General features: G+C 33.9%; 36 protein-coding genes (1 of these 36 running past the window's edge). 20 read left to right on the top strand and 16 right to left on the bottom strand.

All coding sequences use genetic code 11. The features are described from left to right. A protein-coding gene (locus tag ACFSJT_RS11310; protein WP_378320375.1) for a SusC/RagA family TonB-linked outer membrane protein crosses the window boundary here: on the bottom strand, positions 1-1,976 show its 5' portion. Its footprint begins 1,051 nt before the window's first position; 1,976 of the gene's 3,027 nt are visible here — the first part of the coding sequence; it begins with the start codon at positions 1,974-1,976; the stop codon falls past the left edge of the window. A gap of 49 nt (positions 1,977-2,025) precedes the next feature. Beyond that, complete coding sequence (nagB, locus tag ACFSJT_RS11305; RefSeq protein ID WP_378320373.1) at positions 2,026-3,972, bottom strand: glucosamine-6-phosphate deaminase; 1,947 nt, start codon at positions 3,970-3,972, stop codon at positions 2,026-2,028. 178 nt (positions 3,973-4,150) lie between these two features. On the opposite strand from nagB, the gene ACFSJT_RS11300 reads away from it, so the two are divergent. Continuing rightward, entirely contained in the window at positions 4,151-4,900 is a 750-nt protein-coding gene (locus ACFSJT_RS11300) for a DeoR/GlpR family DNA-binding transcription regulator (protein ID WP_378320371.1), read from the top strand. A 72-nt stretch (positions 4,901-4,972) separates the two neighbouring features. Here ACFSJT_RS11300 and ACFSJT_RS11295 read toward each other — a convergent pair whose 3' ends face one another. From ACFSJT_RS11295 to ACFSJT_RS11280, 4 genes are all read right to left on the bottom strand, one after another. After that, positions 4,973-5,695, bottom strand: a complete 723-nt coding sequence (locus ACFSJT_RS11295) for a hypothetical protein (RefSeq protein WP_378320370.1) — start codon at positions 5,693-5,695, stop codon at positions 4,973-4,975. A 105-nt stretch (positions 5,696-5,800) separates the two neighbouring features. After that, positions 5,801-6,265 (bottom strand): c-type cytochrome, encoded by a 465-nt coding sequence (locus ACFSJT_RS11290; RefSeq protein ID WP_378320369.1) that lies wholly within the window; start codon positions 6,263-6,265, stop codon positions 5,801-5,803. 33 nt (positions 6,266-6,298) lie between these two features. Then, positions 6,299-7,420 carry a PQQ-dependent sugar dehydrogenase gene (locus ACFSJT_RS11285; protein ID WP_378320368.1) on the bottom strand — a complete coding sequence of 374 codons (1,122 nt, stop codon included), beginning with the start codon at positions 7,418-7,420 and terminating at the stop codon, positions 6,299-6,301. 267 nt (positions 7,421-7,687) lie between these two features. Then, complete coding sequence (locus ACFSJT_RS11280) at positions 7,688-9,967, bottom strand: TonB-dependent receptor domain-containing protein (protein ID WP_378320367.1); 2,280 nt, start codon at positions 9,965-9,967, stop codon at positions 7,688-7,690. Between the two features lie 306 nt (positions 9,968-10,273). On the opposite strand from ACFSJT_RS11280, the gene ACFSJT_RS11275 reads away from it, so the two are divergent. From ACFSJT_RS11275 to ACFSJT_RS11265, 3 genes are read left to right on the top strand one after another with little or no spacing between them, the layout of a single operon-like run. After that, a complete protein-coding gene (locus ACFSJT_RS11275) occupies positions 10,274-13,552 on the top strand; it encodes a tetratricopeptide repeat protein (protein ID WP_378320366.1) in 3,279 nt (1,092 codons plus the stop codon). 9 nt (positions 13,553-13,561) lie between these two features. Continuing rightward, positions 13,562-15,493: a DUF3857 domain-containing protein gene (locus tag ACFSJT_RS11270; RefSeq protein ID WP_378320365.1), complete on the top strand. Its 1,932-nt coding sequence runs from the start codon at positions 13,562-13,564 to the stop codon at positions 15,491-15,493. Between the two features lie 10 nt (positions 15,494-15,503). Next, positions 15,504-17,480, top strand: coding sequence for a DUF3857 domain-containing protein (locus ACFSJT_RS11265; protein ID WP_378320364.1), 1,977 nt, complete (start codon positions 15,504-15,506; stop codon positions 17,478-17,480). Positions 17,481-17,645: 165 nt separating this feature from the next. Here the strand turns inward: ACFSJT_RS11265 and ACFSJT_RS11260 are convergent, their stop codons facing one another. The 3 genes from ACFSJT_RS11260 to ACFSJT_RS11250 form a co-directional block, all read right to left on the bottom strand. Further along, on the bottom strand, positions 17,646-18,017 hold the full coding sequence (locus ACFSJT_RS11260; RefSeq protein ID WP_378320363.1) for a DUF2237 family protein: 372 nt from the start codon (positions 18,015-18,017) through the stop codon (positions 17,646-17,648). Positions 18,018-18,101: 84 nt separating this feature from the next. Beyond that, positions 18,102-18,533, bottom strand: a complete 432-nt coding sequence (locus tag ACFSJT_RS11255) for a hypothetical protein (protein WP_378320362.1) — start codon at positions 18,531-18,533, stop codon at positions 18,102-18,104. Positions 18,534-18,671: 138 nt separating this feature from the next. Next, complete coding sequence (locus ACFSJT_RS11250; RefSeq protein ID WP_378320361.1) at positions 18,672-18,896, bottom strand: hypothetical protein; 225 nt, start codon at positions 18,894-18,896, stop codon at positions 18,672-18,674. Positions 18,897-19,387: 491 nt separating this feature from the next. On the opposite strand from ACFSJT_RS11250, the gene ACFSJT_RS11245 reads away from it, so the two are divergent. Then, on the top strand, positions 19,388-21,565 hold the full coding sequence (locus tag ACFSJT_RS11245) for an acylase (protein ID WP_378320360.1): 2,178 nt from the start codon (positions 19,388-19,390) through the stop codon (positions 21,563-21,565). Between the two features lie 91 nt (positions 21,566-21,656). Here the strand turns inward: ACFSJT_RS11245 and ACFSJT_RS11240 are convergent, their stop codons facing one another. The 7 genes from ACFSJT_RS11240 to ACFSJT_RS11210 form a co-directional block, all read right to left on the bottom strand. Then, positions 21,657-23,444 carry a M1 family metallopeptidase gene (locus tag ACFSJT_RS11240; protein ID WP_378320359.1) on the bottom strand — a complete coding sequence of 596 codons (1,788 nt, stop codon included), beginning with the start codon at positions 23,442-23,444 and terminating at the stop codon, positions 21,657-21,659. A 177-nt stretch (positions 23,445-23,621) separates the two neighbouring features. Further along, a complete protein-coding gene (locus ACFSJT_RS11235; protein WP_378320358.1) occupies positions 23,622-26,645 on the bottom strand; it encodes a WD40/YVTN/BNR-like repeat-containing protein in 3,024 nt (1,007 codons plus the stop codon). Positions 26,646-26,708: 63 nt separating this feature from the next. After that, complete coding sequence (locus ACFSJT_RS11230; RefSeq protein ID WP_378320357.1) at positions 26,709-28,154, bottom strand: amidohydrolase; 1,446 nt, start codon at positions 28,152-28,154, stop codon at positions 26,709-26,711. A gap of 251 nt (positions 28,155-28,405) precedes the next feature. Beyond that, on the bottom strand, positions 28,406-29,533 hold the full coding sequence (locus tag ACFSJT_RS11225; RefSeq protein WP_378320356.1) for a DmpA family aminopeptidase: 1,128 nt from the start codon (positions 29,531-29,533) through the stop codon (positions 28,406-28,408). Between the two features lie 42 nt (positions 29,534-29,575). Then, positions 29,576-31,165 (bottom strand): N-acyl-D-amino-acid deacylase family protein, encoded by a 1,590-nt coding sequence (locus tag ACFSJT_RS11220; RefSeq protein WP_378320355.1) that lies wholly within the window; start codon positions 31,163-31,165, stop codon positions 29,576-29,578. Continuing rightward, positions 31,162-32,013, bottom strand: a complete 852-nt coding sequence (locus ACFSJT_RS11215) for an aminotransferase class IV (protein WP_378320354.1) — start codon at positions 32,011-32,013, stop codon at positions 31,162-31,164. Before ACFSJT_RS11215 ends, ACFSJT_RS11220 begins: the two co-directional genes overlap by 4 nt. Positions 32,014-32,054: 41 nt before the next feature. Further along, on the bottom strand, positions 32,055-33,026 hold the full coding sequence (locus ACFSJT_RS11210) for an NAD(P)H-dependent amine dehydrogenase family protein (protein WP_378320353.1): 972 nt from the start codon (positions 33,024-33,026) through the stop codon (positions 32,055-32,057). 136 nt (positions 33,027-33,162) lie between these two features. Between ACFSJT_RS11210 and pdxR the strand changes: the two genes are divergently transcribed. The 15 genes from pdxR (at position 33,163) to ACFSJT_RS11135 (ending at position 57,589) form a co-directional block, all read left to right on the top strand. After that, positions 33,163-34,683, top strand: coding sequence for a MocR-like pyridoxine biosynthesis transcription factor PdxR (gene pdxR, locus ACFSJT_RS11205; RefSeq protein WP_378320352.1), 1,521 nt, complete (start codon positions 33,163-33,165; stop codon positions 34,681-34,683). A gap of 676 nt (positions 34,684-35,359) precedes the next feature. Then, positions 35,360-36,124: a hypothetical protein gene (locus ACFSJT_RS11200; protein WP_378320351.1), complete on the top strand. Its 765-nt coding sequence runs from the start codon at positions 35,360-35,362 to the stop codon at positions 36,122-36,124. Positions 36,125-36,890: 766 nt separating this feature from the next. Further along, positions 36,891-39,698, top strand: a complete 2,808-nt coding sequence (locus tag ACFSJT_RS11195; RefSeq protein ID WP_378320350.1) for a helix-turn-helix and ligand-binding sensor domain-containing protein — start codon at positions 36,891-36,893, stop codon at positions 39,696-39,698. A 787-nt stretch (positions 39,699-40,485) separates the two neighbouring features. Further along, positions 40,486-42,177, top strand: coding sequence for a carbohydrate-binding protein (locus ACFSJT_RS11190; RefSeq protein WP_378320349.1), 1,692 nt, complete (start codon positions 40,486-40,488; stop codon positions 42,175-42,177). 4 nt (positions 42,178-42,181) lie between these two features. Continuing rightward, positions 42,182-44,083, top strand: a complete 1,902-nt coding sequence (locus ACFSJT_RS11185; RefSeq protein WP_378320348.1) for a beta-1,3-glucanase family protein — start codon at positions 42,182-42,184, stop codon at positions 44,081-44,083. Between the two features lie 584 nt (positions 44,084-44,667). After that, complete coding sequence (locus tag ACFSJT_RS11180) at positions 44,668-45,117, top strand: helix-turn-helix transcriptional regulator (protein WP_378320347.1); 450 nt, start codon at positions 44,668-44,670, stop codon at positions 45,115-45,117. 480 nt (positions 45,118-45,597) lie between these two features. After that, positions 45,598-46,170 carry a Crp/Fnr family transcriptional regulator gene (locus ACFSJT_RS11175; protein ID WP_378320346.1) on the top strand — a complete coding sequence of 191 codons (573 nt, stop codon included), beginning with the start codon at positions 45,598-45,600 and terminating at the stop codon, positions 46,168-46,170. Positions 46,171-46,464: 294 nt separating this feature from the next. After that, positions 46,465-48,153, top strand: a complete 1,689-nt coding sequence (locus ACFSJT_RS11170; protein ID WP_378320345.1) for a M57 family metalloprotease — start codon at positions 46,465-46,467, stop codon at positions 48,151-48,153. A gap of 498 nt (positions 48,154-48,651) precedes the next feature. Beyond that, on the top strand, positions 48,652-49,200 hold the full coding sequence (locus tag ACFSJT_RS11165; RefSeq protein ID WP_378320344.1) for an RNA polymerase sigma factor: 549 nt from the start codon (positions 48,652-48,654) through the stop codon (positions 49,198-49,200). A gap of 4 nt (positions 49,201-49,204) precedes the next feature. Continuing rightward, positions 49,205-49,882, top strand: coding sequence for a tetratricopeptide repeat protein (locus ACFSJT_RS11160; protein WP_378320343.1), 678 nt, complete (start codon positions 49,205-49,207; stop codon positions 49,880-49,882). Positions 49,883-49,912: 30 nt separating this feature from the next. Further along, positions 49,913-51,556, top strand: coding sequence for a S8 family serine peptidase (locus ACFSJT_RS11155; protein ID WP_378320342.1), 1,644 nt, complete (start codon positions 49,913-49,915; stop codon positions 51,554-51,556). A gap of 413 nt (positions 51,557-51,969) precedes the next feature. Next, positions 51,970-54,813, top strand: a complete 2,844-nt coding sequence (locus tag ACFSJT_RS11150) for a CHAT domain-containing protein (protein WP_378320341.1) — start codon at positions 51,970-51,972, stop codon at positions 54,811-54,813. A gap of 353 nt (positions 54,814-55,166) precedes the next feature. Further along, positions 55,167-56,033 carry a DUF2490 domain-containing protein gene (locus ACFSJT_RS11145; RefSeq protein ID WP_378320340.1) on the top strand — a complete coding sequence of 289 codons (867 nt, stop codon included), beginning with the start codon at positions 55,167-55,169 and terminating at the stop codon, positions 56,031-56,033. A gap of 29 nt (positions 56,034-56,062) precedes the next feature. Next, a complete protein-coding gene (locus tag ACFSJT_RS11140) occupies positions 56,063-57,106 on the top strand; it encodes a hypothetical protein (protein ID WP_378320339.1) in 1,044 nt (347 codons plus the stop codon). Positions 57,107-57,127: 21 nt separating this feature from the next. Then, positions 57,128-57,589, top strand: a complete 462-nt coding sequence (locus ACFSJT_RS11135; protein WP_378320338.1) for a hypothetical protein — start codon at positions 57,128-57,130, stop codon at positions 57,587-57,589. The last annotated feature ends 82 nt before the right edge of the window (positions 57,590-57,671 follow it).

Genomic DNA, 57,671 nt, shown 5'->3' with positions numbered 1-57,671 from the left:
ACCGATAAGCGAGAATCAAACCCTAATGCGGTTAGATTTCCTGCCTGACCCCAAGAAGCCCTTAGTTTAAATGTGTTTATGGCACTACCAAAAGTGTCTTTCCAAAAATCTTCAGAAGAAATTAGATAGGAGATACTTGCTTTTCCAAATACCTGATTTCTTTCGTCTTTACCAAATACAGAGGCTCCATCTAGTCTGATCGCACCGTTGATAAATAATTTCTCTTTGAAGCCAAAGGTTTGTTGTAAGAATGTACCCCAGTACGATATTTCTGTTCTGGATTCCCCTTGTGTCAATATTTCTCCTGCGGTAGGCACTTGCACAATAGGAACAAGTCCTGTAGCGCTTATAGCAACTGATTCTGTTTTTTCGTATTGCCAAGAACCTCCTAGAACAGTAGAAGAAGTAATCGCAGATGAAAGGTTGGTATTATAACTAAAATTGAGATCACTATTATATTGAAATACATTAACATCTGCTCTTCTAGAGAATCCATCAGGTTGTGTAGATGTATTTTCTCTAGGAATAAATGCTTTTCCAGATTGGTTGTATGAATCAATCCCTAACGTATAATTAGAAGACAACTCATCGGTTAGTTGTGCTTTGAAACCAATATTCGTTATTGTTCGATTTGTGATTTGCCCAAAATCGAACCTATTAACAGCTTCTGCAGGATTGGTCCTGGGAACTAAGAGTGATGTTACAGGGTAAACACCACTTTCATTAGGAGCAGGGTTTATAGAATTATCTGAAAATAAAAAACCTGTAATCGCTCCATAAGCAGAATTAATGCCTCCGTTTGGCATATCTTCACTTTCACTTCGAATATAATTAAGTCCAATATTTGCAGTGATCCAATCAGCAAGTTTTTGTTCGACGTTAACTTTAAAACCAAATCTTTGGAAATTGGTGCCTCTTACAATCCCACCATTATCCAAAAATGAACCAGACATGAAATACGTAGTCTTATCAGTACCTCCCGAGGCAGATAGAAAGGTTTCTGTACCTGTAGCGGTGGTATAAATTTCATCTTGATAATTGTATCGCTGCGCAGGTAACGTATTCAAGTTGTTTCTATCAAAAGGGTCTTCCCAGGATAAGGGCACTTCGTTATAATCAATTTCTTTGCGAAGCTCATTAATTCTTATACTGGTAGAAAAATTGATTCTAGGTTTCCCTGTTTTTCCTCTTTTGGTGAATATTTGTATGACCCCGTTACTCGCTCGAGATCCGTAAATAGCTGCAGCTGCAGCTCCTTTTACAATTTCAATTTTCTCAATATCATTAGGATTAATATCTGCAAGCCTGTTTTGACTATTTCCCCCAAGATCTATAAGGTCATTAGATGAATTATTTACAAATACTCCATCTATTATATATAATGGATCAGATGAACCCGCAATAGTACTTGCACCTCTTAGACGTATGCTAATACCCCCGGCAGGATCACCAGAATTTTGTTGTACCAAAGCTCCGGTAGTTTTACCTGCAAGAGCCTGATCGATAGCAATTGCCCCATTATTAACAAGCTCTTCAGCTTTTACAGAGGAAATAGCATTACCTAATGTTCTTTTATTAACTCCAAATGAGCTACCCGTAACAATCACTTCGTCCAGGCTTAATAAATCTTCAGTAATCTGAAAATCTTGTATAATTTCTGTTTCTGAACCTAAGTTGATTGTGATTTTTTGAGTAGAGTATCCCAACGAACTTGCAGTCAATTGATATTGCCCAGATGTCGTTGAAGCAGTGAACGTATATTTTCCGTCAAAGTCTGATACACTTCCAGATGAAGAACCCTCAATATATATTGATACTCCTGGGACTGGTATTCCAGTGGCTTGATCTGTAACCGTTCCCGAGATGGTGTAAAAATTGTTCTGCGCATGTACTGCAGCATATAATATCATAAATAGCAATAGACTTACTATTTTCTTTACGGGCATTCCCCGTAATAATTTGCCCCTATTTCTCATATAATTGTGTTTAGAATTATCTCATACTTTTTGAACTCAAAATGTGTTCTTAGAATTTGTATCGCACAAATCCCTCAATGGCTTCGTACTCTGGAAGCCCAAGTTTGTTATACTTTGCAGCAGTAGATTTGTTTCGCTCTTCTGCGCGTTGCCAAAATTCGCGATCGTCATTGCCAGGAAACATAGCACTATCCTTTTGGGATTGATGCTTAAATATTGCACTGCGTTTACGGGCCATATCTTTGGGTCCAATGGGGACTGCCATCTCCATATCAGAGATGTCCCATTCTTGCCAGGCGCCGCGATATAACCAAACATACGTAGTATTGATCCATGGAACATTTTCCTTAACAAGTCGATCAATAGCTTCGTAAATAATTTTGAGGCAAACTCTATGGGTGCCATGAGGATCAGAGAGATCTCCTGCAGCAAAAATTTGATGGGGTTTTATTTTTTGTAATAAATCATAGGTAATTTGTATATCTTCTTCCCCGGGAGGTTTCTTTTTAATGGCTCCGGTTTCATAAAACGGAAGGTTTAGAAAATGTGCATTTTCTTCTAACACATCACAATACCTGCAGGCAGATAATGCTTCTCCTTTTCTTATCAATCCTTTAAAATTTTGAATTTCGGGAGTATCAATATCTCCAGGGGACTTATTTTTGATAAAATGCCGTACTTCTTTTAAAAGCGTAGAAAGTTCTTTACTGGCTTGTTGGTTTTTAACGACATCCCTTGTAAAATCGAGAAAGCGTATTACTTCATCATCAAATACCGCAATATTACCAGAAGTTTGGTATGCGATATGCACATCGTGTCCCTGATCTACCAACCTTATTAATGTACCTCCCATAGAGATTACATCATCATCGGGATGCGGACTAAATATTAATGAAGTTTTTGGATAGGGTTCTGCACGTTCTGGTCTATTGGAATCATCAACTCTTGGCTTCCCTCCGGGCCAACCTGTAATGGTGCGTTGTAGTTGATTAAATACGCTTAGGTTAATCTCCTCTGCAGAACCTATTTCAGCAATTAGGCTACCCATACCAAATTCATTGTAATCTTCATTGGTAAGTTTTAATAATGCCTTATCCAGCTTTTCTGAAAGCCAAATAGCAGCTCTTTTAATCAAGGTATTGTTCCAGTGACAATCAGAGACCAACCAAGGAGTCTTTACTCGGGTAAGTTCTGAAGCTGCAGCCTCATCAATGATAAAAGTACAATTGTTATGTTTTTGAAGGAAAGTTGCCGGGATGAAGTCAGTGATTTCTCCTTCGATAGACTGATTGATAATATTGGCTTTTCCTTCTCCCCAAGCTAATAAGAATATCTTTTTGGCGGCCATGATAGTTCCTACACCCATTGTTATGGCTCTTGCAGGGACATTTTCTTCTCCAAAAAAATCACTGGCAGCATCAAGTCGGGTAACTTTATCCAAACGTATCAAACGAGTTTTACTGCTTATCGATGATCCAGGTTCATTAAATCCTACATGTCCTGTTCTACCAATACCTAATATCTGAATATCGATTCCTCCATAATGTTGGATTAGGTTTTCATAGGCTTCACACGCTTGTTTTATTTGATCAATAGGTAAAGTGCCATCGGGAATATGAATATTCTTTCGGTCAATATCTATATGGTCGAAAAGATGTTCGTTCATAAACCGAACATAACTTTGTAATGATTCTGGATGGATAGGATAGTATTCGTCAAGATTAAATGTGATTACATTTTTGAAACTTAATCCCTCGTCTTTGTGAAGTGCTACCAAATATTCGTATACTTTGGTTGGACTAGAACCTGTAGCCAATCCCAGAACTGTGTGCTTGCCAAGATCTGAATTTTCTTTAATAAGTTTGGCTATTTCGTTGGCTAGATAGCGTGATGCTTTTTCAGAACTCTCGTAAATCGATGCTTCTATTTTTTCATATTTCTTTGATTCTGGATCAAGAAGATACTCTGGTGTGGTATCCTTAGAAAGCATTTCCATGAGCAATGGATTTTATGTGTGAAAACTATGTGATGTATAAGCCTCTACTAAAATAATAGTATTAAATTTAATATTTGCATTATTTTGCCGTTTTTATTTCCTATTTTATTAACAATATCAGGTTAATTACTATATTTGTTGTTAAAATATAGCAAAAAACTGCAATTAGAGAATATGTATGCTTAAAGAAGAACGCCAACGCGTCATTGTTAATGAGGTACGAATCCACAGTAGGGTTTCATTATCGGATTTGTCTGATAAACTGGATGTATCCATAGATACCGCCAGAAGAGATGTTAAAGAATTGGATGCACTGGGAACTTTAAAAAAGGTACACGGGGGAGCGGTATCTCTTGGCTTTGCGCTGCATAATTATAAAGAGCAAAATATTTACCTACACGAAAAAAAATCTCGTATTGCCGAAAAAGCCATTTCTTTAATTCCGAATCGCAGCGTTATATTAATTAGCGGAGGTACTACAAATTTGGAAATGGCGAGGGTGTTACCTTCTAAATTAAAAATCACAGTTTTTACACCAAGCTTACCTATAGCAATGCAACTTATTTTACACCCTAATGCCGAGGTTATTTTTATTGGAGGTAAACTATCAAAAGAGGCGAAAATTACGACTGGTGGAAAAGCAATTTATGATATATCACAAGTTAAAGTAGATATCGGTTTTATAGGAACAGGGTATATTGATTTCCAAAACGGACTTACAGAATTTGATTGGGATGTGGTACAAATGAAAAAAGCAATGATTGCAGCTTCAAAAAAAGTAATAGTACCTACGATATCAGAAAAATTAAATACATCACAGTGTTATAAAACCTGCGATTTAACCGAGGTTGATACTTTAATCACCGAATTAGAACCGAATCATCCTAAATTAAAAGAGTTTAGGGAATTTCCTATTAAATTATTATGAGAAGTTTTTTAGTGCAAAAACTGTTACACCAAGACAAGCTCCCTAACAAGCCAAATCATTCTTTAACTTAATTTACATTTTAGTAATGTATTGAAAGTCAAGTGTCTTTGGATTAATTTCAGGTAAAGACTTTTTATAGTAAAAATCGATGATTTGATTTTCTAAATAAGATTGTATTTTTTCAATTTTATTGGAGTTATAAAGTTTATAGACCTGTACAGCTTCCGTTTTCTTGAATGCCTTCATAAGTTCGTCTGGATTCTTAACAATGTCTATACCTTTATACTTTTCAAATTTCCTCTTCATCCATCGATGACATAATAATTTGGTTTGACTATCGGCAAATTCTTTTTTAGCTTGATCAAATTTCTCGAGGTTGGTTACATCTTCTTTTATTTTACGATCCAAAATCACCTTGGCTTTTGTAAATTCTCGTTCAAATTTAAAGTCAACCCTATACATGTCTTTTTTTACTTTTTTTACTACTGCATTGAGGCTGTTTTCATAAACTTTTGCAAAATCTTCATAATTATAAAGAGCGTCCAAAAATATGATAGCGTGTTTTTTGTAATATTTTGGTATGGCTTGTTTTTTGGTTGCTGTAAAAAGAGTGTTGAGTTCTTCTTCTATTACATCAGGAATGCCTACAAATTTTGAGTCGTTTTTTAAGGCCTTTAATTTTGAAGTTATTTGAAGCCTGGTACCTTTATACAATTCTGATCGATATTTAAATCGATATCTATTGGGAGAAATTTCTTGATTTTGGGCAGTAACCAGAGATAGGTTTAAAAGCATTGTACAAAATGCCAATAGCCTTATCAATAATTTGGTTGATACTAGTTTAGCCCTCATTTGTGCGGTAATAATAGAATAGTGTTAATAACGCAAAATCACTACGGGTTATTTCTCTATACTTGCAACTTCTTCGACTGTTACCATCTTTTTTTGAGTATTTCCCCAACTGTTCATAATATAGTTCATCACATCTGCGATTTCTTCATCTTCAAGACCTAAAGGTGTCATGGCACTGTTATAAGATTCTCCATTTACTTTAATAGGTCCGTTTAAACCATATTTAATTGAATGGATACTCTCTTTTCGTTTATTGACTAACCAATCAGATCCGGCAAGTGGTGGAAATACCTTCGGGGTTCCTTTTCCGTCTGAAAGATGGCACTGCATACAGAAATCGCTATAAATTTCTCTACCGCGTGCAATACTTTCTGATAATTTAGATTCCTGGATATCTGATTTGAAGTCAGATACATAAACATTCTTTGTTTTTTCTTGCTGGGCTGCAATGGAAATAGTCACAATACTCATAATCATCCCTACAAGAAAGAATCGGTTTAAATTTTTTTTCACTTGGATAGTTTTTTAATGCTTTATATAAAACTGTTATTTAGCTTCTGGTATTATTTTCACTATACCTTTGTTTTCTACAGCTACATAGATAAAGCCATCTGGCCCTTGTCTCACATTTCTAACGCGTCCTATGTCTTCTAATAGTTTTTTTCTACCAGTTACTTTGTCATTAGTTAGCTCCACCAATTCTAAATACTGAAATTTTAGTGAACCAACAAGCAAATCGTTTTTCCATTCAGGATATTTATCACTGGTAACAAAATCCATCCCACTTGGAGCGATAGAAGGTACCCAATAATAAAGGGGCTGTTCCATACCTTGTTTTTGGGTCATATCTGTGATTTGAGTTCCACTGTAATTGATACCGTATGTAATTACGGGCCATCCATAATTAACTCCTTTTTTGATGGGATTGATCTCATCGCCCCCTCGAGGACCATGTTCATGCACCCATATCGTACCATCTGGGTGTATAGCCATACCTTGCGGATTGCGATGCCCGTAAGAAAATATTGCTTTTTTAGCATTTTTTTCATTTACGAACGGATTGTTTTTTGGGATACTACCGTCATCATGTAAGCGGTAAATTTTACCACCATCTCTAGTGATATCTTGTGGATTTACATCTCGATTTCCTCTATCTCCAATACAGAAATACAAAAACCCATCATTGTCAAATTCTATTCGAGATCCAAAATGATGTCCTTTAGTAGTATTGGGAGTCCCCTTATATAATTTCTCTATATTCGTTAATCGATTGTTTTCTAATTTGGCTCTTATTAAAGCAGTATTACCACCTTTTTCTGTGCCTTCTTTAGAAGAATAAGTAATGTAGATCCAACCATTTTCTTTATATTTTGGATGTAATTCTATGTCTAATAAACCTCCCTGATTTCTATTGTATACTTCGGGAACATTGCCTATAAAAGTTTTATTTCCATCCTTAAAATGAATAAGTTCCCCACTTTTTTCTGTAATAAGCATGCTTCCGTCGGGTAACCATGTCATTCCCCATGGAATTTGTAATTCTGGAACAACCAGTTCTGTTGTATAATTTTTTGGATCGGCTTCAAGCGCAATGTCATTTTCCTTTGTTTCTTGAGCACAGGCTGAAAACACTGTCGCCAAAAGAATTAAAAATGAAGATAATTTCATGCATTTAAATGTTTTTAATTAATTGAAAATAAATAAATTAAAAAATTAAGAACGTATGTAATCGCTACGCTCTCACATTAAAAATTTTAAACATTTCCTTTTGTGAAGAAACTTTTAAAATTTATTAATGTTCGTTTCATCTGATTATTTTTTAGTTGACAAAGAGAATTTGCATAGTACTTGTTTCAACTAAAATTGAAATTAGTAGTTACATCTATTTCTTGTACAAATTTTCATTCTATCAGGAAAAATACGATAAAATATTATTTATAATCTATAATTTATGTTAATCCCTCCATAGATATTGAAAGGTAATCCGGGATAAAAATATCTGGGAGCATTTCCTCCGAATCCCCTGGCATTGATCTGAACTTGAGATGCGTATTTTGTATCTAAGATGTTGTTAGCTCCTAGAAAAATATTATAAAAAAGATGTTTTCCTAAGCTATTCTTAAAACCAATTTTACCATGTAATAGTTCATAGGAATTACTAAAAACAGAGTTGGCATCATTGACGGGAATTTTTCCAACGGTTTGAAAATTAAGATTTCCGTAAAAACCTTTTTCAGATAGAAAATCAAGACCCAAATTTATTACTTCTGAAGGCACACCGGTAAGATCGTTCCCAGAAAAATCATCATCCAGATCTACAAATTCGTCGAATGTATAGTCGTGAATAGAAACATTTATGAAGAAATTCAATTGGTAAGGTATTCTTTTAATCACGGTATAGTTTATTTCTGCTTCTAGACCATTATGAGTAGTTTTTCCAGCATTAACAGCAAAAAAATTATCTTCTGTAGTTCTTCTCGAAACCAATAGATCACTAACTCTAAGAGTATAAAGGGATAATGAACCTCTCAATTTATTAAAGAAAGTGTATCGAGTTCCTATTTCATAATTCCAGCCAATTTCTGGTTTGATATCTGGGTTAAAAATACCATCAGGCAACAACGTTTCTGCTGTAGTAGGTGTAGAGAAACCATGTGCTATGTTTCCAAATAGAATAATACTTTGATTGAGTTCGAAATTAACTCCAAACTTAGGCGAAAATATAGGGTCGAAATCATATTGGCCAGAACTATCTTCACCATCAGAAAGAAATCGATCTTCAATATCAAAAAAGGTTTGGTTAAGGTGAAGTCCTAAATTGAATCGAAGTTTTTTATTAAAGATATAGTTAGCCTCACCAAAAAGATTATAGTAATAACGTTTTTCGTCAAGATTAGAAAGTTGATCGCCTTTTACACTCCCAGTGCCCACCGGAAAGTCTTCATAAAGATTTTGAAAAGTTTTTCCGTTGTAGGTGTCAAAAAATAGTTCTCCGCCAAGAGTCCAATTCAATTCTTTTTGTAACAACTTACTATTACTTAGTACCCTAGTTCGAATTCCTACAGTTTTGGTACTCTCGTCTAGAATATTAAAAGGTCGAGGCTCATCGTTATTTCTGAAAGAAGTAAAAACACTAGTATTTTGAGTAAGTTTTTTAGTATAGCTATGTTTCCAGGAGATTCCCAGTATTCCGTAGTGTACCTCTTCAAACGCTTGAGATCGTCCCCAGGTAAATGCAGCTTGTCTTGGATCTGTATCATAATCTTCTTGATTCAAAGAACTCGGGATCCCCGCTTCAAGATGAACGTAATTTGCCAATATTGAAAAGTGGTTTTTCTTTCCCAAATCAAAACCTGAGGTAAGTGTTACTGTGTTTCGATCATATGTATTGTTATCTCTATATCCATCGGTGTGAGTATTACTATAAAGAATAGTTAAACTAGAATTTTCTTCGCTTACAGAAGCTTTGGCAAGAATTCTACGCAATCCATAACTTCCAAAAGTAGACGATAGATAGCCTCTTTTAGAATTATCCATGTTGTACTGTGGTTTTAGTAATATTGTTCCTCCTAATCCCACACCATAACTACTGGAAGAAGGTCCTTTATGTATCTCTATGTCTGATAATGCTGCGAGTTCTAAATCCTCTATCGAGGATTCTCCATTTCCGTCGGTTAGCGGAATATCACCAAAATAGGCTCTTATATTTGCTGTGCCGAATAGATTTCGGGCTCCTATACCTCTAATTGTGATTCGATTGGTATTTGGGGTTCCACTTTGCATAAATACACCAGGGGCACGATTAAGAATTGGATGCAATTCCAAAGGATTTCCACGGTTTATATCTTCAGAAGAAAGTAATGATACTGATTCAGGTGATTTTTTATATTGATCAGGAATAGAAAGGTCATTGATGATTACTTCTTCCAGATTGGTTATTTTTTGAGTCAGAGTAATTGTAATTTGATCACTTTTGGTAATTAGTATATACTCCATAAAATAGCCTTCTTTAGAAACTTCAATATTGCCTAAAGTAGTGATGGTAAAAGAGCCTGTTGCGTCAGTAAATACCTCCTTTTCAGAAGTTTTATCAATAATTCTTACATTTTCTACAGGAGCATTATTCGAATTATCTAAAACGATTCCCGTAATTTGAAATTGTGGGAATACCGTAAAAGTTGATGCTAAAGCAAAGAGTAATAGGATTCTTTTCAAGATTTGTTTTTGGCCAAATATCGGAAACTAAAGATAAATGGTTATAAAAATCATGATTGTGTTGATAAAAATTTATGAGTTTCACTTATCTATATTTGTTGTTTTTTAGTTATCACACTTTGACTTTGCTTAGTGTAGGTATGGAATCGCCATTAATCATTCAAGTAGATATTAGCTTTGTTGTTATGGCTCATTTGGTAATTTTATTTTATGTTTGTATAACTCAAACGTAACTCAGAAACATAATAAAAGGTTAAAAATTATCGTTTCTTTACACACTTCGTCTACTCAACTTTAATTCGTTTTATGAAAAAAACAATGCTATTTGTGACGTTAATGGCGTCTACTCTTTTTTATGCTCAAGAAAAAATTGAGTATATCAACTACGACAATCTCATAGATAAAATTTCTGAGTTGGAAGAAAAACAAGAATATTCTAAAATGGTTGAATATCTTGATAAAATTAATCCAAATGACTCATTGTATGAGTCTACACTGGTAACAAAATCATATTATCTTCTTGAGCAAAAAAAATATGAGGATGCAATAAAGGTGACCAACAAAGGATTAAAAATTGTAGACGGTGAAGAAAGGTATTCATTTCTTCTTAATAAAGGGGTTGCATTTCTCAGATCAGAGCGTTTCGAAGAAGCACTGAAGCTATATGATGAAGCTATTAAAGAGTTTCCAAAAAATCATATACTTTTCTATAATAAAGCTATAATTTATGAGAAGCTAGAAAAACCTGGAGAGGCTATCAAAAACTATATTCAGGCCATTACTCTTAATCCTTTTTATGCAGATAGCCATTTGCAGTTAGGTAAAATCTGCTATTTAGAAAAGAAGATCAGTCAGGCTTTAATGGCGCTGGATATGTATCTTTTGTTACATCCAGATGGAGAAAAATCATTTAGCATGTTAAGTTCTTTGAATACTTCTGTGTCAAAGCAAAATGAGGCCAAACCCAAAGGGTTTATAATATCACCAGATGATGAAACATTTGAGGATATCGATTTAATAATTAATAATAGAATTGCTCTTAATACGAACTACAAAATCAAGAATAAGATCAAAATTGCATTAACGAAACAAAATCATGCACTTTTTGAGCAGTTAGAAGATTATGAGGGTAATGATGGTTTTTGGGATAAAAAATATGTTCCCTTTTACCAGTGGATTTTTGAGAATGATCATTTTGACAACTTTACATACACCATTTCTTATTCTATACAGAATCCAGAGTTCAAGAAAATTATTGATAAAAACACTTCAGAAATTGAAACGTTCATCGATTTGGCGTACAGCAAATGGGAAGAAGTAATGAGTGTGAATAATAAACAGGTGTTTGAAGGTAAAAATCAAATGGTATCGCATGTATTTGATGAATATACATTGCAAGCTGTCGGCATAAGCAAAGAAGGGAAAAAAATTGGGAATTGGGAAATTTACAACGAGCAAGGAAGACTTACCGGGAAAGGTAAATTTGATGAAAAAGGAAAAAGAATAGGAGAATGGATATGGTATAATGATCAAGGTAAAATTTCTGATAGAGAAAGCTATACCAATGGATTAATCAACGGGAAATATACTTCTTATTATGATGATGGAAGGATAAAAACAGAATGTTATTACAAAGATGGAACACTAGATGGTGAATATAAAACGTACAATGACAAAGGAGCGTTGGTTGAGAAAAAAGTATTCTCTAATGATAAACTCGATGGCACATATAATTCTTACTATCCACTAGGCGAATTTACACCAAAGTACCAATTAAACTACAAAAATGGCGATCCAGATGGAGAATTAGTACAGTACCACCCAAACGGAAAAGTTTTCAAAAAGAGAACCTATATAAACGGTAAAATCAATGGAACCGAGCAAGAGTATTTTAATAATGGCGTGCTAAAAGCAGAGCGTAATTATGTTGAGGGACTTTATGAAGGAGCGTATATAACTTATCATAAAAATGGCACGAAATCTGAAGTAGGAACTGCATCGAAAGGATATTACGACGGCAACTGGAAAGTATATTATCCCGACGAGACCATTATGAAGGAGTTTACTTATAATATTGGAGAATTAGATGGTATTTATAAAGAGTACGATATCGATGGAAAGTTGCATAATGAGTTTGTTTACAGAAATAATGAGTTTATCGCATATACATACTTTAAAAAGACTGGAGAAATTATAAAAGAGGGAAAAAAGAAAAAAGGAACGTTTTATTATCAGGGGTATTCTCCTTTGGGCGATATGGAAACAGAGGGCATGTATGATGTAAAAGGAGGAAAGAAAGACGAATGGAAATATTATGAAGACGGAGTTTTGGTAGATAAGGGAACATATACAGATAATATGTTACAAGATAAATATTATGAGTTCTACAAATCTGGTAAAAAAAAGGCTGTTACCGAATATAAAAATGATTCTCTAGTAGGATATTATGTTCAATATTATAAAAATGGAAACATAGCCAGACAAGGTTGGCATAAGGATGATGCTAGTCAAGGTACTTGGATTTCTTATTATAATGATGGTAAATTGAAAGAGAAGAATTTTTATCATAAAGGGCGATTGCATGGTATTCAGGAATCATATAGTGTTGAAGGTAAGTTATTTTCGACCATGGTTTATAAGTTTGGGGAGTTAGTTTCAGAAATAGTTCATAGACCAGATGGCAGCAAATTTCAGGAAATAAAATACAATCAGGAGGAAAAAGAATATACCATATCTGTAAATCATTATAACGGTAAAATACGGTCGTCTACCGACTATCTTTATGGTATTAAGCATGGAAATTATGAGAGATATAATTTTGAAGGAAATAAAATTATTGAAGGAACATATTTCAACGGTAAATTTCATGGTACCTGGACATGGTATTTTGACAATGGTCAGATCAGTATGCAAGGAGACTATGATCAGGGTGAAGCTACAGGAGAATGGAAAGAATATTATGAGGATGGACAATTAGAAAAAAAATATAATTTTGAATATGGAGAAATGCACGGTATTTCTAAAACATATACCGAGGAAGGCAGCCTTACTAGAACAATTCAATACAAGAATGGTAAAATTCATGGAGAGAGAAGATTTTTTAGCCCTGAAGGTAAATTGCAGTTGATAAGATATTATCATAATGATAAAATTATAGGGTATAGCTATAATGATGAAACCGGAAAACTGAAGCCAATGATTGCTCTAGAAAATTTTACAGGACCTGTTAAAGCTTACTTCGATAATGGAAAACCATCTATTGAAATGGAGTTTAAAAATGGCATATTCGTCAATGAATTCAAGGCATACTATTATTCAGGTCAATTAGAACGACATGCAAACTATAAGAATGGGGATAACCATGGTACCTATACTTTTTATTATCCAAATGGCTCTCTTAAGAAGGAAATAAGTTATAATTACAATCTTTTACATGGTAAATACAAGAAATACCATACCAATGGTAAACTAAAAGAAGAGAGAAACTACGTACACGATAGTCGTAGTGGAGCAACTCAATATTTTGATGAAAATGGGGAGCTTGTTATAGAACAATTGTATTTTAACGATATTCGAGAAAAGTAAACAATGATTATGAAGAAGATCTTAATTATTCTAGGGATGATCTTGCTGTCGCCCATTTATGTTAAAGCACAAAAATCACCGGTATACGAATTGTACAAAACAAAATATCCTAATGCTCATGCAGTTAGGTTGTTAGAAGAAAGAAAAATCGATATTAGTTTAAAAGACGATGAGATTTTAATCACTCAGGATATCTTAGAAGAAGATTTATATTTAGATCAAGCTGCTACTTATGGTTCCAAAAGATCAATTAATTACTCTTCATTTTTTGATATTGAGTCTTTAGAAGCTTCTTCGCTACTATACGAAAATGGTAAATATAATGAGTTAGAGGTTAAGGATTTTGTAGAAAAAGATGAAATGGATCGATCTTTTTATGATGATAGTAAGTCAATCAACTTTATTTATCCAGGTTTACAACCAGGAGCCAAATCAAAGCTTAAATATAGAGAAAGAATCAAAAACCCAAGGTTTTTGAACTCGTTTTATTTTGCTGATTTCAAACCTATTGTAAAGAGTAAGGTCACCATAAGTGTGGATAAAGATATTTCACTTAAGTTTAAAGAATTTAATACTAGCGGAGTAGATATCAATTTTACCGAAAAAGAAAAAAGAGGAAAGAATATTTATACATGGGAGGCTAACAATATTGATGAATATAATTTGGACTCTGGTGCGCCTAATTTTAGAAATACCTTTCCTCATATCATACCAATAATAACAGAATATAAGACAGAAGGGAAAAATGTAAAACTGCTAGAAAATGTTACCGATTTATACAATTGGTATTACTCCTTGGTTAAAAATATTAACACAGAAGAAGCTGATGAAGAACTTAAGAAAATAGTAACTATTCTGACTCAGAATAAGAAAACCGATTTAGAAAAGGTAAAGGCCATTTATTATTGGGTTCAAGAGAACATAAAGTATATAGCTTTTGAGTATGCTTTGGGTGGTTTTATACCACGAGAAGCAAATGATGTTTTTAATAAGAAATACGGCGATTGTAAGGATAACTCCAGTATTCTTTACAAAATGCTTGATATAGCAGGTTTAACCGGTAATCTTACCTGGATCGGAACAAGAAGTATTCCCTATAAATATAATGATGTACCTACACCAGCAGTAGATAATCATATGATATTGACTTATATGGATGGAGAAGATATGTATTTTTTGGATGCCACAGGCCGATACATTCCTATAGATATGCCTTCGTCTTTCATCCAGGGAAAAGAAGCGTTGATTTCTATTAGTGAGAAAGACTTTCTAATTAAAGAAGTCCCTATTGTAGATTCACAACGAAACACAATAATAGACTCTACTTTTATAAAGATTGAAGATAATGTTATAAAAGGTTTAGGGAATTTCAAATTATCAGGATATCCTAAGATAGATTTTTTTAATGCTTTAGAGGCACAGAAAAATGAAAAGGATGTAAAGGATATGTATATACGTGAATTTAGAAAAGGAAACAATAAATTTTTGGTAGATGATTTCAAAGAAATAAACAAATATCATTATGACAAGGATTTTATAGTTGAGTATACATTTAATATCAAAGATTATGTAAATAGTCTTGAAGATGAAACATTTGTCAATCTAAACCTGCGTAGAAATCTAAGTGAGTTTAAATCAAAAGCCGATCGTAAAAATGATAAAGAATATCGTTATAAGTCTAATGAAAAACTCATTACTGTACTAGAGATCCCAGAAGACAAAGTAGTTGAATATATTCCATCGAATTTTAATATATCTAATGACCTTTTTAGTTGCTCCATAACTTATACTCAACAAAAAAACAGGATCATCTATGAATTTAATATCGATCAGAAATTTATACTTCTTACACTCGAACAGCAAAAAGAACTAAATAAGCTTATTAAGAAAGTAGAAAAAAACTTTAAGGAAGTCATCATTTTAAAAAATAAAAATAATTAAAAAATAACAAATGAAATTATTGAGGCCAATTATATGTGTACTTAGCTTACTAACAGCCAATATTTTTGCTCAAGAAAAACCTTATCATGAAGGATACGATTGGGAAGAAAATCCTATAGCAGCTATTGACTTAGAAAAATTCAAAAATGAAGATATAGTAGCCTTCAAAGACAAAAGAGCAAATGAATTCTTCTTTATAAATAATGATGCATTGGTTGAGTATTCTTTAATTCATAAGATTTATTGGTTAAATTCTAACGATAAGATAGAAGAATACAATAAAGTATATCTTCCATATTCTGAAGGTTCAGAGATTGTTAAAAATAAGGCAAGGGTGATTACCAAAGATGGTAAAATAAAAGAATTGGATGATTCAAAGATTTTAACAGCAAAGGACGACGAAACCAAAAGAACATATAAATATTATGCCCTCGAAGGGGTAGAAAAAGGAAGTTTCATTGAGTATTATTATGTCGTTAAAAAATATCCAGATTATACAGGGAACAAAATAACATTACAATCTGATTTTGATAAGCAAGATGTTGATTTTGATTTGTTTGCTCCCACAAATTTGATTTTCACCTCAAAAAGTTATAATGGTCTTTCAGAATTGACAAAGGATACATTAGACACAAAGAAAAATCATTGGAAACTGCATCTTGATAATCTTGAAGGATTGGAAGAAGAGGAGCAAGCTCCTTATGATGCATCACGTAAATATTTGATTTATAAATTAAAAAATAATACAGCAAATCCTTCAAGTGAGATTGTTTCTTATAGTATTGTTTCTCAGAACATTTATAATTCTTTATATCCTGAAATTGAAAATAAAAAAAGCGACAAGATAAATAAGTTTATAAAATCAATTGAAGGTGCAAATGAGGAGGATCTTACCATAAAGATTAGAGCGATTGAAAATTATATTAAAACTAATGTATATCTTACAGAGATAAAGCGTAAAGATCTTGAGGATTTGGCAAGCATCATAGCTAATAAAGTTGCTAGCGAATCGGGAGTTGTAAAACTATATGCTGCTATTTTTAACGCTTTAGGCATTAAACATCAAATTGTTTTTACTAGTGACAGAAGAGAACTAAAGTTCGATAAATCATTTGAAGCATATAACTTTTTACAAGAGTATTTGATTTATTTTCCTAAAATCAAATTATATATGGCTCCGACCAAATTAGAATCCAGACTTGGCTTTCCTCCTGGTTATCTTACCGATAATTATGGGCTTTTTATAAAACAAGTAACACTGGGAGGTTTTACTTCTGGAGTAGGTAGTGTAAAGTATATTAAACCAGTAAATTATGATAAAACCAATTATAATTTGGTAATGAATGTAAACTTTGATAGTGAAGACCTTACCATAACAAATCTAAAAATGGATCGCACTATGGATGGTTATTATGCCGTTTTCGTTCAGCCATTTATGGACATCGCAAAAGAAGAGGATAAGAATGAAATGGCAGAAGGAATCATTAAATCTATCAATGAAAATGTAGAAATCATAGAAAAGAAAATGTTCAATGATTCTTCCAAAGATTTTGGAAATAAGCCATTACAAATTATTGCAGATTTAAAGTCTGAAGAATTTGTAGAAAAAGCTGGGAATAAATATTTATTTAAAGTAGGAGAGCTTTTAGGTCCTCAACAAGAGATGTATCAAAAGAAGGCCCGCAAGCTCCCTGTAGAAAATGAATTCGAAAGAAGCTATGATAGAAAGATTATTGTCGATATTCCCGAAGGATATCATTTTAAGAATCTCGATAATATCAACATGGACGAATCGTATACGAAAGATGACGAAGAATTATTTATGTTTAAGTCTACTTATAAATTAAAAGATAACCAACTGGTTATTGCCATTAAAGAATATTATAATAAAAATATTATCGAAGTCCCTATTTATGAAGAATACAGAACCGTTATTAATAGTGCTGCTAACTTCAATAAAGTAACACTTATATTAGAGAAGAAATAAAAATGAAGAAATAAATTTGGTATTTATAAAAGAGGTGAGGCGATAAAGTCCACCTTTTTTGTTTATACTAAAAGCTATATTTTTAAAGACATAGAAATCCATCCTGGATCATAAAAAAAACTGGTATTGATTGTGTCTGTTTAATTCAATATTGGTGAATTACACCTAGTTCGTAGTATACTCATATTCTTTTAGAATTGCGATACTCGTATATTGTAAAGCTTTTTGATGGGTGGCTTCGAGAATAACTAGAGGTGCTTTCCCTGCTTTTTTGGCTTCTAACCATCTTGATACACATAAACACCACTTGTCTCCTGGTGAAAGTCCTGGGAAATTCCAATGCGGAATAGGAGTAGAGAGGTCATTTCCCAGCGATTTTGTATAGGTTAAGAATTCTTCAGTTACAACAGCGCAAACAATATGAGTTCCAGTATCCTGTTTAGTGGTTCGACAGTATCCATCTCTGAAATAACCTGTCAACGGATTTTGGCAACAGGATTTTAAAGGAGTACCCAGTACATTGAGTTCTGTTTTCATTTTAGCTTCAGGAGTTTGTAGTACAAGGTTATAAGTAAGGCAAAAAAAGCTTGGTCAAATAGAGATTAATGTGGGTTTTTTTAGCTAAATCGTATCTACGTGTGGAAATCTGTAGTCATATTCAGTTTTAAGCCTGGTGAGCTTTTGAAAGAAAGATTGATTTTCTTTGTGGGTGCGATTGTTTTTAAAATGTACAAATTTACCTTGGGCGTGGATACTCATGCCGTTGGTTTTATACATATAAAACTGATAATAAGGGATAACCCAAACAAAATTTCTTAGTCCTTTATTAATCGCTACTAAAATGCCATTGGGTCGCAACTCTATACTACCATAACTTAAATCAGAAACCGTATTTAAATATTTACTCAAATTAGGACTGACCTCATCAATGATCATTCTCTTAGAACCAATTCCTTTCATTTTAAATGCTTGATAAAGCGAAAATGGTTTACCGACTAGGTCATTAATAATTTTCTTGATTTCTTTGCTATTATATGTTGTTTCTAAAACCATTTAATCGCTATGCGTTTTTAAAAAATACCCAACCTCGATAACAGGCAGCAAAGTATTCTCTTCGGTTAACTAATTGATCTTTTTACTAACCTAATTCCTTATTAATCCCTACACTATATCCAATAGAAACGATCAAATTTAAGTAAGATCAGGCATTCCTTTAAGTCTTTTTTCTATTCTTCTTTTCTTTTCTGTAAGACGTTTCATTAAATCCATAAGTTCTGCGTCTTTAGTTTCTTTATAAATCTCATTAATACGTAGTACAAGAGACTTGGCTTCTCTTGAAGCGGCTACTCTGTCACTAGTACTCATATTACTCATTTTCCTATTTTCAAATTCTAATACTTCTTCAATTAATTTCATTCTTTACTGTAATTTATTGGTATAAATATACAATTTGTTTAACTAATAATCAATACAGTTAAACAAAAATTAACTTCTTTTTAAATCTTAGTAATTTTTTATAAATCAGTAGATTATGTGTATTTACTTTTTTTTGGTCGGGGTTAGCAGAATTATTGACTTGATCAACATATTTTGAAAATCAAAAAGTCACATCCTGATAAAGCTGGATAGCTAATTAAAATGACAATTTATTTGATACTAACTTTTGTTTTATTAGCACAAACATAAAAGACTTCAATATATAATTGTTCAGTTTACTTCATTATGGTGGAAAGAATATACAATCGTCTAGTAAAGATATGTAATTGGATCAATACCTTAAAACAACTATATTGGTATGCCTTACTTTAAAAAATTGGAATGGTACATCTTACAAGATCTTAAATAGTTTTGTTTGTAAAAAAATTGCAGAATATATATGTTTATTTTCGATTAAACTTCTGATACTTATGAAATACATTTATTTTATTTTAATTCTAGTAGTGACTGCTTGTACCAAAGAATCACAAACAGAATTATCACGTTGGGAAACTCGAAGTGCCAATACCGAGATTATTAGAGATGATTTCGGAGTCCCTCATATTTATGGAAAAACTGATGCAGACGCTGTGTTTGGTCTATTATATGCTCAATGTGAAGATGATTTTAATCGTGTTGAAAGAAATTATATTTGGGCTATCGGTCGACTGGCTGAGGTGGAAGGAGAAGAAGCACTTTATAGTGACCTTAGAGCAAGATTATTTATGACCAAAGAGGAAGCTATACAGCGCTATGAGACTAGTCCCGAATGGTTAAAAAAACTTTGCGTAGCCTTTGCAGACGGAATCAATTATTACTTGTATAAACATCCAGAAGTTAAGCCAAAATTATTGACACATTTTGAGCCCTGGATGCCGATGTATTTTAGTGAAGGATCTATAGGAGGAGACATCGAACGTATATCTACAAAAGATATTCAGAAATTTTATGAAAAAGAACCCTCATCGGTTTTAGCAAATAAAATTAATGATGGGCTCATACGCCTTGCAGATAATGAGCCAAGAGGTTCTAATGGATTTGCTATTTCAGGAAAATTAACAGCATCAGGCGATGCTATGCTATTAATTAATCCCCACACCTCATTTTTCTTTCGTGGAGAAGTACATATGGTAAGTGAAGAAGGCTTAAATGCTTATGGAGCTGTTACCTGGGGACAATTTTTTGTCTATCAAGGATTCAACGAAAAAACGGGGTGGATGCATACTTCAACATATACCGATGTCATAGATAGTTTTATCGAAACTATTGTAAAGAATGAAAATGGATTGAAATATAAATATGGTGATGAACTTCGACCTGTTAAGACATTGGATGTTACCCTTAAATATAAAGAAGATGGAGTAATTAAAGAACGTAACTTTCCTGTGTATCGAACACATCACGGTCCAATCACTCATGCAATTGATAAAAAATGGGTAGCAACGGCGATGATGTGGGATCCTGTAAAAGCCTTAACCCAGTCTTTTACTAGGACAAAATTAAATGGACATAAAGAGTTTAGAGAAATGATGAATATACGAACAAACTCTTCCAATAATACCGTATACGCTGATGCAGAAGGAAATATAGCCTATTACCATGGTAACTTTATTCCGATAAGAAATGTAAAATATGACTATACGATGCCAGTAGATGGTAGTGACCCATCTACCGATTGGAAAGGATTACATACGGTAGATGAATCTATCACGGTGTTTAACCCTCCTAATGGATGGATACAAAACTGTAATTCTACACCTTTTACAAGTGCTGCAGAATACAGTCCAAAAGCTGAAGATTACCCCAGATATATGTCACGAAATCATGAAAATTTTCGTGGTGTGCATGCAATACGATTATTAGAAAAAACTAAGGGATTAACTTTGGATAAATTGATTGATCTGGCCTATGATCCCTATTTACCGGCATTTGAAGTATTGATTCCGGGACTGATTGCTGCATATGATACATCTTCGAACCTTGATCAATCTTTAAATGAACCTATTGAAGTATTAAGAAATTGGGATTTTGCGGTGTCCGAAGAATCCGTGGCTATGTCATTAGCTCATTATTATGGCACTCATTATTTACAAGAGGGGATAGCTCCTGAAAAACTCAGTTTTATGGAGCGGTTAAATTACTTTAGTGTAGCATCTCCAAAAGAAGAGCGAATTGCTATTTTTAAAAGAGCAGTAACCAAACTAACTGAAGACTTTGGTAGCTGGAATACTAAATGGGGCGATATTAACCGTTATCAAAGACTTAATGGAGCGATCAGGCAACCTTTTGATGATAATAAACCTAGCATTGGCGTAGGTTTGGCTTCAGGCAGATGGGGAGCGCTGGCATCATTTGGTGCTAGAGCTTATGAAGGTACCAAACGCATGTATGGGACATCAGGTAATAGCTTTGTTGCTGTGGTAGAATTTGGTGATAAGATAAAGGCAAAAAGTTTACTCGCTGGTGGTCAAAGCGGACATCCTGATTCTCCGCATTTTGACGATCAGGTTCAACGGTATGTGGACGTAAATTTTAAAGATGTCGCTTATTACAGAGAAGACGTAGCAAAAAGATCAAAAGCCGTTTATCATCCTGGTAAAGAGAAGTAATTCTTGTGTTATTAAGTTTGAAAACTTGTTATATAAAGCTAAACAATTCTCTACTCAATAAATACCACCTGATAAATGATCGATACAAACATTATTTGATTGTAAAGAGGATATTATCTCTTGGATTTGTATCAGGGATGTAATCATTCCCTAATTGTATTTTTTCAATTCCCTTCATTGTCTTGACTGTGAGGATCATGTTGTCTTTTTCTTGCCAAACCTTAGCAGAGTGATGAATATTTTGTGTTGTTTGATCTTTAAAAGTTATGGTTACGTCCAAAGGCACAGGAAGATCTCCTATTTTTTTTACAGTAATTTCATATACATTATTTCTTTCTTCTACTTGGGTAATACCCAAATCGGGATAACCGTTTTCAAAAAACCACTTTTTCCAAAACCAGTTTAAGTTTTGCTGAGATGTTGCATTTACATTGTAAAAAAAATCTAATGGAGTAGGATGTTTTCCTTTCCATGTTTCTATATAAGTGGCCAAACATTTCTTGAATAATTCTTTCCCCAGTATATCTTGCAAAACATATAATCCTACAGCTGGTTTCATATAAAAATTGAAATAGGAAGTTCTGCCTTTTAGCATGGTAGATTTGGTAGTAGATGCAATATTCGTATTAGTGCTTGCATAGGAGCTCATATTTCTGGCATAACGTGTTAACCGATTTAATGAAGGTTCTTGTTTTTGCTGATACTCGTATGGGATCATTGCTGCAAATGCTTCATCCATCCAGGCATGTTCTGTTTCATTGGTCAATACGTAAAATGGAAAATAATTATGAGCAATTTCATGGGCAGTGACATCTACGGTTCGGCCTCTGTTATCGGCCGAGGGATCATTTGCAATCATAGGATACTCCATACCACTGGCTCCGTTGGTACCATTAAATATGGTCATCGTTGGAAAGGGGAAAGGGTATGGAATTTCGTTTGAAAAGTAACGAACAGATTTTTTTGCTAAAAGCGCTACTTCGGTAAAATCTTTAGACTCAATCGGATAGGCAGTTTCTATAAAAATAGTATTTCCGGAAACCCCCTTTAATGATGTTCCATCCCAAAGGAAATGATCGCTCACACCAAAAGCCACATCAGAAACATTATTCGCTTTAAACACCCATTTATTATGAGACGTTATATGTTTTTCTGACTTGTAATCGTCTGGATGTACTATCGAAATAATATCATCGCTTTTCTGAGCTAGTTTATATTTATTATATATGTTTGGTGATAATACTTTTTCTGCATTTTGCAGCAGTCCAGAACCCCAAACCAGATAGCCATCAGGTACTGTAATCGTATACTCATAATCACCGAGATCATAATAAAATTCCTGTCCCCCAGTATGTACATTTTTGTCCCAGCCATTGATATCATCGTACACTGCAATTTTTGGATACCACTGTCCCAGAAAGAAAGAAGTTTCATCTTTTGCCCCCATTCGGATATTACTTTTGGTAGGAATTGAAAAACTCCAGCTTAATTCAATATTAATCAATGCTGAAGGGAATATAGGTTGAGTAGGTTTTGCTAGTATAAGAGTTCCTTCTGTACTATAATCCGTAATAAGTTCGTCGCCAATTGTAAGCCGTTTGATCAAAACTCCAGAGTGAATATCATCTGGATGGACTGGGTCATCTCGACGACTTCCTTTTTTATACAAATTTTGAAAAACGTGAAAAACGATCTGATGGAGTGTATCCGGGCTATTGTTTTGGTACTTTATTATTTCGGTACCAATAAGTTCTTTTTTTTGAGGGATAACTTCTGCATTAATCGTGTATGAAGCAGTGTTTTGCCAGTATTGTGTGCCAGGTATTCCTTTGGTTGTTCGAGTTCCTCTTTTAATGGCATCAGAAAAACTCTTACTCATAGGTAATTTTTGTTGACTTACACCAACAAAAATTAAAAGAAACATAAAACTACAGCATAGTACCTTTTTATAGAACATTTTTAAATTTTTTAATCATTTAAGATTCATATACCTGATTCTAGGTGCATTTTTCATGAGCACTGTACCTGTAAATCTTAGTGCTGACAACGCTCAATATTATTCTAAATTCTTTTTGACCTTCGCAAATTCAACTTTTAAATGTTCAAAACGCATTTCGGCTTCTTTTCCAGGTAACTGATCTGCATTACCGATCATATGATACAAATACATAATCTGATCAACCAGCATTGGCTTTGGGTAAGCGCCATCATCATTTTTTAATTGTTTAAGTACTTTTTCTACTTTTTTTAATCTTTCTGATGATTGGTTCTTTTCTTTCAACTTAATCACTTCGGTTTCCAGAGTGTCTTGAAACTTACGTGCTGTTGTAAGAAGTTCGCTAATTTCTTGCTGCTTTTCAATTTGCAAAACTATATCTTCTTTGGATACCCCATTGGCTTTTACCCTGGGATCGATTAAAAGTTCAAATGTTTGTTCTATAACTTTAGTATTGGTGCTTAATCTAACGGTGTAAATTCCTGGAGCTGCAATGGGTCCATTTTGAAATCTTCTAGAAACCTCTTTTGCCCATGGGCCGGAATGTCTTAAGTTCCAATTAAAACGATTTAAACCAGGTGTGTTGCTCAACGATTTATCGACTAGATAAATGGTTTCATTGGTACTCATTGTACTTACAACATTTTCAATTAATTTTGGTTTGGTCGTATCACTAACATATGTCGCAATAATTATTTTATTAGCATTAAGAATATCTAGTTTTACACTAGTTTTATGATCTTTTGGTATATAATAATCAATAGCAACATTAGCTTGTGGATACACAGGAAATGTAGTTTGGCCATTACGTATCTTCGGGTAACGATATCTTATCGTATTATCCGGTTTAAATAACCAGGGAGAACTTCCTAGTTTATTGATTTCGGCTTGTCTTAACGAAGTGATATTATCCAATATCCAAAAAGAACGACCCATAGTACTTACAATAAGGTCACCACGATAAATTTTAATATCGGTTACCGGCGTAACCGGCAAATTTTGCTGAAATGATTGCCATTTTTTACCATCATCGAATGAAATAAACAATCCAAATTCTGTGCCCGCATACAATAGGCCTTCTCTTATAGGGTCTTCTCTTATTACCCGCGTTGGAAAATCAGTAGGAATACCATTACTGCCAGTGGTAATTAATTCCCAGGTTTTCCCATAATTCTCAGTTTTGTAAATATAGGGCTTTTCATCTCCCAATTGATATCGTAATATAGATACGTAGGCTTTTGCCGAATTATGAGAAGACGGCTCAACAGCATCAACCCGACCACCTTTTGGTAATTTAGATGGGGTAACATTTGTCCATGTTTTTCCTCCATCTTTAGTAAGTTGCACTAGGCCATCATTCGACCCTGTCCAAATTAATCCTTCTTTAATTTTAGATTCTCTGATAGCGTACAAGGTGCTATAATATTCTTCACCAGTAATGTCTCGGGTAATGGGGCTACCAGAAATAACTTGTTTATCTTCTTCGAATGCTGTTAAATCTGGTGAAATTGTTTGCCAGGTTAATCCCTCATCGGTCGTTTTGTGTAGATACTGTGAACCGTGATAGACGGTATTGGGGTTATGTGGTGATATATGAATAGGAGCTACTCGCTGAAAGCGATATCGTAAATCTTTTGGATTATGGCCATAGATATTGCTTGCACCAACATAGTATCCTTTTTCAACCCCTGTTCGTTTATCAAAAACATTAAAACGTCCCTTACAGTTTGAATATACTATAGAATGATTTCCAGGTTTGGGTACTGCAGGTCCAGTTTCGCATCCTCCGGTATTTATAATCCAGCCAACTCCGGTATTTTGGATGGCACTTGGCGCAAAACTTGGTACTGCGATAGTAGTATAATTATCCTGTTGACCGGCATACAACCAATACGGGTATTGGTCATCAACTTCTACCTGATAAAGTTCTGCTGTAGGTTGGTTAAACTGGCTTGACCATGTTTTACCCCCATTGTGAGTCACATTGGCACCACCATCATTGGATTGAATAAATAACTCAGGATTATCTGGATTGATCCAGATATCATGATTATCCCCATGTGGAGGCTTCATCTTAGTCCATGTTTTGCCCCCATCGATAGATTTTAACATTGGGTTTGCCATTGAATATACTATATCAGGGTTTTTAGGATCAACTTCAACGTTGGTATAATAAAAGGGTCTATTTACTAAACCTGCTTCATTTGATACCTGTACGAATGATTTGCCTTGATTTTCAGATTTATACAAACCCCCTTCTTTTCCCGGTGCCTCAATAATAGCATATAGGATACTTGAATCGACTGGTGACACTGCCAAATCTATCTTTCCTATTAATCCTTGAGGCAGGCCTTGACCTAGTTTTTTCCAGGTTTTTCCACCGTCTACTGATTTATAGATACCTCCTTCGCTAGCATCACCCCCAGAAACGATAGTCCATGGTTTGCGCTGAGCTTTCCATGCTGCTGCATAAACCACCTCAGGATTACCTGGCAATAATTCTAAATCAGCAAAGCCAACTTCATCAGAAATAAAAAGAACTTTTTCCCAAGAGACTCCACCGTCTATAGTTTTGTAAATACCACGTTCAGAGTTGGATTTAAATGCATTACCAATAGCTGCAACCCATACAATGTTATGATTTGTAGGATCTATTTCTACGGCACCTATATGTCCGGTATTTTTTAAACCTATATGCTGCCATGTTTTTCCTGCGTCAATTGATTTATACATTCCTTTGCCGGTAATAACGTTACTTCTGAGACCGTCAGAACCAGTACCAACATAAACAATATTAGCATCATGATGTGCTACGCCAATATCACCTATTGATGGCGTTGCGAAGTACCCATCAGAAACGTTCTTCCATGAGGTGCCATAATCTTCGGTTTTCCAAACTCCACCCCCTGAAGCTCCAAGATAAAAAGTTGAAGGTGTGGTTGGAGCCCCAGTAACTGCTGTTACACGACCACCTCTTCCGGGACCAACAGTTCTGTATTGCAATGCGCTAAAATTCTGTGCTATTATCTCTTGGGAACCTAAAAAGAGTAATAAACAAAAAATAATGTCATTTGTTATCCTCATAAATTTGTTTTTATGCTCGAGTTTATCATTAAATGGAATTGTTTTATTCATCACTTTACAGGACTAATTATTTTTTTTAAGAGTAGGATAGCTAATTCCTAATTGTTCTAAATATGAATCGTATTTATTTTCATCGTAATAAAATTGCTCTAACTTCTCTCTGTATTGGTTCATGATGTCTTTATTTAAGTAAATTGGCGGCTTATCATCAGCCGAAATCATGGGTTTATACTTTGCTTCTTTACTTTGTACATCATTAAAATAATTCCATGCTTGTTCTACCAGAATTGGTTTTAGTAACAGGTCAAGTATAGTCATAGCCTCTACTTTTGCTCCTGAGGTGGCACCTTTGTGAGCAACAGGGGTGGCCATAGCAATTGCATTGCTCCAATGATGTCCTTGCAAACCTGGTATATTTGAAGGGTATCTGAGTGTCACTGTTGGAACTTTCCATGACACGTCTCCAATATCATCAGACCCCCCGCTTACAGGTCTTTTAAGGGGAATTCCTATTGGTGAAAGTTTTGTATTTAGGCCATCTGTTTTTTTTGAATTTACTTCCTTTTGAACTGCTTTTGCAAGCATCTGGTCTTCGTTTGACCATTGTGGCAAGCCTATTTGCTGTATGTTTTCATACATTTGCTCAGCAATAATCTTATTAAAATGTCGTGGCCATGCCGCTCCAACAATTTTAGAGGTCATTGCAGTATCAGTCATTAGGGCTGCTCCTTTAGCTATATTGTTTGCGTCATTATACATTTCAATGATTCCTTCATAGGTGATATCCCGAAAGTAATACCATATAGAGGCTTTTGACGGGACAACATTAGGTTGGTCTCCTGCATCGGTAAAAATAGAATGCGACCTTTTTAAAGGGTGCAAATGTTCTCGTTTATAATTCCATCCCACATTCATGAGTTCAGCAGCATCAAGTGCGCTTCTCCCTCTCCAGGGTGAACCTGCAGAATGTGCAGCTTCTCCATCAAAGGTATACTCTACAGATATTAGCCCAGTACCTCTTGCCTGACCCCACGAGACGCTTAAGTTACTGCTCACATGAGTAAAGATGCAAACATCAATATCATCAAAAAGACCATCTCGAGTGTACCATGCTTTAGAACCAAGCAATTCTTCGGCTATACCAGGCCAAAGTACTAAAGTACCTTTTATATCTTCTCGTTCCATTAGTTGTTTTACGGCCAGGGCAGCAGTAATATTTAGAGGTATTCCCGAGTTATGTCCCTCGCCATGCCCTGGCGCTCCATCGACCATTGGTTTGTGGTAAGCAACCCCAGGGTATTGAGAAGCTTTTGGAATACAATCAACATCACTGCCCAATGCGATAACTGGACCTTTACCATTACTCCATTTAGCAAACCATGCTGTGGGTATGCCGGCAACTCCCTTTTCTATTTGAAATCCGTTTTTCTCTAATATTTGGCTTAAGTATTTGGAAGATTCAGTTTCTTGAAACCCTAATTCTGAAAAACTGAATATTTTATCTATCATAACTTGTGTTTGCTTATGATTAGATTCAACTAATTGCGCAACTTCAGATTTCAATTTTGTAATTTGTTTTTTTGAGTATTTTTTTTGAGCGACTATTTGATTAAAACTACTTAATAATAGTAGCACACAAAAAAACAGAGTTGATTTTTTTAGAGGTGCTTTCATAAATATTGATAATTAAGATGTTAATTTTTTTTGACTTTTTTAAACGGTAATAGTTTTTAAAACACGCTGACCTATAGTCAACCTATTTATTTTTTACGAGCATTATATTTATCTAATATTTTAAGTGTTTTTTCGATAGGTAATGCGTTCATCATTCTTCCTTTTTGCCCTTTCATATCGGTTGCCATAAAAAGAGAATTATAAATCGCCTCTTCGGTAGCTTCAACTGTTGCCAGAAAAAGAGGAGACATGTGGTCATTGGAAATTTCTAAAACGGTTTTTTCCATTTTTTTTGAATCATATGGGATACGAAGTTGAGAATGAGTACTAAAGGCTATGCTATAATCACCACTACCATTAGATGAAAAAGACCCTACTTTACCAAATGCCAGAAAAGAACGTTTTGCCAGACGTTTTAAATTTCTGGCTGATAATGGAGCATCAGTAGCAATAATAATCATGCACGAGCCATCAACCACATAAGGAACATCCTGAGCCATATAAAAATTATTGAGTTCTTCTCCTACAGGAGCACCATTGATGGTAAGAATGCCTCCAAAATTGGTTTGAACAAGGACACCAATCGTATAACCTCCTTTATCTTTTGGAAGTACTCTGGATGAAGTCCCAATACCTCCTTTAAAGCCCAAACATCTAGTTCCTGTTCCTGCGCCTACATTTCCCTCGGCAACAATTTTGGTAGTTGCTGCATGTATAGCTTCGATAACGTGATTATCTTTTACGTGCCGCCCTCTAATATCATTCAGCCATCCATCGTTGGTTTCCCCTACTACCGGATTAACCGACCTAATCTTGGAATTTTCATGGGTCGATAGCGTGTAATTTACGATGCTATTGGCAACAAGAAAAGCATTGAGTGTGTTAGTTAAGGCTATTGGTGTTTCGAGATTACCTAGCTCTTCGATTTGTGTAAAACCAAGTGCTTTACCAAAACCGTTACCTACAAATACTGCTGCGGGTACTTTTTCCCTGAAAACGTTTCCCTGATGAGGTATGATTACCGTGACACCAGTACGTATCGAATCTCCAACTATCAATGTTTTTTGTCCTACCGAAACACCATTTACATCGGTAATAGCATTCCATTTTCCTGGGGTAAGGATACCAGGTTCAATACCAAAATCTCTAGCTCTTTTCCTTTGATTTTGGGCTTGTAAACTTAAAAAGAAACCAAAAATAAATATTAATAGCATTGACCTGTGTTTCATTTTTAATAAAATTATTGTTTGTTATTTTTATTCCTCATTTTTTGCTTTTCTTAAGACTTTTCCTGCCTTTATATTTTGAAATACTCCGTTATCAATTGAAAGTTGTCCGTTGATCATCACATAATAGATCCCCTCTGGGTACTGATGTGGTTTTTCAAATGTTGCTTTGTCAATAATTGTTTTTGGATCAAAGATTACAATATCCGCCTTCATTTTTTCTTTAATAACTCCCCTGTCATTTAAACCAAGGGTTATCGACGGAAGTTTTGTCATTTTATATATTGCCTCTGATAAGGAGAGTACTGATTTTTCTCTAACATAATGCCCTAAAACTCTTGGAAAAGTACCGTACCACCGTGGGTGCGGATGTCCCATTCCGGGTTTGACCAGTCTTCCATCAGAAGCGATCATGGTTTGCGGATGCTTCATAATTCGCTCTACATCACCTTCATCCATGGCATGAAAAACACACGAAGCACCTCCTTTTACCTGAGCTTCTATTACGAGATCTGCACCATTTTCTACAGTTGGTTTTAATCCTTTTAACTCGCACCAATATTTCAAAGTCTTTCCCTCTAGTTCAGGCATCCATTTTACCTTGGCAAATTGTATTCTGTTTAGGTCACTGCCTCCACGATCATTTAAAATATTGAAAATAATTCCAGACTTGATACTATCTCTTAGTTTTGGGTTTAGCACTCTTTGTTTAAAAGCATCGTTGCCTCCGGCTCTTGCCCAACTTGGAATTAATACAGATATCCCTGTATAGCTGGCATTATATGGGTATTGATCCATTTTAATATCAAGTCCAGCGACCCTGGCAGAATCTACCATGGCCAACGTCCTGATACTTTTACCCCACATGGGTTTTCCAATTACTTTATGATGTGTTAATATCACTGGGATATCCGCTTTTTCAGAAATGAAAATAGCTTCTTTTACCGCTTCGAACAACCCTAATCCTTCTTCTCTTAAATGTGATGTATAAATTCCTTCTTCGGCTGATGCAGCTTTTGATAGTTCGATAACTTCGTTTATTTTAGAGAAAGCTCCTGGTAAATATTTTAAACCAGTAGATATTCCATACGCTCCTTCTTGCATCGCCTGTTGTATTTGTTCTCTCATAAGATACAATTCTTGTTGAGTAGGAGCTCTGTTTTCTAACCCCATCACATTTTTCCTAACCGTATTATGGCCGATAAGGTATGCTACATTCATTCCAGTGCCAACTTTTGTCAATGTATCCAGATATTTTCCAAGGGGCCAGGGACTAGACCCATCCGGACCACCTAAAGCTGTAGTTACTCCTTGTCTAATATGGCTTTCACAGTTTGGAAGTTCAAGGATAGGATCCAGGTGAGCATGCATGTCGATAAATCCGGGCGCAACTACCATATTACTGGCATCGATAATACGCATGGCCTTTGATTTAGAAAGATCTCCTATTTTTTCGATAACATCATCCTTTATGCCTATATCCATAGGTATTGCATCACTTCCTGTACCATCATAGATAGTACCATTTTTTATAATAATCGTATATACTTCTTGCTTAGAACAACTACATAAAATAACTGTAATTAGAAAGAAACTAAATAAGATATTTGACTTAATCATTTCTGTTTTTTTAGTGCTAAAAAGGCTTCCTGAAGCTTTTTGGTTATTGGACCTGTATTATTTCCTTTATAAAAAGAGTATTCATTTATTTGCTGCACAGAAACTATCTGTGTTGTTGTTCCTGTCAAAAAAACTTCGTCCATTAGAAAGATATCTTGTTCTTTTACTGCTTCCTGTCTAATTTCTATGCCTAAATCATGACAGAGCTGTATCACAATTTGTCGGGTAATACCGTCTAAAATGAAATTATTGGAAGGGTGGGTGTACACTATATTATTTTTTGTAAAGAAAACATTACAATGTGAAGCTTCAGTAATAATACCCTCCCGTATCAGAATAGCTTCGTATGCTCCATGTTTCATTGCATACTCGTTTACCATAACATTGCCTAACAGAGATGTCATTTTAATATCACAACGACCCCACCTATAATCTAATGTAGTGACCGCTTTTATGTGTTTTTGATTGATTTCTGGAAGTTCAAAAGGCATGATATACATCATTACTGTAGGTGTTACTTCTTTGGGGTAAGCATGTTTTCTTGGAGCAATACCACGAGTAACTTGTATGTATACCAAACAATCCTTAAATTCTAAATCTGAAACTTTTCTTAACCTCTTAATATCATTTAAAAGAGAATTAACATCAAAATCTATATTTACTTTTTGAAGGCAATCTGAGAGACGTTCCAAATGAGCATCTGCATAAAAAAAATCACCGTTCACTTGTGTCATCACTTCATAGATACCGTCACCAAATATAAAACCTCTGTCAAATACAGATATTTTGGCATCTTTATGATCTAATATTTTGCCGTTTAGATACACTTTTTTCGGGTAGCCATTCATTTGCTTTGAGTTAAGTTTTTTATTTAATATAATAATACGTATTAATTAATGTAACCTGGAACAGCGATTGTTGCCATGGTGTGTAATCCGGGTGTTGCTTTTAAAACACTTTTAACACTATTTATAGTGATCGCACAAGTAGCAATATCACCATTTATGCCTGAATCAATTTCTGATACAAATGAAGGAACTCCTTTTATTGTTATTCTATCAAAAGATCTGGGTTCCCCGATTGCTGCTTTAAAATGCATTTCAATTTTGCTGGTTCCGTTGACATATCCGTGTGATATTTGCTCTACGCCGCGAGCATTACCTTTCTTAATATTCATTGATGTAACGTTTATGTTCTCTTCTGCAATGACCGGTTTAAGATCTTCAGTAACTTCATCTAGTTTTACACCTATACTCTGCGCTAAGAAATAAACAGACTCTTTTAATCCGACATGCCTTAATGTGCCTGTAAGTTCTTTCTTTTTAAAAGCCTCTAAGTCAAGTCCTGCTCCGATTTTTTGTTGAAAAGGGACTCTTCTGGGTGATGCATCCTGAATACGTTCTACCTTAATACTCTCAATGTTTTTACATACTGAACTTAATACCGCGGGTAGATAATCCATTAAAAAACCAGGGTTTACACCAGTTCCCAGGCAAGCAATATTGTATTTCTTGCAAATAGCATCTATTCTTTCGCTTATTTTAGGGTTTTCCTCCCAGGGATAAGATAACTCTTCACAAGTTGATACTATAGATATACCATGTTTGGCCACATCTTCTATTTGTGATTCTAACTTCCGGATATCGGATACTGTGGTTATGATAGCTACATCAGGTTTTTTAGAGAGTTTCTGCAGAGCGTTATCAACAGTATTTTCTATGAATACGTTAGAAGCTTTTCCGTTAATAAATTCCCCGAAATCCTTTTCCTTTAAATCCTTATTAATGTCCACAGCAGCAACAGTTTGTATTTCATTTTTCTCATCAATGTATCTACCTATTTGCCGACCTAACGGACCCAATCCTATCTGAATTATAGCAATCATATATGTTATCGTTTTTTAATGGTCAAATTATTTTACAATATATTACCTTGCAAAGTATAACTTGCTCTATAGTTTAGAGCATACCAATTATTTTTTTTAACGCATAACAGTTTTGAACGAAAAATTAAATAGTATTCTCTTTTCTCATGGATTTAACTATCAAAATAATGAGCAGAGTCTTTACGAGAAATTGTTTAGTTCTATTGCAAAAGCAATCATTGAAAAGAAGTTAAATAAAGGGTATAAATTACCATCTACCAGATTACTTGCTCAGGATTTAAATTTGTCTCGAAGTACTGTGCTTAAGGCATATGAAATACTTTGTATAGAAAAATATATTAGTGCCGTACATGGTTCAGGTTATTTTGTCAATGATATACAAGCTAAAAAGATAAAATATAGTCTGAAAACACCTGTAAAGCATAGTCCAAAAACTAATGACGAAGTTCATGTTTATCCTGAAATTTCGAAGAGGGCTAAACAGTTTCGTAGATGTGTAAGCATAATGAACCGAAGCGAACATAGAGGTATTGCTTTTAGACCCGGTTTACCACCCCTTGACATATTTCCAGTTCGGCAATGGCAACACTTAATGAATAATTACTGGAAAGATGTCACCTATTCTGATTTATCGTATCGAGATGCACTTGGTCTGGATGGGCTAAGAAAGAACATAGCTAATTATTTAAAGATTTATAGAAATATTCAGTGTGACTACAAACAGGTCATTATTGTAACAGGATCTTTACATTCCTTAGCTATTTTAGGAGATTTACTTTTGGATGAAGGAGATGAGGTGATCGTTGAAAATCCTACCTATGCTAATGCTTTAGCTATATTCAAAAGTTTAAAGGCAAAAATTATTCCCACACAAATTGATACTGAGGGGATGTCTTTAGAAAGCATCAAGAACATTAAATTAAAGAAGCCTAAACTAATATATACTACACCTTCAAATCAATATCCTACAGGAATTCAAATGAGTCTTAAAAGACGTTTGGAACTCCTAGATTGGGCCAATAAAAAAAATTGTTTGATTATAGAAGATGACTATGATCATGAGTTTAGTAACTGGAACAATCCTATTACTTCTATTTTTGGTTTAGATACAGGGAACAGGGTGATTTATCAAGGAACCTTTAACAAACTTTTGCACCCTTCAATTAGATTGGGATATTTAATTGTTCCCACTAATTTTATAGATGACCTTAAAGCAATGTATGAGCAAACCTTAAGGTTTGTTTCTCCGGTAACCCAGAAGGTGATGTCTGATTTTATAGAAAAGGATTATTTAAATCAGCATTTGCGAAAAGTTGTTCAAATTTCCAATGAACGTAGAGCCTTTTTTATAGATTGCTTTAAGAACTGTTTTGAAAAAGATGTAAATATTCACCCTTTAAATAATGGTCTACATCTAATTGCAAAACTACCAGAATATATGGATGATGTAGAAATTTCGAATTTTTTAGGAAGTCAGGAGATTGTAGCATTTCCTTATAGCAAGTATTTTATAAAAAACAGAAGACAAAATGGTTTAGTCATGGGGTTTTCATCAGTTAGTAAACCTGTTATTAAACAAAATTTGGAAAAAATGGCTCGACTTTTTAATGATCATTATTCACTAAAAGGCTAATCATGAAAGTATTACAGTCACTTTTTTAAACAAATCAATGTCCCTTATAAATTCGCTTCGATTTTTTGCTACTAATTAACACTAAATAGTTTTTAAAAGATTAAAAATTTCCATTAAAATTGTAATTACTTGATTTGGCAGAATATTGTATTTTTTATATCGGTTAGGTTTAATTAATGATTTGTAAATTAGTAAAGTCTTTTGAAATAGTGTTTTCTTCACCTCTATGGGTTTCTTTATTTTTGTTAGTTTCCTCAGATATATTACTCGACAAAAGTCGATTTTTTTTCAAGTACGAGATAGTATATTCTAAGCATACTATCTATGGTTTAAGTTATTTTGGACAAGCTTATACAAAAACGTTTTGTTTAGCAAATAAGATTGGAATTAATATACTGTTTATCCAGTATTTGTTTATATAACAGAATGTAAATTACATTATTGAGTACAAACTTGTTATCACTTATACCGACATACAATAGATGATATCAAATACGTAATCTCAATCAGCTACAGTTATTTTAGAAACTAATTGTGAACGATTATGCAGTTAGACCTTAGCAGTTTGTAGTTAAGGGGTAGTTACTTTGTAAATGTATATTTAATTAAAGAAAGAGTTTGTGATGTACTACATTTAAGTTAACCAATTGAATTATTAACTAAAAATTTTAAACGCATGAAAAATCATCATCTTAAAACTATAGCGGTTTTATTCATTGGGCTACTGTATATGGTATCCTGTGAAAAGTCAGATCTAACTACAGAAACGAACCAAATTCTTGAAGTAGACGAAGTAAACAACAGTAGTGTAGCAGAGCAAAATGAAGGATTCAGAAGTACTACGGGTAACCACGGAGGAGGGGTATTAGAAAACCCCGAAATATTGGTAAAACCTGTATTAGAGATGAGTTTTGATAAGGATGTACCCGAGGAGGAGGTTAGGCGTCAGTTTGATGCGGCGGTACAAAATCATAAAAGCAAACAATCCGGTCGACAAAACAAAAATTCTACTAGCAAAGAGTTTGTGTTTTCTATTCGGTTAAAAACCGGGAAAGAGGAAGAGCTTAACCAGAGCCATACCTTTGGAGATGTGGCAGCACACATTACGTTTGAGACCAATGCTGGTTATCTCGTGACAGATGGTTTACGTATTGATGAAGCTGGTAATATCCCTGGTGAAACTAGATACCATTATGGATTTAGTATGCAGGTGAATGAACCTGTAGAATGGGTTAGAGTTGTAAATGGCGTTTTACATCTAAATGGGACTGATGGGTGGCTTGTTAAAGAATTTGGATGTTATATGTTTAATGCGTCTTGGGATCAATTCTCTTATTTTAATTCGGTTCGAGATGTTTGGTTAGATAATACAATTGATGCACCAAATGTTTGGGATTCTTACTATACTGGTGATATAGGAGAGGAAACGATATACTTCTAATAGGGTCAATTTACTTTTAATGTTATGTTAGAAAAAACGGCTTATTTATGATCATAAACCATTTTGTATGGGTTTTTTGTACGATAATGTGTGTTAAGACATAAGAGAATTACTTGTTTTCGATAGCTCTGCTGATCCCAGTCAAAGTACATTTTTGCTTAGGCAAAAACACTCAAACTGAGGTAATTTTCTTATGTCGAACTCACGCTAAAATACTGAAAAACCTTATAGATATAGGGTTTTGTATATAAGAATACATACAAACCCCGGAAAGGGGTGATATTACCAAAAAAACAGGTTTTTCTTTTTTCTTACTATAAAAATATAAATCTGCCTATCCAAGATATGTAAGTTAGAGAGCTTCTAAATTGCAAAGTTATCTTTTAATTAGTTTGTTAGTAGCGCTGTCAAAGCAATTTAATTAGTGTATTAGGGGGTTATGCCAAACTTCCGTATAGTTTTTGCGAAGTTTGAATGGAAATTTTTTACAGAAGGGAATATTAGATTACTACTACCCAATTTTTTTTAAAAAATCTAGTGTTTAACAAGTATCCCATTAAAAATGTTTATTGAATAACAAAATCCTTTGGTTGCTACACTGTAGTAACGATTGCTCATGAAACAAAATCAATGAAAACTTACGTTAATCTAAAGAAAATTGTTGTTTAGCGATTAAACATAATATTGAGCCAAAAAAAAATTAACTTATAAGATTTTAAGATTAATTAAAACTTAGTTATAATATTTAACTTCGTATGTAGATCAAATGCGACAACTAAATTATTTAATATTTATACTATCTTTTTTTAGTTACTCACAAGAGTTACCTCCTATCCAATCTTATTTTCCTAATGATTACCAGGGAGAACCCCAAAATTGGTCTATTACGCAATCCTCGGGTAAACAAATTTATACTGCCAACAATAAAAGTCTACTTGAATTTGATGGGTTTATATGGCAGCAGTATCCTTCTCCAAATGGAACTGTAATTCGTGCGATTAAGGCTATTGCAGATCGAATTTATTTGGGAGCCTCTATGGAATTTGGATACTGGGGTAAGAATGATTTTGGATTACTAGAATATACCTCAATAAGCGACAAGATAAAATCAAAACTAGTTCAAGACGAGCAGTTTTGGTCTATTGAACAAATAAATAACCGAGTTTTATTTCAATCGTTTGATAGAATTTATATATATGATACTATTACAGAGGAGATTACAACTATAGAGTCTTATATTGCGATAATTTCAATGTTCGTAGTTAACAGTAAATTATATTATCAAGAAGTTCAGAAAGGAATTTTTACTTTAGAAAAAGGTCAACCAAAATTAATTATAGATGTAAGTTCAGAATTTGACCCTCAAACCAAAGTAATTAATATCGCAGAAAAGGATGGAGGCCTAGTTTTAATTACGAATAATAAGGGATTTTACTTTTTTAAAGATCAACGTTTACAAATTTGGAAGACTCCTTCTGAAAGTTTTCTAAAAGATGTAACCATTTTTAGTGGTATAAGAGCAGAAAATGGTAATTATGTTTTAGGAACAATTTCAAAGGGGTTAATAATTCTTTCTGAAAATGGAGATATAATTCATTCTTTTGATCAAAAAGATGGTTTAAGTAATAATACGGTGTTATCCACTTTTGAGGATATTGAAAATAACTTATGGCTTGGCTTAGATAATGGAATAAGTTGTATCAATATCAATTCTCCTGTAAAGATCTATCAAGATCCAGATGGAAGCATAGGTACAACCTATGCCTCTGCAATTTTTGAAGATGATTTATATTTAGGCACCAATCAAGGGCTGTTTTATAAAAAGAAAAGTTCTAATGATAGCTTTAAACTTATTAAAGGTACTGAAGGCCAAGTTTGGAATTTATTTAAGTACCAACAGGTACTCTTCTGTGCTCATGATAAGGGAGTTTTTAAATTGAAGAACACAAAGTTAGAGAAACTAACTTCGCATACGGGTGTCTGGGGGTTTAAAAAAGTTTCTGGTCATCCAGACATGTTATTATTTGGAAGTTATTCAGGCCTTGGGGTACTTGAAAAAGAGGATAAAAAATGGAAGTATTCTAAAGATATTGGTGAATTTAATTATTCGGCAAAATATTTAGAGATTTACGATGATAAAATATGGGTAAATCATGAGTATGAAGGATTATTCAAAATAGAAGTTGATCAAAGTTTTGAAAAAGTTGTAAACCTTTCAGAAATTAAATCAGTAGAAAAAACGCCGAATTCTGGAATTACTACATATAATAATGATTTATTTTATGCTAATGAGAAAGGAATCTATATCTATGATAAGATTTCAGAAAAATTTAAGAAAGATAGTCTCTTAAGTAATATCTACAGCAAGGGAGATTATACTTCTGGTAAATTAATTAACGACCAACACAATACATTGTGGAGCTTCACTAAAGAAAATCTATCCTTTATAAGAGAGAGTGAATTTACCGGAGACTATGAGGTTCATAACATTTCTATCCCTAAAAGTTTACGAAACGAAATGGTAGGTTTCGAGAACATGCTTTGTTTAGGAAATTCGCAGTACTTATTAGGAAGAACCAATGGATATTTGATTTTAGATACAAAAATGATTCAACCTACAGATCTTCAGATTCGTTTAAATCAAATTTCTATAAAACAAAGAGGAGGAAAATTCGAAAGAGTAAAGTTAAATGGAGGACCAAAAACGTTCAAATCTGGTCTAAACATGTTGTACTTTCGTTTTAGTGTTCCTAACTATGATAAATACATAATTCCCAAATATCAATATAAGCTAAAAGGTTTTTATAATGAATGGAGTGATTGGTCTACGAAACCAGAAGTAACTTTTGAGAACTTACCATTTGGAGAATATTCTTTTGTCGTTAGGTCGAATCAAAAAAAGGATAAAGAGTTTACTCAAGTGTCTTATGATTTCGCAATCGAGCGTCCTGTTTATATAGGTAATCTGGCAATTTTTATTTACACTTTGATATTTGTAGTACTGCTTATTGGCGTGCACAGAGCATATAAAAATTATTATCGAAAGAAAGAAAAAAAGATCATTGATGATAACCAAAAACAAATGAACTTAAAACAACTTGAAATCGATCAGGAAATAATGCGCTTAAAGAATGAGAAATTGATCCAGGATATAGAAAATAAAAACAGAGAATTAGCGAATTCGACTATGAATATTGTAAAAAAGAACGAAATTTTAAATTCGATAAGAAAAGAACTTAAAAAGATAAGTTCAGGTAATGGTAGTTCGAGCATAAAAAACATAGAACAAATAATTAAAGATAATTTAAATAGTGGTGACGATTGGAAACAATTTGAAGACGCTTTAAACAGTACAGACAATTATTTTCTGAAAAAACTAAAAGCCAAACACAAAGATTTAACCCCAAGCGACCTTCGTTTTTGCACCTATTTAAGGTTAAATCTCTCTTCTAAAGAAATAGCCCCGCTTCTTTGTATTTCTTTGAGAAGTGTTGAAATCAAAAGATACCGGTTACGAAAAAAGCTTAAACTCAATCAATCAGAAAATTTAGTTAGCTACATTTTGGAAATTTAGATGGTTTTAAATCAGAATTGGTATTGTTTCTTTAAAACTAGTAAACTACCTCGGGGCAAGCCCTCGAGGCATCAGTTGGAAACTAACTTTGATTTCGAGGCAAGCCTCGGAGCATTTAAATCTCGATTATCGAGTAAACAAAAAATGAAGGCGAATTTTAAAATCCGCCTTCATTTTGTTTATACGGTATATTAGATACCTACCGTTTTCAAAATTAAATATGTTGTTTAAATAAGACTAAGCACATGTTTTTTTATGTATTTTGAACAGTTAAATTATTCTAAACTTCCTATTAGTTATCCTAAAATACTACAACATTACCTATACGCTGACTAAAATTTAAATCTATTACTTAGAATACATTCTCTTCTCTTAAAAAGGTAGGTTTTTGATTAAATCATAAATAACAAAGGCTAAATGGTATTGATATAACGGTTTCTATCTTCTATGGATTTGACATATGTTGAGGTTTTATATTAAAAGGCTATTAAAGATTATCTCTAATTTTGGGATAATCATTTACTCCGGATTGAATGATCCAAAAGGATTAATAATATCAAACGTAACACACAAACTCATCATAATGAATACCATCGAACTAACTTTTTTAATTAGGGTAATTGGGTGTACTCAATTATCCTATGCCCAACAAGAACAAAAAAATTACAATTTTGTTAGCAGTTTTTAATATCAAATATTAACAAAGCTTCTTCATATTTTCTTAGCTCAATGGTATCCATCATTCCTATTGAGTTCACTCAAAAAACAAACTTTAAACAATTGGATTATGAAAAAAATAATTAATGGTATGCTGATAGTCTGCCTGTGCCTATTCAGTTTAATGGGCAGTGATATCAGTGCTCAAACCTGGAATTTAGTTTGGCAAGATGAATTCACTAACGGGATTGGACCAGATTGGGTTTTTGAAACTGGCACTGGCAATGACGGTTGGGGAAATCAGGAGTTGCAATATTACAGAAGGGAAAATGCTTCTGTAAGAAATGGAGAGCTTATTATCACTGCAAAAAGAGAAAGTTTTGGAGGGAGGAATTATACATCTGCAAGAATGAAAACCCAAGGCAGAAGATCTTTTAAATATGGTAAAATTGAAGCGCGAATAGCGTTACCTTCTTTTACGGGTTCCTGGCCAGCATTTTGGATGCTGGGTAATAGTATTAGTTCTGTAGGTTGGCCATCTTGTGGAGAAATAGATATCATGGAACACGTCAATAACGCCCCTGATATTCATGGAACCATTCACTGGCGAGATCATAACGGTAGCTATGCATCCTTCGGAAAGCAAACTAATACCGATGTTACTCAATTTAGATTATATACAGTAGAATGGGATGAAAATGCCATTACGTGGTTCGTTGACGGAAGACAATATAATAAAGTGAATATTGCCAACGGTATTAATGGTACCAGCGAGTTTCACGAAGAATTTTTCTTGTTACTTAATATGGCCATTGGAGGATGGTTTCCGGGTTTTGCAGTTGATAATGATGCGTTTCCTGCAGAAATGAGAATAGACTGGGTGCGAGTGTATCAAAAGGGGGCAAATCCAAATCCTTCTTCTCCTGTAGTTTTGTATCAAAATTGTGATTATGGAGGATATCAAGCAGGTCTTACACAAGGAACATATACGCTTTCTCAATTAAGGTCTCTTGGAGTTAGAAATGATGATATTTCCTCTCTCAAGGTAGCTTCGGGCTATCAGGTTACTTTATATAGGGATGATAATTTTTCCGGAAATTCAATTGTGGTTGGAGGTGATGATAGCTGTTTGGTCAATGAGAATTTTGATGATGTGGTTACCTCAGTCATTGTATCACAAGGCTCAGGTAATTGGTCCACCAGAATTGAAGCAGAAAACTATTCGAATATGTCAGGAATTCAAAGAGAACCCTGTTCTGAAGGTGGTGAAAACATAGGATATACAGACCCCGGGGATTGGTTGGCCTATAGAAATATCTCCTTTCCGCGTTCTGGGGCTTATACCATTGAATATAATGTAGCCAGTGATGTAGATGGAGGTCAGTTTTCTACAGATCTCAATGCAGGAAATACTGTATTAGGTGAATTAAATGTACCAAATACAGGAGGCTGGCAAAACTGGACGACTATTTCACATACGGTTAATGTAAACGCCGGAACGTATCCATTAGGAATTTATTCCAGAGTTGGAGGTTGGAATTTGAATTGGATTCATATCACAGAAGGAGTTAATAATAAACAAGGAGACCTTGCGATCAACAAAGAAGAGATCTTTTCCGTTTATCCAAATCCAACAAAAGGAATACTTCATGTAAAAGGTGCAGAAGAAGGAGATACAATGATTATTTATTCCGTCTTAGGAAAACAAGTGCTTAAAACATCAAAAAGTAAAAATCAAATCAATGTAAGTTCACTTCCAAAAGGGATTTATGTATTGAAGAATGACACAAACAATAAAACTTTAAAATTTATTAAAAATTAAAGAAATGAGTAAAAGAATCAATTTTAATAATAGATGTTTATCTAAACTATTTTTGGCCATCATGTTATGTTTTTCGGCCTTTACAATCATGGCTCAAAGACTGCCTTATACTATAGAAAATAATTCGGAATTTCAAGATAATGAGGTTTTTGTGGCCGTGGTAGGCGAAGAACTACCTGGAGGAAAATTTATTTGGGTAGACCCTGCTAATGGTCAAATAAACAGAATGAGTAGATCAGACAATACGATCCAAGGGCCTATAATTGGCGGAAATCAAGGTCCTGGTCTTAATGGAAAATATGCAAATTGTTTTAGGAGATTAACCGAAATTCCAAACAAAACGATTAATATCCCTCAGATCGCGGGGTGTCGTATCCTTATTTCATTTAAAAGTCAAATGTATTTGTATTTTTTTGGATATGATGGAGCTCCAAGTGGATATGCAGGTGCTAACCTTGCTAACCCTACAGATCCAAATCAAGGGATCACTTTTGAGGTAATTGAACTTACCTTTAATGAATTTGGGATTTTCAATAATACCTCAAGAGTAGATGCGTTTCAATACCCCATTGGTTTAGAAGTAGAAGGCCAGGGCTTTTTTAAGAAGGTAGGAGAGCTAAAAACCAGAAATGAGATTTTTGATCGATGGGAACAACAAGCACCTGTTCCTTTTAAAAGGTTATTAGATAGAGAAAAAGGTATTATTTCATTTCCAATGAAAGACGAAAGTTTCCCAAAAGATTATTTAGATAGTTATATAAACGCCATTTGGAATAAATACAAAACACAGGAAATCTATTTCAACTCCGGAGATGCAGGAAGATGGAGAGGAAGTGTACAGCCAAATGGTCATTTTGTTTTAAGAAGAGAGAGTGACGGCCAGACTGCTACTATATTTGGAAAACCTTCGACTTTGGAAGCCATGGAAGGAAGCGGTGTGATGGCGCGTGGTGATCGTTGGGATCTTGTGATACAAGCCCAGTTTGTTGCAGCCATTACTCGTCATGCCATCGACCTTAATTCTCCGTCAGGTGAATTTCAAGATTTTGGAGACACTTCACGGTATTACCAGGTTGAGCCTTATAACTGGTATGCTAAATTTTTACATCAAACAGATATCAGTTTTGAAGGACAAACCTATGCCTTTGCCTATGATGATGTATTTGACCAATCGGCAACCATAGCTACACCGAATCCCATCAGAGCTAAAATCACTTTAGGTCCAATTAATGGAAATGCAGAGTCTTTTAATAAGAGAATCGAGGCAGAGGATTATCAAGCTATGTCTGGTGTTCAAACCGAACCCTGCTCTGAAGGAGGATTGAACGTAGGATACATCGATGCAGGAGATTGGATGTCTTATGGTACTATTGATTTTCCATTTACCGGTACTTATAGATTAGAGTATAGAGTTGCTAGTGCAGTCGGAGGCGGAAAGCTAAGCTCTGATCTAAATGCAGGAGCTACCGTGTTAGGTGAACTGGATATTCCTGATACTGGAGGATGGCAGAATTGGATTACAGTTTCTCAAAAAGTAAATATAACATCTGGAGCCTATCCTTTTGGTTTATTTGCTCAATCCGGAGGTTGGAATGTTAATTGGATAAACATACAGTATTTAGGAAGTTCGAGAATCTCTGAAGATAATTCTAATAAAAAAGAACCCAATATTCAAAATTTAAAAATTTATCCCAATCCGGTGAGTACAGATTTATACATTGCAGGAGCGGATACTAATACTAAGGTAACAATTGTAAATCTTTCTGGTCAAGTTATAGAGGTTCAGAAGGAGATTAATGGATCCCAAGTTGTACTTGATATTTCGGGAATTCCCGCTGGAATTTATTTTCTTAAAATAAGTCAAAAAGGTAAAACGGCTAAAGCGTTCCAATTTATAAAGAAATAATAGAAAATTTTAAAAATTGGGTGGCTCATCTTTTAAAAATTTTGAGTCACCTTTTTTTTTGATTTTAGGATAACATAGCAGAAAGATACTGTATTAAATAGTATTATTTTATAAAGAAGACATATATAAAGTGACCCCAGACTGTAAGTACCCCTAAAATTAGACTGTAGCGGATTTTAGGGATACTTACACAGCTTTTTAAAAGTGAAAAAACAATACAAAATTATTGACACTCCATTTGTAAAAAATTAAATCTCGCAGGAACACACTCTTTGTACGTATTTGCCCACAAATATATTGAAATCAATCTTGAAGAAAGTTTTTTAGTAGAAAGGCTCTAGTTAGTCTTACTTGATTAGGTTACTTCAAATTCTAAAATTTTGACACGAATTCATATGCATAGAAATAACAAAAAGTACCAGAATAATATTATAATTATCGTAAGCAAAAAAAAACTTTCGCACTTTTCAATTCATCAAATAAACTTTTCTCCTTTTAAGCCTATACATATGATCTATCTGAGGGATGTTCTACATATTGACAGGGATATAAGCCCTCTTTATATTTTTATATTTGAAAATCCAATGCGTATAAATTTAGTACTTATAGAGACTTTAAAAACACGATATATACATTGTAAGTTTGTGATATGCTGCGATCATATCGGGAATACGTTTTTTGATGCTCTTAATAAAGGAGTAAATCACTTTTTACATATTGATGATTTTGTAAATTATCAGGGATATATAAGCAACACAAGTAAAAAAAAATTTTATTGTAGTCCTTTATTATTAAATACACCTAAAAAAAAAAGAAAAGAAGCTGATATAGAACAGCGAAGATATCCTGGGCTAACCGACAAAGAAGCCACGGTAATGAAACTTATTGCACAAAATAAACCTACAAAAGAAATCGCCCAAATCACTAATAATAGCTTAAGAACCATTCAAAATCATAGATTCAACATACGTAAAAAACTTGAATTAGTAGGTTACCATGCTTTGATACAATATGCTATCAAGCATTATTCATAAATAAAAATTATGCCGGAGTATCCTCTTATTTGATACAGTAAAAATTTGTAAAAAGGATCAAAAAACAGCTGGTGTCGATTCCGTTCTAAAATTGTGTTTCAAAGAGCAGTTGCTTTTTTCTATTTCAAAGCATAAAATATGTGCAGAGCTATACAGAAACTTTACATTGAAGAAAAAGACAAAACCTGCTCCATATGTCACAAGTCGTATAGTCGATATGCAAACGCGCAGATTAGCATAATTTTAGGGTAGCAGTGGTATTACTATTTGAAATATAGTTTTAAAGTTTCTGACAATATAATATAGCTTGATTGCCTGTATGTTTTTATGAAGTCAGAAATATCTATTTTTTGTGATAATTCCCAATAATTAAGAGAATCATAAATTAGTTAACATCGTCTTAATTTTTGTCACGTTACGCTTAAAAAAAACTTTTAAAAAAAAAGTTGTTTTAAGAACAAAGAAATAAACCAAATGGATATGATCGACTATTTATCATCAATAGTAAAGTTAGACGATACTGCAAAAGATAAATTTTTAAGCATATACAAGCAAGAACACTTAAATAAATACGAACATTTTATCGAAGTAAATACTGGTAAAGCTAAGCTTGCTTTTTTGAAAAAAGGCATTTTGAGAGCGTACAGGATTAGTGCTGAGGGCGAAGAAATAACAACAAGGTTTTTTGTGGCTCCATGCTTTGTATTCGATTTTGTTTCTTTTAGAAAAGAAGTTTCTTCAAAGATAAATATACAATCCCTCACATCAGTTGAATTGCAGACAGCATATGTTGACGATTTTTTAAAAATTAGAAATTGCAATAATGTTCTTGGTAAAATTCATTTAAGGTTATTAGAAGAGCTTTGTTATTTTCACAAAGTCAGAGAAACTTCTCTGATGCTTGACTCTGCTACAGAACGATACCTGGATTTCATAAATACATACAAAGAATTATCAGAAAGAATTCCTCAACATTACATTGCCTCATATTTAGGTATTAAACCACAGTCTTTAAGTAGAATCAGAAAGAAAATTTTAGAAAATAAATGGTGACATGATAATTTTTTCTTGTTTTTAACCTAGGTGAATATTTGTTTAAACTTTAAAAGATAATTTTATACAAAATAAATCTAAGTCCTCTTAATCAATTAGAGTTGAAAGAAAATTAGAAAGATAAATATGGTATAACGCATAAGTATGTAAGACAAGACAACAATGTGTTATGTACAAGAAAATATAAGTACTTGTAGATGTAGAATTCTCATAAAAGCTAGACGTAGCTATTATTGTTTAAACAGGATTTAATCCTCGGAAATTAATAAAAAAACCTTAAAACCCTTTACAAAAATGAAAAATCAAATTTTAAAATTTTGGTGCTTTACCGTATTCATCGGTATGATGTTTTCAGCTTGTAATAAAGATGAAATCATTGAAGAAATAAGTATAGAAGAAAATACATTGACACAATCAGAAAATCCTGAATACCTAGAAGTGACCGAAGAAATGGTCATAAAATTTGCAAGTTATGGCTATAATGCAAACTACATAGAGAAAGTTAATGATGGTTATATTATTGAAGATGATATAAAAATTGATGATTGGTTGTTTGGAAAAATAATGTCTTCCGATGTCAATCAGAAACAATACACTTTTAGAAATATCGCTGAAAAGTCAAGCTATTCTGTGAATATAACTACACCTAATGGAGAAAACAGAACTTTTATTAGACCAATATTTTATGAAATTGATAATGTCAGTATTAAAGATAATGAAACCAAAGCGGTTATAATTAACTCCTTTGAAGAATGGAATAAATTAGCAAATGGTGTTAGTACTGGCGTTAGATTATGGTTTTACTTCTTACCTATATCAGAACTAGATCAACCAGATGAATGTTTGGATTTTGTAGGGCGTTTTCTTAAAGATAAACTAACTAAAAACGGAAAATTAGTTCCCGATATGAGAATAGTTAAAAGCAGCGGTAGACAGAGTAATGCTACTGCAACAGCCCCGTCTGATTTAAAAAGAGTAGGGCGCGAGATCACTATATGGGATAATTTCTATGCTTTAGGAACTGTTCCTCCTCTTTCTCCAGCGTTGAGAGCTGAATATAAAAAGTTAGTTTTTATGCATGAAATAGGTCATACACTAGGATTAGCGCATACAGATTATAGAACGAGAAATAGCTGTAGAAGATTAAATGCACAAGTCAGCGGCGATACATTCGGTATTATAAATCCGACATTTATACATATTCCAGGTACGCCTCAAGATGGAGATGATCAGAATAATGATTTTTCTTTAATGAGCGCTTGTGATCCGGGAGGCCCAGAGCACATAGAGTTCTTAGGTTATTTTAACGACTTCGACAAAAAAGCCATGATAAACAGATTTTATTTACCTGATGGAGAAACTAAACTCCTATCGTATGATTGGTTAAACGAAGGTACATCAGAAATAATTATAGCATCAGCCGACCTAGAAGGTGTTTTACTACCTCAGCCAGATCAAGATAATTGTTTGAGAGAATGGATCGCGCAGTCTGGAACTCAAACCGATTTACTTAGTAACTGTTACTTAGTAACAGCTATAAACGAAGATCAGGATAATGACGGCTTGTTCGATAATGATGACAACGATAATGATGGATACAATAATGATAAGGACGAAGATGATGATAACGATACCTTATTGTCTTGTGACGAAATAGATGATGGTGTACGAATCGCAGGACTCTTTCCGGATGATGATGTATTAGATGGTTTTGATACAGATAACGATGGTATATTCAACATTTTTGATAATGATGACGATAATGATGGTATCCCGACGGCTTATGAAGAAATTGATGGAGATTTCAATCCTCGTAATGATGACCATGATAATGATGGTATTCCTAATTATTTGGATGCTGATGATGATAATGACGGTGTACTGACCGCATTAGAAGACACTAATGGTGATGGGAATCATCATAATGATGATCACGACAATGATGGATTACCGGATTATCTGGATAGCGATAATAACGGATAAGTATTTAGATTGAATTTGCCAATAAGACCTTCAGGAAATAAAACGGTGTAATACTATTTTCCTGAAGGTCTTTTACTAAAGAAGAAAGAACTTTAAGCATTACAAATTGAAGTGGATAATAAAGATTTTTTATACAAAACCTTGAATGTCTTTTTAATAATAACCCTTAAGATTTTCCTTCGCGACAAAAATCAAACTCTTAGATTTTGTCGATCAATTTTCAAAACATTTTTGAACTATCGTACAACAAAATGTTTATTAAAATAGCCGAAATTATTCGTATACTTGATTTTCTCTGCCTCTACAGTAAATTACACAATGCGTTTTTGCATCTTAATTTTTTTGTTTGTTTAAAAAATGGGTTTTTAACATGTCACGTTTTTGTTAATTCTTCCTTATAACATTAAAAGGTTCAATAGCAAAATGTTTTTTCTTAATACATTAGTCTTAATTTACAATATATTATTAATATTATTACGTTTGGCTTAATAGATTAGAATGGAGCATAAAAATTTTGGACTTAGTAAAGTTTCTTTTGAAAAATTAGTTGCCGACCTTAAAAAAAATGATACTATTTTTTTTGAGCAGGTTTTTTTGAAACAATTTGATGAAACCATAAAATATTTAAGAAGAGAGTATACCGCAGATTATGAAGATGCTTATGATGCTACAATGGATACTTTGCTAGAGTTTAGAGCAAGGTTTGTAGACGGAAAATTATCCTATGGAAACCTGAGGTTCCTCTTTACAAAAATGGCTTCACAAATGTTTATGAGAAGTAAGAATAAACATAGCACCGATCTCGATGATGTTATTTATATGATAGTAGAAGAGGAAGAAGATGATCTTGAAGATGGATTGGGGTTGTTTAATAAGGCTTGGGAAACACTCGGAGAATCTTGTAAAAAACTATTGACTTTTCATTTTTATGGTAAGATGAAATTAACAGAAATAGCAATAGAATTTCAAAAAACTCCAGAAACCATTAGAAAGCAAAAGGAACGTTGCGTAAAAGGGCTAAAAGAACAACTTGGACTAAAAAGATAAAGTGATGAAAAATAAGTTAGAAAAGTTAGTAAGTGGTACTCTTTCTGAAACAGAAGAAGATTCTCTGTTACAGGAAATTATCCGCAAAAAACAGGATCGTGCCCTTAGAAATAGATGGGAGCAGGAACTAGAGAACAAGCATGGTATTAAAAAGGTAGAGGATTATGGTGTACGAGTCATTTCATACAAGAAATACGTAAGTGCCTTTGTTACAGTTGCAGCCTGTTTTGCAATCTTCTTTGGGATACGGTTTTTCAATCAGGAATCTACCGCAGAAACCTTGGCAATAAATTACTTACATGACCAGGAAATCCTGCACGCCGGCTCGTATAAGGGAGCAGCGAAAGAGGATACCTTCCGTTTTGAAGCCATGAAAGCATTTAATAGTAATGAGTATGAAGAATCCATAATCAATTACAATAAATTGGATCATAAAACTGAAGAAGACACCTATTACCTTTCATTAGCTTATTTACTGGGAGGGCAGTATAATGAAGCGGCCTTAAATTTTGAAAAATTGAGCGTATATTCTAAGGATTATGAACAGGAGATCAATTGGTACTTGGCATTGTCCTATTTGTTAAATGGACAAAACGATAAGGCTAAACTGCGATTACGAAAAATTAACGATAACGAATGGAATTATAACAAAGCTCTTAAACTATTAAACTCACTAAATTAGAATTGAAAAACAAAAAAAAGAAAAGGAATTATGAAAAATCTGTATCAATTATTTCTGGTAATACTTTTTTTAAGCGGGCAGCTTGATATATTTGCTCAGCAAGTTAAGGGGAATGATATTCTCAATGGATCCTTAAATACATCAAGAGACGAAAGTGATGAATGTGATTGCGATTGTGACGATGATGACGATGATGACGATGATGATGATGATGATGATGATGATTGTATCCTTAAACACCCATCATTGTATTTTGTAACGCTAGATCCTGCAATTAGCGGGCAAGAGGTGGAAAACTTACTTGATAGGCTCAATTCTGAAGAAATATGGTATCGCCCCGAAATCAATTTACGTTTATGGAACACCATTGCATTTCCATATACCAATGCTCAGGGTCAAATAATTACTAATATTGATCAACAAGTACAAGGAGCCAAAGGAAGAACCGAGGTAGAAGGAACAGATTTTAATATAGGAAAACGGCTACCTGTAATTACCAGTTCTAATGTAAATAGTTGTTATCCGTCTATCGTCCCCAATCAAAATCTGGGACAAACACCTGTAAAAATAGCTATTTTTGATACCGGCTATACTCCGGTAAATGTAACAAGTCCTGATGGATATCAATTTCAAATCCCTTCTTATACAGGATATGACTATATTGACGACGATGAAAACCCAGAAGACACGAATGGGCATGGTACGCATATTGCAGGAAGTATATACCATATATTGCGAAGTCAAGGAAATACCGGCAATATTACTTTTGATATCCGCAGAACTCACGATGCCACGGGACAAGGGTTTATATCAGACCTAATTATTGCCATGCTTGACGCGGTAAACGAAGGGGCACAAGTGCTAAATTTGAGTTTGAGCTACAATGACGTGAACGGTAATGCTATCGGTCGACCATTACAAAAAGCAGTTACCTATGCAGAACAAAAAGGAGCTCTGATTATTACCGCAGCGGGTAACGCAGCTCGTAATAATGATACGAATGAAGTGGTTTCTTATCCCTCTACCTATCCTAATAGTAATATTCTCTCGGTAGCATCTGCAAATTGTTTAGATAAAAAGAGTGCTTTTTCAAGTTTCGGGGTTCGTACGGTAGATATCGCTGTTCTAGGCGAAAATATTCCAGGACCATCTCTTTCAGGTACCATAGCCTATCAAAACGGTACATCTTTTGCGGCGGCAAATATTTCTGCCTATGCCGCGATTTTGGGTTCTAATCAACAGGTTTTTAATCAGGTTCAGATTAAAAATGCTTTAATGAATACTGTAACACAAGTACCGGATTTTCAAAACAAAATCCTCTCAAAAGGAATCGCTAATCTGGATGCTGCATTATTGGCCCTAAGTAATAGAAGGTTATCAACAGAGCAAAGTTCGCCGGTTTCGACACAATTAGATAAAATTATTGTGAGTTGTTATCCCAATCCTTTTAATGACCGACTGGAGGTTTCTATAGAAGGAAACGTAAAATCTAGCATCAACGTTACCGTTTATAATCAGCAAGGAATCAGATTGCTTCATCAACAATGGAATGATGAAGATTTGACTCATACAACATATCCGATTGAAGGAGTTGAAAACTTACCATTGGGATTATATGTAATCAAAATTCAAACCGGGGATCGGTTCAGTATGCATACATTGGTCAAGCAATAATCGAATAAGTTACCAAAAAAAATACTTTCCTTGCACACAGTACGCAAACTAAGTTATCCTTATTATTTAAAAGCTCTCCCTTTTTTGGGAGAGTTTTTTTAAACATACATTGCTCAAAAATATAATGTAGGGAGTTCCATTCTTGGTTTCTAGGGTAAAGCGATTTTTTTTTGATATTTTCAAGAATTTATCTTGAAGCAGTTCATTCCTTAAAAAGTAGTTTGCATCGATTCCCAATTGTCTGGTTTAATATAATACAAACGCTAAGAAATTTACAAGTCATTTTTGCTTATATAGTCTTGTATCACCTATAAAAATGTATTTCGTACCACTTTCCCTAGCCAATTTTTGTATTTTCGTATGGCACAAATCAATTTGTTTACCTCACTATGTGTTACCTGCGGCTTGGCTCTTTGCTTTTTTTATACTGGTTTTTATTCGGTATAGGATATACCTATATTATTGCTCAGTCACCGGTAGATCAGGTTTTCGATACCTATTATGAACAGATAAACCAAAACATCCGCGACGGAAATTATCAATTAAACACCGAAATGATCAAACAATGGGAGCAACAATTACAGTTTCAACAGTTGGATTGTAGTCATAAAGGGAAGTTGTTTCATAAAATAGGAGTGTCATATTATTTGATGAAGCAAGAAAAGAATGCGATACACTATTATGAAGAAAAAGCCTTAAAAATTTGGGAAAACTGCGATGAAATTACCCCTTCTGCGAAGGCAAACACAATCTACAACATTGGAGTTGCCTATCAATATCTCAACAATATAGATAAGGCCAAAATTTATTTTGATCAATCGTTGTATTATTTTGAAAACGATCCTTCTTACCCTAGTGGAAAATTAGCTGCAAAATATCAGGGAATTGGCAATTTTTATTATCACTTAAACGATTTATATAGAGCAGAACTTAATTATCAAAACGCTATTAACCTATATAAAAATATAGAGGGTAGTACAGATCAAATGTTTGTTGTCCTTAATGACCTTGTGCTTCTAAACTTGATTTTTGATAATTATGGAAGGGCTAAAACGTACGCATCCCAGGCTTTTGAGTTATATAAACAATTTCCTGATCAAGTAACTAATCTTCATATATCCTGGTTGTATCTTAATTCTGGAACGACTTATCTCGAGTTAGGAGAGTATGCAGTAGCCAAAGAAATGGCCAATAAGGCATTAGAACTTCTTGATAAAGAGGATGAGCCGTATTACATTGCTATAGGACTTGAGTTATTAGCCCTCATTCAAAAGGAAACCAAGGATTTTGACAAGGCAGAAGAGAATATGCTTAATTCACTACAAATGCGAAAAATGATAGCCGATAAAGATGGCGATATTTCAGGATTGATTCATGGGTATGAAAATCTTTCTGAAGTTTTTTTAGCTAAAGGAGATCGAAAGAAAGCTACAGAATATGTAGATAAAGCATTAAAAATGTCTGTTTTATTAGGGGATTTTGATACACAGAATTTCCCGTTGATAAGCAAGTCCAAAGCAATGGATGATTCGCAGTTAATTCGATTGCTCGAGTTAAAAGCAAAAATTTATAAATCGTTGTATACAAGCTCAAAGCAACAACACTTTATGGAAAAAGCCTTGTTGTCTCATTACAAAATTGATTCCGTTTTAAACCGTAGTATACTTTCTTTTCAGTTTGAAAGGTCCAAACTAGATTTTTTAGACCTTAAGTATGGCCACTATAGCAGAGCTATAGAAAACGCTTTATTATTACACCAACTTAGCCTTGATCCGCGATATCTAAAAGAAGCATATTATTTTGCCTCCCGCACCAAATCCATAGTGCTTCAGTATGAACTGAACCAGGTGCAGGCTTTAGAAAACAATATTTCTGAAGAAAAAAAGGATCAGGAAAAAAAGCTCAGGGAACATATGAACAGTCTGCAAAAATTGTTGCAGGAAGAAACCAAACGCAAAGACTCCATACTCGGAGCGTATACCAAAGCGCAATTCGATTTAGACAGGTTTTTGACAGAAATAGAAAAAAATGATGCCAAATACTATAACGAAAAGTACGCTTTTATTAAGGCTCCCGATCTTGAAAAGATACAAAGCCAGCTTCCAAAAGGACTTACAGTTGTAGAGTTTTTTTTAGGGGACAGTTCTTTGTATGGTTTTTGGATCACAAAAAACAGATTTTTTCCAGTTATAATTCCCTTTGACAAGGTTTTAAAAGAAAACTTGGAAAAATTTGTTTCTCAATGCAGAAACCCTAATGAACAGATATCCAAAGACATTTCAAAAGAGCTGTTCGGTAAACTACTCAAAAAGGGATTAAGCGAATTGGGTGAAACGGTAAACCGGATTTGTATCATACCAGATGGAGCTTTATATGAATTATCCTTTGAAGCGTTGAACAACACCAATTCTGAAGAAGAATCTCTGGTCATCGAAGATTATACCGTTTTTTATTCTTATTCAACAGGATTACTGTTTGAAAATGACACCAAAGAGAGCTTTAACAGTTATGTAGGGTTTGGTTCTGAATATAGTAAGGATCTAACCGAAAAATTAAAAACTAAAAAACGTTTTTTTGGGGATGAGAATTTACAGCAGCTAGTACTTTCTCAAAAGGAGATTGAGCGGGGTGCGGCTATTTTTGATGGTAAAACTTTTATTAATAAAAATGCTACCCTTGAAAACTTTTTCAGGTATGGGGCAGATGCAGATATTGTTCATCTATCACTACACGGCCTGGTAGATTTTGATGACCCTAACCGATCTTGTATCCTTTTTGATGACGCTTCAGAAACTTTTTTATTGGCCCCTCAGGATTTATACAGTAATAGAACAAATGCAGAGTTGGTTATTCTTAGTGCGTGTCATTCTGCAAGCGGAAAAATATATAGTGGTGAAGGAGTGAAGGGAATGAGTAAATCATTTTTATTAGGAGGTGCTAGAAACATACTTTCTAGCCTTTGGAACGCTACAGAATCCAGTTCTCTTTCTATAACAACTTCATTTTTAGAAAATGTACACGATGGTTATAAGACAGACAAAGCATTACGTCAATCGAAGTTAAATTACTTGTATCAGGCTGAACCCAATAAGCGACATCCTTATTACTGGTCCAATTTCATACTCTTAGGAAAGATTAATACCGCCCAGACGGCTATAGACTATAATGTTTGGGTTTTTATTGTAGGTTTGATTTTACTTGTTCTTTGGATCCTAAGAAAACAGGTCACATCCCGCGGAAAAATAGGTAAAAAGTAATATTTACCTAGCGTTAAGAGATCTAACTTTCTACTTCCTAGTACCTAATAGATATCTTGATTATTTTAAGAAAACAATTAAGTCAGTTCTGCAAACAAAGATTTTAATAATGTTCAGAAAAGATTTATAAATTGATTTTCTTTAAAGAAAAGGGTTTACATTTTCAACACTCTACCTTATATTAAATTTCTTACAAACATTTATCGCAATAGAAACCCATTGCATTTGTATCCTTTTTTTAGAGGTTATGTTCATTTCATAATTTTTTTTGAAAAAGTAAAAATATCAGTCACGTTCTAGCTCCCTTTTCCTTATAGGTATAAATAGGTCGGTAACACTAAAGAAAAACTGCTATGAAATGCCAGAAAGTAAAAATAAGTTGTTTTATCACTTTACTCTTCTTTTGTTTTCAAAATCATTCTATACTTATCGCGCAAGAAAATTTGAAACTGTGGACAAGTTATGGTGCAACCACCAGGCTTACAAAAGAATTAAGGATTAGAGGAAGTCAATTACTACTTTTTAACCAGGAACCTTTTGAACTTAGTTCTATGCAAAATAGTGCTGTCATCACTTATCGTATAAACAGAAAAATAAGTTTTGGTGTAGGGTATCAAAGGTCTTCAGATCCTTCGAATCCTAATCAGGAGGCAAGAAACAGGCTCGAGGGCAGATTTAGGTACAATGCAAGGATCGGTAAGATCCGATTACAGAATGCCCTAAGGACAGAGTGGCATTTTCCGGAAAGGAGCAAGTTTGAATACAGGATCCGATATGGTTTAAGAATTCATGGAGGTAGCTGGGGATTACCTTTAAAAACTACTCCTTTTGTTACTAACGAATTTCATTATTATCTATCAGGTAGACCACTTCAATATAGGGATGCAGATGGAGAAAGGTTAATTAAACAGTCTCCTGATGGCTTGCATGCTTACAGATTCACTTTTGGGATTAGCTGCAGACCAATCAAAAGAATTAGGGCAAGTTTAAGCTATATGAGGCAAACAGAATTTAATATCGGGAGTAAATACAGAGAGATTAACGTAGTTGATCCCAGGGATGGTGATATAATCAGGCCGTTCAATAACTTTTCGGTACTTATTCTCAATGTATCATATCAATTTGATTTACGCAAAAAATCCTCATCACCTGTTCTGATAGGAAGTAGGACAAAAAAGAGAGATTTCGGAATACATAGCACAAGTAAAAAATCAATTTAGTTTTAGTTTAACCAAAAAAACAGAATACTATGAAAACTATCAAAAAATCAATTATTTGTAAAAATGTAACAGATTATTCAATTAATTCTTCAATAATCAAAACATATCAACCAGTAGCTGGTGATGTAGCAATATTTGAAGTAGTCAGCATTGGGTCTTTAAACGCTATTCAGGACTTTGAAGGAAGAAATACTTATATTTTCGAGGGAGATAAAGTAATGTTGACTTTTGGTAATCGGTATGCTACCAACCAATTTGAAGCGTATGTGCCTCAAGAATATCAAAAGGAATATGATTTTGTAGGTAAAGGAGGCGTTGTGGGTATAGCAGCATCTATGTATTACAAGCTTTTAGATATTGGTCCCACAAAATTAAAATTGATTGGATTTGCTACTGATGCTATTGGCAAAGTTATAAATACCATCTATTACAACACTTCACCAAAATCATTTAATACCCAAAAAATTAGAAGCTTTAAGACAATTCTTTCAATAGGCTCCAGTATGGATAGTGGCAAAACCACTACGGCTGCTTATTTATGCAGAGGATTAAAAAATGCAGGCCATCGAGTAGCTTATATGAAGTTAACAGGTACTGTTTTTAATAAAGATAAAATGTTGGCTTATGATTGTGGGGCGGACGTTGTAACAGATTTCTCTGAATACGGTTTCCCATCTACCTATCTATGTTCGTTAAATGAGATTATGGATATCTATGAATCTTTGTTATCCGAACTAGAAAATGTAAACCCCGACTATGTGGTTATAGAAGTGGCAGATGGTCTTTATCAAAGAGAAACCCGTATGTTATTAGAGTATCCGTTATTCACTCAATCTATTGATCACGTAATTCTTTCTTGTTGTGACAGTCTAGCAGTAAACGGTTGCATGCAAATGTTATCACCTCTTTTTGGAGAAAAGCTATTTGCTCTGGGAGGATTATTTACTGCAAGTCCATTGCTGATCGATGAGGTAGAGAAAAGGTGTAGTATGCCAATTTTGACCCTCGAAAAGTTAGTGCAGCCTAACATTTTGACAAAGCTTCTCAGACGCAAAGTAAAAATAGCAGTGTAGATAATAACCAATAGAGTTCTTATGAAGTATTCAAAACATCAAGCACTAATTTTATGTTTTATAACAACAATATTAGTGCTTTCTCCCATATTTCAAAACTGGGTCGATTCACCTAAAGATAGTTTCCCATTGTCTTATTACCCGATGTTTTCTAAAGAAAGGAAAACTACCTATGGGATGTATTACCTTACGGCATATGACAAAAATGAAAATAAGTACATCATACCCTACAGATTTGCCGGCAGTGGAGGTTTTAATCAGGTTAGAAGACAGATAGCAAAAGCGGCTAAATCCTGCAACGCCCAAGAATTTGTAATGAAAGTAGCTGAGAAAGTAGCTGATAGAGATGATCATCCCTATGCTGATCTTTCAAGAATAGAATTAGTAAAAGGGTATTATCACTTAGAGAACTATTTTAAAAAGAACGATACCTTACCCGTGCATGAGAGAGTAATAGCCCTATGCAGCATAGAAAGAAGATAAGTAAAATGATGTTTGCTAGCGTTTGATTTAAGACGAAGATAATTCAAAATTTGCAGAGAATAGTATTCTTCAAATAAGCATA

This window comes from Aquimarina celericrescens, from assembly GCF_042682765.1.
Classification (GTDB): domain Bacteria; phylum Bacteroidota; class Bacteroidia; order Flavobacteriales; family Flavobacteriaceae; genus Aquimarina; species Aquimarina celericrescens.
The sequence above is the reverse complement of the archived record's forward strand: the minus strand, read 5'-3'. Positions and strand labels throughout refer to the sequence as shown.

What these genes read in the sequence shown, in the direction of transcription:
- ACFSJT_RS11155 (WP_378320342.1), top strand. Translation starts at nt 49,913, where the DNA reads ATGAAAAATCTGTATCAATTATTTCTGGTAATACTTTTTTTAAGCGGG.
- ACFSJT_RS11215 (WP_378320354.1), bottom strand. Translation starts at nt 32,013, where the DNA reads ATGAATGGCTACCCGAAAAAAGTGTATCTAAACGGCAAAATATTAGAT.
- ACFSJT_RS11145 (WP_378320340.1), top strand. Translation starts at nt 55,167, where the DNA reads ATGAAATGCCAGAAAGTAAAAATAAGTTGTTTTATCACTTTACTCTTC.
- ACFSJT_RS11285 (WP_378320368.1), bottom strand. Translation starts at nt 7,420, where the DNA reads ATGAAATTATCTTCATTTTTAATTCTTTTGGCGACAGTGTTTTCAGCC.
- nagB (WP_378320373.1), bottom strand. Translation starts at nt 3,972, where the DNA reads ATGGAAATGCTTTCTAAGGATACCACACCAGAGTATCTTCTTGATCCA.
- ACFSJT_RS11235 (WP_378320358.1), bottom strand. Translation starts at nt 26,645, where the DNA reads ATGAGGATAACAAATGACATTATTTTTTGTTTATTACTCTTTTTAGGT.
- ACFSJT_RS11245 (WP_378320360.1), top strand. Translation starts at nt 19,388, where the DNA reads ATGAAATACATTTATTTTATTTTAATTCTAGTAGTGACTGCTTGTACC.
- ACFSJT_RS11295 (WP_378320370.1), bottom strand. Translation starts at nt 5,695, where the DNA reads ATGCTTTTAAACCTATCTCTGGTTACTGCCCAAAATCAAGAAATTTCT.
- ACFSJT_RS11195 (WP_378320350.1), top strand. Translation starts at nt 36,891, where the DNA reads ATGCGACAACTAAATTATTTAATATTTATACTATCTTTTTTTAGTTAC.
- ACFSJT_RS11300 (WP_378320371.1), top strand. Translation starts at nt 4,151, where the DNA reads ATGCTTAAAGAAGAACGCCAACGCGTCATTGTTAATGAGGTACGAATC.
- ACFSJT_RS11165 (WP_378320344.1), top strand. Translation starts at nt 48,652, where the DNA reads ATGGAGCATAAAAATTTTGGACTTAGTAAAGTTTCTTTTGAAAAATTA.
- ACFSJT_RS11250 (WP_378320361.1), bottom strand. Translation starts at nt 18,896, where the DNA reads ATGAAATTAATTGAAGAAGTATTAGAATTTGAAAATAGGAAAATGAGT.
- ACFSJT_RS11190 (WP_378320349.1), top strand. Translation starts at nt 40,486, where the DNA reads ATGAAAAAAATAATTAATGGTATGCTGATAGTCTGCCTGTGCCTATTC.
- ACFSJT_RS11230 (WP_378320357.1), bottom strand. Translation starts at nt 28,154, where the DNA reads ATGATAGATAAAATATTCAGTTTTTCAGAATTAGGGTTTCAAGAAACT.
- ACFSJT_RS11170 (WP_378320345.1), top strand. Translation starts at nt 46,465, where the DNA reads ATGAAAAATCAAATTTTAAAATTTTGGTGCTTTACCGTATTCATCGGT.
- ACFSJT_RS11220 (WP_378320355.1), bottom strand. Translation starts at nt 31,165, where the DNA reads ATGATTAAGTCAAATATCTTATTTAGTTTCTTTCTAATTACAGTTATT.
- ACFSJT_RS11265 (WP_378320364.1), top strand. Translation starts at nt 15,504, where the DNA reads ATGAAATTATTGAGGCCAATTATATGTGTACTTAGCTTACTAACAGCC.
- ACFSJT_RS11140 (WP_378320339.1), top strand. Translation starts at nt 56,063, where the DNA reads ATGAAAACTATCAAAAAATCAATTATTTGTAAAAATGTAACAGATTAT.
- ACFSJT_RS11200 (WP_378320351.1), top strand. Translation starts at nt 35,360, where the DNA reads ATGAAAAATCATCATCTTAAAACTATAGCGGTTTTATTCATTGGGCTA.
- ACFSJT_RS11160 (WP_378320343.1), top strand. Translation starts at nt 49,205, where the DNA reads ATGAAAAATAAGTTAGAAAAGTTAGTAAGTGGTACTCTTTCTGAAACA.
- ACFSJT_RS11225 (WP_378320356.1), bottom strand. Translation starts at nt 29,533, where the DNA reads ATGCTATTAATATTTATTTTTGGTTTCTTTTTAAGTTTACAAGCCCAA.
- ACFSJT_RS11255 (WP_378320362.1), bottom strand. Translation starts at nt 18,533, where the DNA reads ATGGTTTTAGAAACAACATATAATAGCAAAGAAATCAAGAAAATTATT.
- ACFSJT_RS11270 (WP_378320365.1), top strand. Translation starts at nt 13,562, where the DNA reads ATGAAGAAGATCTTAATTATTCTAGGGATGATCTTGCTGTCGCCCATT.
- ACFSJT_RS11275 (WP_378320366.1), top strand. Translation starts at nt 10,274, where the DNA reads ATGAAAAAAACAATGCTATTTGTGACGTTAATGGCGTCTACTCTTTTT.
- ACFSJT_RS11240 (WP_378320359.1), bottom strand. Translation starts at nt 23,444, where the DNA reads ATGAGTAAGAGTTTTTCTGATGCCATTAAAAGAGGAACTCGAACAACC.
- ACFSJT_RS11180 (WP_378320347.1), top strand. Translation starts at nt 44,668, where the DNA reads ATGCGTATAAATTTAGTACTTATAGAGACTTTAAAAACACGATATATA.
- ACFSJT_RS11260 (WP_378320363.1), bottom strand. Translation starts at nt 18,017, where the DNA reads ATGAAAACAGAACTCAATGTACTGGGTACTCCTTTAAAATCCTGTTGC.
- ACFSJT_RS11135 (WP_378320338.1), top strand. Translation starts at nt 57,128, where the DNA reads ATGAAGTATTCAAAACATCAAGCACTAATTTTATGTTTTATAACAACA.
- ACFSJT_RS11175 (WP_378320346.1), top strand. Translation starts at nt 45,598, where the DNA reads ATGATCGACTATTTATCATCAATAGTAAAGTTAGACGATACTGCAAAA.
- ACFSJT_RS11185 (WP_378320348.1), top strand. Translation starts at nt 42,182, where the DNA reads ATGAGTAAAAGAATCAATTTTAATAATAGATGTTTATCTAAACTATTT.